Annotated in this window: 55 protein-coding genes, 2 tRNA genes and 1 pseudogene (1 of these 58 cut by a window edge); 30 read left to right on the forward strand and 28 right to left on the reverse strand. The window is 66.0% G+C overall.

Features of this window, described 5'->3' with window-relative positions; all coding sequences use genetic code 11:
- The coding region (locus tag KTR66_RS20690; protein WP_213615986.1) for a hypothetical protein at positions 1–295 on the reverse strand (295 nt) is incomplete at its 3' end.
- Between KTR66_RS20690 and KTR66_RS20695 the strand changes: the two genes are divergently transcribed.
- Positions 285–716, forward strand: a complete 432-nt coding sequence (locus tag KTR66_RS20695) for a hypothetical protein (protein ID WP_213615988.1) — start codon at positions 285–287, stop codon at positions 714–716. The two genes, KTR66_RS20690 and KTR66_RS20695, sit on opposite strands and share 11 nt — an antisense overlap.
- Before the next feature lie 6 nt (positions 717–722).
- Here KTR66_RS20695 and KTR66_RS20700 read toward each other — a convergent pair whose 3' ends face one another.
- Positions 723–1106 (reverse strand): hypothetical protein, encoded by a 384-nt coding sequence (locus tag KTR66_RS20700; RefSeq protein ID WP_213615990.1) that lies wholly within the window; start codon positions 1104–1106, stop codon positions 723–725.
- 168 nt (positions 1107–1274) lie between these two features.
- On the opposite strand from KTR66_RS20700, the gene tolB reads away from it, so the two are divergent.
- From tolB to KTR66_RS20735, 7 genes are all read left to right on the forward strand, one after another.
- Positions 1275–2627, forward strand: coding sequence for a Tol-Pal system beta propeller repeat protein TolB (gene tolB, locus KTR66_RS20705; protein WP_213615992.1), 1353 nt, complete (start codon positions 1275–1277; stop codon positions 2625–2627).
- 175 nt (positions 2628–2802) lie between these two features.
- Entirely contained in the window at positions 2803–3279 is a 477-nt protein-coding gene (pal, locus tag KTR66_RS20710) for a peptidoglycan-associated lipoprotein Pal (protein WP_213615994.1), read from the forward strand.
- Between the two features lie 14 nt (positions 3280–3293).
- On the forward strand, positions 3294–4145 hold the full coding sequence (locus KTR66_RS20715) for a hypothetical protein (protein WP_371819185.1): 852 nt from the start codon (positions 3294–3296) through the stop codon (positions 4143–4145).
- Positions 4146–4225: 80 nt separating this feature from the next.
- The gene (gene tilS, locus KTR66_RS20720) at positions 4226–5482 is read left to right on the forward strand and encodes a tRNA lysidine(34) synthetase TilS (protein ID WP_213615996.1); all 1257 of its coding nucleotides are present in this window, start codon (positions 4226–4228) and stop codon (positions 5480–5482) included.
- The gene (gene ftsH / locus KTR66_RS20725) at positions 5479–7401 is read left to right on the forward strand and encodes an ATP-dependent zinc metalloprotease FtsH (protein WP_371819186.1); all 1923 of its coding nucleotides are present in this window, start codon (positions 5479–5481) and stop codon (positions 7399–7401) included. The genes tilS and ftsH overlap by 4 nt, the downstream gene beginning before the upstream one ends.
- The gene (gene folP / locus KTR66_RS20730; protein WP_213616000.1) at positions 7401–8426 is read left to right on the forward strand and encodes a dihydropteroate synthase; all 1026 of its coding nucleotides are present in this window, start codon (positions 7401–7403) and stop codon (positions 8424–8426) included. The genes ftsH and folP overlap by 1 nt, the downstream gene beginning before the upstream one ends.
- 2 nt (positions 8427–8428) lie before the next feature.
- On the forward strand, positions 8429–8893 hold the full coding sequence (locus KTR66_RS20735) for a TspO/MBR family protein (RefSeq protein WP_213616002.1): 465 nt from the start codon (positions 8429–8431) through the stop codon (positions 8891–8893).
- Between the two features lie 6 nt (positions 8894–8899).
- Here the strand turns inward: KTR66_RS20735 and KTR66_RS20740 are convergent, their stop codons facing one another.
- Positions 8900–10117 carry an RsmB/NOP family class I SAM-dependent RNA methyltransferase gene (locus KTR66_RS20740; protein ID WP_213616004.1) on the reverse strand — a complete coding sequence of 406 codons (1218 nt, stop codon included), beginning with the start codon at positions 10115–10117 and terminating at the stop codon, positions 8900–8902.
- Positions 10118–10166: 49 nt separating this feature from the next.
- Here KTR66_RS20740 and KTR66_RS20745 point away from each other — a divergent pair, with 49 nt between their 5' ends.
- Together KTR66_RS20745 and KTR66_RS20750 are read left to right on the forward strand one after the other, a co-directional pair.
- A complete protein-coding gene (locus KTR66_RS20745) occupies positions 10167–11855 on the forward strand; it encodes a glycosyltransferase family 39 protein (protein ID WP_249732303.1) in 1689 nt (562 codons plus the stop codon).
- A complete protein-coding gene (locus KTR66_RS20750) occupies positions 11852–12463 on the forward strand; it encodes a DedA family protein (RefSeq protein WP_213616006.1) in 612 nt (203 codons plus the stop codon). The genes KTR66_RS20745 and KTR66_RS20750 overlap by 4 nt, the downstream gene beginning before the upstream one ends.
- Positions 12464–12636: 173 nt before the next feature.
- Here the strand turns inward: KTR66_RS20750 and KTR66_RS20755 are convergent, their stop codons facing one another.
- Both KTR66_RS20755 and KTR66_RS20760 read right to left on the reverse strand, forming a co-directional pair.
- The gene (locus KTR66_RS20755; protein ID WP_213616008.1) at positions 12637–13428 is read right to left on the reverse strand and encodes a class I SAM-dependent methyltransferase; all 792 of its coding nucleotides are present in this window, start codon (positions 13426–13428) and stop codon (positions 12637–12639) included.
- Positions 13425–13883 carry an L-2-amino-thiazoline-4-carboxylic acid hydrolase gene (locus KTR66_RS20760; RefSeq protein WP_213616010.1) on the reverse strand — a complete coding sequence of 153 codons (459 nt, stop codon included), beginning with the start codon at positions 13881–13883 and terminating at the stop codon, positions 13425–13427. Before KTR66_RS20760 ends, KTR66_RS20755 begins: the two co-directional genes overlap by 4 nt.
- Before the next feature lie 144 nt (positions 13884–14027).
- Here KTR66_RS20760 and KTR66_RS20765 point away from each other — a divergent pair, with 144 nt between their 5' ends.
- The 3 genes from KTR66_RS20765 (at position 14028) to KTR66_RS20775 (ending at position 16254) form a co-directional block, all read left to right on the forward strand.
- On the forward strand, positions 14028–14786 hold the full coding sequence (locus KTR66_RS20765; RefSeq protein ID WP_213616012.1) for a hypothetical protein: 759 nt from the start codon (positions 14028–14030) through the stop codon (positions 14784–14786).
- 102 nt (positions 14787–14888) lie between these two features.
- A complete protein-coding gene (locus tag KTR66_RS20770; RefSeq protein WP_213616014.1) occupies positions 14889–15854 on the forward strand; it encodes a tripartite tricarboxylate transporter substrate binding protein in 966 nt (321 codons plus the stop codon).
- A 7-nt stretch (positions 15855–15861) separates the two neighbouring features.
- Complete coding sequence (locus KTR66_RS20775) at positions 15862–16254, forward strand: RidA family protein (RefSeq protein ID WP_213616016.1); 393 nt, start codon at positions 15862–15864, stop codon at positions 16252–16254.
- A gap of 45 nt (positions 16255–16299) precedes the next feature.
- Here KTR66_RS20775 and KTR66_RS20780 read toward each other — a convergent pair whose 3' ends face one another.
- Both KTR66_RS20780 and KTR66_RS20785 read right to left on the reverse strand, forming a co-directional pair.
- Positions 16300–17499 (reverse strand): MFS transporter, encoded by a 1200-nt coding sequence (locus tag KTR66_RS20780; protein WP_213616018.1) that lies wholly within the window; start codon positions 17497–17499, stop codon positions 16300–16302.
- On the reverse strand, positions 17496–18182 hold the full coding sequence (locus KTR66_RS20785) for a helix-turn-helix transcriptional regulator (protein ID WP_213616020.1): 687 nt from the start codon (positions 18180–18182) through the stop codon (positions 17496–17498). Before KTR66_RS20785 ends, KTR66_RS20780 begins: the two co-directional genes overlap by 4 nt.
- A 109-nt stretch (positions 18183–18291) precedes the next feature.
- On the opposite strand from KTR66_RS20785, the gene KTR66_RS20790 reads away from it, so the two are divergent.
- Genes KTR66_RS20790 through KTR66_RS20805 form a run of 4 tightly spaced genes read left to right on the forward strand, consistent with a single transcriptional unit; the run spans position 18292 to position 22166 of the window.
- Complete coding sequence (locus KTR66_RS20790; RefSeq protein WP_213616022.1) at positions 18292–19161, forward strand: endonuclease/exonuclease/phosphatase family protein; 870 nt, start codon at positions 18292–18294, stop codon at positions 19159–19161.
- Position 19162: 1 nt separating this feature from the next.
- The gene (locus KTR66_RS20795; RefSeq protein ID WP_213616024.1) at positions 19163–20401 is read left to right on the forward strand and encodes an MFS transporter; all 1239 of its coding nucleotides are present in this window, start codon (positions 19163–19165) and stop codon (positions 20399–20401) included.
- Complete coding sequence (locus KTR66_RS20800; RefSeq protein ID WP_213616026.1) at positions 20398–21291, forward strand: polyphosphate kinase 2 family protein; 894 nt, start codon at positions 20398–20400, stop codon at positions 21289–21291. Before KTR66_RS20795 ends, KTR66_RS20800 begins: the two co-directional genes overlap by 4 nt.
- On the forward strand, positions 21288–22166 hold the full coding sequence (locus KTR66_RS20805) for a gamma-glutamylcyclotransferase (protein ID WP_213616027.1): 879 nt from the start codon (positions 21288–21290) through the stop codon (positions 22164–22166). The genes KTR66_RS20800 and KTR66_RS20805 overlap by 4 nt, the downstream gene beginning before the upstream one ends.
- 5 nt (positions 22167–22171) lie before the next feature.
- Here the strand turns inward: KTR66_RS20805 and KTR66_RS20810 are convergent.
- A tRNA-Ser gene (locus KTR66_RS20810) sits at positions 22172–22261 on the reverse strand.
- Positions 22262–22844: 583 nt separating this feature from the next.
- On the opposite strand from KTR66_RS20810, the gene KTR66_RS25135 reads away from it, so the two are divergent.
- On the forward strand, positions 22845–22973 hold the full coding sequence (locus tag KTR66_RS25135) for a hypothetical protein (RefSeq protein WP_256437638.1): 129 nt from the start codon (positions 22845–22847) through the stop codon (positions 22971–22973).
- Between the two features lie 61 nt (positions 22974–23034).
- Here the strand turns inward: KTR66_RS25135 and KTR66_RS20815 are convergent, their stop codons facing one another.
- Positions 23035–25356 (reverse strand): AsmA family protein, encoded by a 2322-nt coding sequence (locus KTR66_RS20815; RefSeq protein ID WP_213616028.1) that lies wholly within the window; start codon positions 25354–25356, stop codon positions 23035–23037.
- Positions 25353–26339 carry an RluA family pseudouridine synthase gene (locus tag KTR66_RS20820; RefSeq protein ID WP_213616030.1) on the reverse strand — a complete coding sequence of 329 codons (987 nt, stop codon included), beginning with the start codon at positions 26337–26339 and terminating at the stop codon, positions 25353–25355. Before KTR66_RS20820 ends, KTR66_RS20815 begins: the two co-directional genes overlap by 4 nt.
- A 109-nt stretch (positions 26340–26448) precedes the next feature.
- On the opposite strand from KTR66_RS20820, the gene KTR66_RS20825 reads away from it, so the two are divergent.
- The 3 genes from KTR66_RS20825 (at position 26449) to KTR66_RS20835 (ending at position 30354) form a co-directional block, all read left to right on the forward strand.
- Positions 26449–26988 (forward strand): OmpA family protein, encoded by a 540-nt coding sequence (locus KTR66_RS20825; RefSeq protein WP_213616033.1) that lies wholly within the window; start codon positions 26449–26451, stop codon positions 26986–26988.
- A gap of 367 nt (positions 26989–27355) precedes the next feature.
- Positions 27356–28645, forward strand: a complete 1290-nt coding sequence (locus KTR66_RS20830; protein ID WP_213616035.1) for a tyrosine-type recombinase/integrase — start codon at positions 27356–27358, stop codon at positions 28643–28645.
- A gap of 236 nt (positions 28646–28881) precedes the next feature.
- Positions 28882–30354, forward strand: a complete 1473-nt coding sequence (locus KTR66_RS20835; RefSeq protein ID WP_213616037.1) for an ATP-binding protein — start codon at positions 28882–28884, stop codon at positions 30352–30354.
- A gap of 81 nt (positions 30355–30435) precedes the next feature.
- Here KTR66_RS20835 and dcm read toward each other — a convergent pair whose 3' ends face one another.
- From dcm to KTR66_RS20855, 4 genes are all read right to left on the reverse strand, one after another.
- Positions 30436–32700: a DNA (cytosine-5-)-methyltransferase gene (dcm, locus tag KTR66_RS20840; protein WP_213616039.1), complete on the reverse strand. Its 2265-nt coding sequence runs from the start codon at positions 32698–32700 to the stop codon at positions 30436–30438.
- Between the two features lie 299 nt (positions 32701–32999).
- Positions 33000–33671: a hypothetical protein gene (locus tag KTR66_RS20845; RefSeq protein ID WP_213616041.1), complete on the reverse strand. Its 672-nt coding sequence runs from the start codon at positions 33669–33671 to the stop codon at positions 33000–33002.
- Between the two features lie 536 nt (positions 33672–34207).
- Positions 34208–35353, reverse strand: coding sequence for a hypothetical protein (locus KTR66_RS20850; protein ID WP_213616043.1), 1146 nt, complete (start codon positions 35351–35353; stop codon positions 34208–34210).
- Positions 35354–35443: 90 nt separating this feature from the next.
- Positions 35444–36010 (reverse strand): recombinase family protein, encoded by a 567-nt coding sequence (locus tag KTR66_RS20855; RefSeq protein WP_213616046.1) that lies wholly within the window; start codon positions 36008–36010, stop codon positions 35444–35446.
- Positions 36011–36645: 635 nt separating this feature from the next.
- Here KTR66_RS20855 and KTR66_RS20860 point away from each other — a divergent pair.
- Positions 36646–37095, forward strand: coding sequence for a hypothetical protein (locus tag KTR66_RS20860; protein WP_213616048.1), 450 nt, complete (start codon positions 36646–36648; stop codon positions 37093–37095).
- A gap of 355 nt (positions 37096–37450) precedes the next feature.
- Here the strand turns inward: KTR66_RS20860 and KTR66_RS20865 are convergent, their stop codons facing one another.
- The 13 genes and pseudogenes from KTR66_RS20865 to KTR66_RS20915 form a co-directional block, all read right to left on the reverse strand.
- On the reverse strand, positions 37451–37675 hold the full coding sequence (locus KTR66_RS20865) for a hypothetical protein (RefSeq protein WP_213616050.1): 225 nt from the start codon (positions 37673–37675) through the stop codon (positions 37451–37453).
- Positions 37676–38670: 995 nt separating this feature from the next.
- A complete protein-coding gene (locus KTR66_RS20870) occupies positions 38671–39801 on the reverse strand; it encodes a hypothetical protein (protein WP_213616052.1) in 1131 nt (376 codons plus the stop codon).
- 51 nt (positions 39802–39852) lie between these two features.
- Positions 39853–40404 carry a hypothetical protein gene (locus KTR66_RS20875; protein WP_213616054.1) on the reverse strand — a complete coding sequence of 184 codons (552 nt, stop codon included), beginning with the start codon at positions 40402–40404 and terminating at the stop codon, positions 39853–39855.
- A gap of 43 nt (positions 40405–40447) precedes the next feature.
- Positions 40448–40963: an LPD7 domain-containing protein gene (locus tag KTR66_RS24920; protein WP_371819188.1), complete on the reverse strand. Its 516-nt coding sequence runs from the start codon at positions 40961–40963 to the stop codon at positions 40448–40450.
- Positions 40964–41049: 86 nt separating this feature from the next.
- Positions 41050–41460, reverse strand: a complete 411-nt coding sequence (locus KTR66_RS24925) for a hypothetical protein (RefSeq protein WP_249732318.1) — start codon at positions 41458–41460, stop codon at positions 41050–41052.
- A gap of 478 nt (positions 41461–41938) precedes the next feature.
- A pseudogene (locus KTR66_RS25345) lies at positions 41939–42361 on the reverse strand (relaxase/mobilization nuclease domain-containing protein); the annotation flags it as partial.
- Entirely contained in the window at positions 42358–42915 is a 558-nt protein-coding gene (locus tag KTR66_RS20885; protein WP_213616058.1) for a hypothetical protein, read from the reverse strand. The gene KTR66_RS20885 and the pseudogene KTR66_RS25345, both read right to left, overlap by 4 nt.
- On the reverse strand, positions 42915–43157 hold the full coding sequence (locus KTR66_RS20890; RefSeq protein ID WP_213616060.1) for a hypothetical protein: 243 nt from the start codon (positions 43155–43157) through the stop codon (positions 42915–42917). The genes KTR66_RS20885 and KTR66_RS20890 overlap by 1 nt, the downstream gene beginning before the upstream one ends.
- The gene (locus tag KTR66_RS20895; protein WP_213616062.1) at positions 43154–43612 is read right to left on the reverse strand and encodes a hypothetical protein; all 459 of its coding nucleotides are present in this window, start codon (positions 43610–43612) and stop codon (positions 43154–43156) included. Before KTR66_RS20895 ends, KTR66_RS20890 begins: the two co-directional genes overlap by 4 nt.
- A gap of 590 nt (positions 43613–44202) precedes the next feature.
- On the reverse strand, positions 44203–44691 hold the full coding sequence (locus tag KTR66_RS20900; RefSeq protein ID WP_213616063.1) for a hypothetical protein: 489 nt from the start codon (positions 44689–44691) through the stop codon (positions 44203–44205).
- A 365-nt stretch (positions 44692–45056) separates the two neighbouring features.
- A complete protein-coding gene (locus tag KTR66_RS20905; RefSeq protein ID WP_213616065.1) occupies positions 45057–47009 on the reverse strand; it encodes a hypothetical protein in 1953 nt (650 codons plus the stop codon).
- A gap of 526 nt (positions 47010–47535) precedes the next feature.
- Positions 47536–47697 (reverse strand): hypothetical protein, encoded by a 162-nt coding sequence (locus tag KTR66_RS20910; RefSeq protein WP_213616067.1) that lies wholly within the window; start codon positions 47695–47697, stop codon positions 47536–47538.
- A gap of 226 nt (positions 47698–47923) precedes the next feature.
- Positions 47924–48925 carry a hypothetical protein gene (locus KTR66_RS20915; protein ID WP_213616069.1) on the reverse strand — a complete coding sequence of 334 codons (1002 nt, stop codon included), beginning with the start codon at positions 48923–48925 and terminating at the stop codon, positions 47924–47926.
- An 832-nt stretch (positions 48926–49757) separates the two neighbouring features.
- On the opposite strand from KTR66_RS20915, the gene KTR66_RS20920 reads away from it, so the two are divergent.
- Together KTR66_RS20920 and KTR66_RS20925 are read left to right on the forward strand one after the other, a co-directional pair.
- Complete coding sequence (locus KTR66_RS20920) at positions 49758–51017, forward strand: DNA cytosine methyltransferase (protein ID WP_256437639.1); 1260 nt, start codon at positions 49758–49760, stop codon at positions 51015–51017.
- 21 nt (positions 51018–51038) lie between these two features.
- A complete protein-coding gene (locus KTR66_RS20925; RefSeq protein WP_213616073.1) occupies positions 51039–52064 on the forward strand; it encodes a hypothetical protein in 1026 nt (341 codons plus the stop codon).
- Between the two features lie 44 nt (positions 52065–52108).
- Here KTR66_RS20925 and KTR66_RS20930 read toward each other — a convergent pair.
- Positions 52109–52183: transfer RNA gene (locus KTR66_RS20930), tRNA-Thr, on the reverse strand.
- Positions 52184–52445: 262 nt separating this feature from the next.
- Between KTR66_RS20930 and sppA the strand changes: the two genes are divergently transcribed.
- The 6 genes from sppA to trpB all read left to right on the forward strand — a co-directional run.
- A complete protein-coding gene (gene sppA, locus KTR66_RS20935; RefSeq protein ID WP_213616075.1) occupies positions 52446–53363 on the forward strand; it encodes a signal peptide peptidase SppA in 918 nt (305 codons plus the stop codon).
- Positions 53364–53434: 71 nt separating this feature from the next.
- Positions 53435–53737, forward strand: coding sequence for an integration host factor subunit beta (gene ihfB / locus KTR66_RS20940; RefSeq protein ID WP_213616077.1), 303 nt, complete (start codon positions 53435–53437; stop codon positions 53735–53737).
- Complete coding sequence (locus KTR66_RS24930; RefSeq protein ID WP_213616079.1) at positions 53734–54021, forward strand: LapA family protein; 288 nt, start codon at positions 53734–53736, stop codon at positions 54019–54021. The genes ihfB and KTR66_RS24930 overlap by 4 nt, the downstream gene beginning before the upstream one ends.
- A gap of 16 nt (positions 54022–54037) precedes the next feature.
- On the forward strand, positions 54038–54751 hold the full coding sequence (pyrF, locus tag KTR66_RS20950; RefSeq protein ID WP_213616081.1) for an orotidine-5'-phosphate decarboxylase: 714 nt from the start codon (positions 54038–54040) through the stop codon (positions 54749–54751).
- Positions 54748–55410 (forward strand): phosphoribosylanthranilate isomerase, encoded by a 663-nt coding sequence (locus KTR66_RS20955; RefSeq protein WP_213616083.1) that lies wholly within the window; start codon positions 54748–54750, stop codon positions 55408–55410. Before pyrF ends, KTR66_RS20955 begins: the two co-directional genes overlap by 4 nt.
- Positions 55411–55435: 25 nt before the next feature.
- A protein-coding gene (trpB, locus tag KTR66_RS20960; protein ID WP_213616085.1) for a tryptophan synthase subunit beta crosses the window boundary here: on the forward strand, positions 55436–55705 show its beginning. The gene runs 984 nt beyond the window's last position; only the first 270 of its 1254 coding nucleotides appear in the window; its start codon is at positions 55436–55438; its stop codon lies off the right edge, out of view.

Here is a 55705-nt window from a genome sequence, read left to right on the forward strand (position 1 = left end):
CCCCGGCGCCGACGCCGACACCGCCGAGCCAGGCTGCGCGCCCCGCGCCCGCGACCCCGCCGCCCGAGCCTGCGCCCTCGCCCGTGCCGGCACCGCCGCGCCCGCAGCAGCAGGCCCAGGCGCCGACACCGCCGAGCCCCACGCCGCCGCCGCCCACGCCCGCGCGCCCCACGCCGCCCTTGCCGCTGCCGCCGCCGCCCATGCCGCCGCCGCCCGAGCCCGCGCGCACCCCCGGCACCGGCCAGACGCCGCCCGTGCAGCGGCCGGAGGAGCGCAGCCAATCCGTGCTGAACACGCTGGAGCGGCTGCGCCAGCAACAGCAGCAGCAACAGCCGCCCACGGCGCGCGCCAACCCGGCACCTGGCTCGCCCCAGCAGGGTGGTGGCGCGCCGCAGGGGGCGGCCAACCTGACGGCGGCCGAGCGCGCCGGCCTCGCCGACAAGATCGGCGAATGCTGGGCGGTGGATGCCGGGGCGCCCAACATCCAGAACATCATCGTGGAGTTGCGCGTGGTGACGGATGCCGCCGGCGTGGTGCGTCAGGTGACGCCCAATGGCGCGGCGCCGACCGAGCCCCGCGCCCGCATGGTCTTCGAGGCGGCGCGCCGCGCCCTGCTCGACCCGCGCTGCAACCCGCTGCCCCTGCCGCGCGAGCGGCTGGACGCGCTGCGCAACACGGTGTTCCGCTTCAACCCGCGCGAGTTGGGCCTGCGCTGAGCGGCCTCAGGCCGCCGTGCAGCCAAGGAAGCGGATCTGCATGGTCGAACCGGCCAGCGAGCCGCCGAAGGGGTAGAATCCGGCCAAGGTCGCCACCTGCCCAGCGGCGATGAGTCCGCTGATGGTCCCTGTCTTGCGTTGATTGTTGCCGCTCAGCGTCACTTCCGCTGTGGCGCGCACCGGGGAGGCGCCCCGGTTCACAATGCCGAAGCGGATCGAGTTCAGCGTGCTCCCGGAATGCGAAACCTCCACGACGCGCAGGTCGCAGCCATTGCTGCGGTTGCCGGCGATCGCGAGATTGGTGCCCGTCCAGGTCGTCTGCGCCTGGGCCTGGGTCGCGGCCAGGGCAGGGAGGGTGGCGAGAACGGCGAGGGCGAGGATCTTCTTCATGGGGCATCTCCTGTCGGCGCGCAGGTTGCCCCCGCTTGGGAAGCTCTTCAATCGTGCCGGCCCGATCCTGGCCATCGGCCCTGCCGATCATGCCGGGTCCGCACAGGGAGAGATTCACCTTTGGCCCAGAATCGGGCAGAAGAGCCTGAGGTTTGGAGTAGGCCGCACATGAGCACGATCAACCGCCGTTCGTTTCTGGCTGCCGGCCTCGTGGCGCCGGGCATTTTCGCCACGCCCTGGCCGGCCAGCGGCCAGTCGGGGCAGCCCACCATCGTGGACATCACCCGCGCCCGCACCGAGCCCATCCCCATCGCCATCCCCAACATGGCGGGCACGGGCAGCGAGGGCGCGCGCCTCGGCGCGCAGATCGCCCAGGTCATCACCAACAACCTGCGCAATTCCGGCCTGTTCCGCCCGGTCGAGCGCGCGGCCTTCATCCAGTCGCCCGAGGCGGCGGCGGCCACGCCCCGCTTCCAGGACTGGCGCGTGATCGGCGCCGTCGGCCTCGTCACCGGCCGCGTGGATGCGAGCGGCGACCGGCTGCGCGTCGAATTCCGCCTCTGGGACATCCTGCCCGAACAGCAGGCGCTGGGCACCGCCTATAATGCCAGCCTCTCCAACTGGCGGCAGATCGCGCACATCATCTCGGACGACATCTACAAGCGGATGCTGGGCGAGAACGGCTATTTCAACACCCGCATCGCCTATATCGCCGAAACGGGTCCGCGTGACCGACGCACCCGGCGCCTCGCGATCATGGACCAGGATGGCGAGAACAACCGCTTCCTGACGGATGGCCAGTTCCAGGCGCTGACGCCGCGCTTCCACCCGAACGCGACGCAGATCGCCTTCATGTCCTATCAGCGCAACGAGCCGCGCGTGTATCTCTTCAGCCTGGGGAGCGGCCGGCAGGAGGTGCTGGGCAATTTCGGCGGCATGACGCTGAGCCCGCGCTTCTCGCCCGATGGGCGCAGCGTCGTGCTCTCCGCCATCCGGGGCGGCGATGCCAACATCTTCGTGGTGGACCTCGCCTCGCGGCGCGAGCGGCAGCTCACCAACTCGCCGGGTCTCGACGTCTCGCCCTGCTTTTCGCCGGATGGCACGCAGATCGTCTTCAACTCGGACCGCGGCGGCGACCAGCAGCTCTACGTCATGGATGCGAATGGCGGCGGCGCGCGGCGCATCTCCTTCGGCAATGGCCGCTACGCCACGCCCGTCTGGTCGCCGCGCGGCGACCTCATCGCCTTCACCCGCATTTCGCGCGGGCAATTCGCGATCGGCGTGATGCGGCCCGACGGCTCGGGCGAGCGCATCCTCTCCGAGGGCTGGGCGATGGAAGGGCCGACCTTCGCGCCCAATGGCCGCGTCATCATGTTCTATCGCGAGAGCGCATCCCGCGATCAGCGCGGTGCGGGCTATTCCGCGCGCCTCTCCTCGATCGACATCGCGGGCTTCAACGAGCGGCAGATCGTGACGCCGACCGATGCGACAGATCCGAGCTGGTCACCGCTGATCAGTTGACCCGCTGGCGCAGTTGCCCTGTCACGGAGTGTGACCATGCGGTCATTGCGCAGCTTTCGCCTTGATTGCGCCATGTGGCGACGGTAGGGGACTCGCTCATCATTTGATGGCTGGCGCGCTCCGCCGCAGGCGGAGCCTGGGCGCCAGCCTCTCGGAGCCATCGAAGGAGATGACCATGGCCGCCACGAAATCCCTCCTTGCCGCGATTGCGGCCGCGGGCCTGCTCGTCGCCTGCTCGTCGGACAATGACAGCGCCAACACCGGCGGTGCGGGCGCCGGCGCGGGGCAGATCCGCCCCGGCAGCCAGGAGGACCTGGTGGCGAATGTCGGCGACCGCGTGCTGTTCGACACCGATCGCAGCAATATCCGCGCCGACCAGCGCCCGGTGCTCGAGCGTCAGGCCCGCTGGATGGGCCAGTACCCGGCCGTGCAGGTGATGGTCGAGGGCCACACGGACGAGCGCGGCACGCGCGAGTACAACCTCGCCCTCGGCCAGCGCCGCGCCAATGCGGCGCGTGACGTCCTGGTGGCGGGCGGCGTGGCCGGCACCCGCATCACGACCATCAGCTACGGCAAGGACCGCCCTGAGGCGCTCGGCTCCAACGAGCAGGCCTGGGCGCAGAACCGCCGCGCCGTCACCGTCGTCCGCTGATCGGGTGAGGGGCCGTGTCGGCATTTCCGGCTGAGGGCGGGTCGCAGCTGCGCTTCCTCGCGGCGGGCCTGGTCGCGGGCGCTTTGGCCCTCGCCGGCCCGGCGCTCGCGCAGATGGACAGCCGCGAAGGCATCGCGCTCCAGAACCAGATCCTGCAATTGCGGCAGGAGATGGAGCAGTTGCGCAGCCGTGGCGGATCGGCTCCCGCGCCGGTCGCCCGGGGCGGTTCTGGCGGTGGAGAGCTGGTGGGCCAGTTGCTCGACCGCGTGAACACGTTGGAGGAGGAAGTCCGCCGCCAGCGCGGCCGCGTGGACGTGTTGGAGAACCAGAACCGCCGCCTCGCCGAGGATATCGAGAAGCTGCGCGGGGATATGGATTTCCGCCTGAGCCAGGGCGGCGGCGGGGGCGCTGCGCCTGCCGCGCCGTCGCGCCCGGCGGCGCCTGCCGGGCCGCCAACCACCAGCACCGGCGGTGCTGCGCCCCGCACGCCCGAGCGCGCATTGGCCGATGGCCAGGCCGCCCTCGGCCGGCGTGACTTCGCCGCCGCCGAGGCCGCGGCGCGCGAGGCTCTTGCCGGCCGCTCCGGCGCCGCCACCGTGGCCGGCCAGATGCTGCTCGGCGATGCGCTGCTGGGCAAGCGCGACTTCGGCAATGCGGCGATCGCCTTCAACGAGGCCTATACCCGCGCCCGCACCGGCCCCCGTGCGCCCGAGGCGCTGATCGGCCTGGCCGGCGCCTTCCAGGGCCTGGGCAACCGCCGCGAGGCCTGCGACACGCTGAACGACCTGCGCAGCCAGTTCCCGAATCTCTCGGGACCGATGGCTGAGCGCGCCAATGCGGCGCGGCAGCGGGGGCAGTGCCGCTAGCGCCGGCGGAGGGGCTCCGCCCCTCGGCACCTGCAAGAACCTCAGGTTCTTGCATCTCCGACTCTGAATTCGCAGCGCTCATGTCCCCGTTGGGGCCCTTCGCTGGTTTGATTGCCGTCGGATGTTCGGGTGGGCCGGACAGCCTGGCCCTGACGCGGCTCGCTGATCGTTGGGCGCGCCAGCGCGGCGTCGCCCTTCTCGCCCTGATCGTCGACCATGGGCTCCGGCCGGAATCGGCGGCAGAGGCCGAAGCCACCGCCATGGCCCTCACCGCGCGGGGCATCGCGACCAGCATCATCCCACTGGCGCTGCCACCCGGACCCCGCCTGCAGGAACGCGCCCGCGCCGCCCGCCGCTCCGCCCTCCTCGCCGCCTGTGCCGGGGCGGGGGCGCCGCACCTCCTGCTTGCCCACCACGCCGAGGACCAGGCGGAAACGATCCTGTTCCGGGCGCTCCGAGGCAGCACCGCCCGCGGCCTGGCCGGCATGGCGCCCGTGACGGTGGCCGCCGAGGCACTGATCCTCCGCCCGCTGCTCGGCGAGCCCAAGGCGCGCCTCGCTGCGACTCTGGCGGACTGGGGTGTGACGCCGGTGCAGGATCCCTCCAACGACAATCCCCGTTTCGCCCGCGCTCGTCTGCGTGAAGCGGCGCCCGGGCCGCTCGATGCCACGGCCTTCGTCCGCCGCCGTGCCCGCCATGCCGGGGAAGAGGCCAGGCGGCTGGTCGCCTCCGTCCGGCTCTTGCCTGAGGGTTGCGCGGAGATCGACCGCGCCGCGCTGGGGCGGGACCGCGTCGCCCGTCGCGTCATGACCGCGTTGATCCGTGCCATCGGCGGGGCTGCCTATGCGCCTCCCGAGAGGGCGGTAGCCGCCATGCTCATGCGCGGTTCCGGCACCTTGGGGGGGGCCCGTTGGCTGTCTGGGGGGCGCTGGCTCGTCCGCGAGGCTGCGACGGGCGGCCGGGATGCGGCAACCGGGCTCTGGGATGGCCGGTTCCGCTGCCCGCCCCCTCCGCCCGGCTTCGCGCTGCGCCCCCTTGGCACGGAGGCGGCTCGGTTCCGCCCCCGCTTCCGGCATCTGCCCGCATCCGCCCTCGCGGCCTTGCCCGCCCTCTGGCGCGAGGGCGATGGAATGCTGGCCCTTGTGCCGCATCTGGCCTACCATGCGCACGGATCAGCACTTTTCGAGCCAGTCTACTTCGCGCCGCTCGCCGGGCCCGTCACCGAATCTCACCCTTCCGGTGATTTTCATGGCCCCCGGGCATTCTCTCGGGGGGCGCCGACACCATGTTCACCATATGCCGGATCTGAGCCCGGCGAAGGGGAATGCGACACGTGAGCAATTTCGGCCGCAACCTGGCCTTGTGGGTGATCGTCGCGCTGCTGCTGGTGGCGCTGTTCAACCTGTTCCAGCCCTCGGGCCCGAGCAGCCGCGCCCAGATGCAGGTGGCCTATAGCGACTTCCTCAATGAGGTGAACGCGGGCCATGTGCGGGATGTGGTGATCCAGGGCCGCACCGTCTCCGGCCAGCTGACCGATGGGCGCAGCTTCACCACCTTCACGCCGGAAGACCCGGCGATGATCTCCAAGCTGACCGACAAGGGCGTGCGCGTGGTGGCGCGGCCCGAGGAAAGCGAGGTCAATCCGCTCTTCCAGATCCTGATCAGCTGGTTCCCGATGCTGCTGCTGATCGGCGTCTGGATCTTCTTCATGCGCCAGATGCAGGGCGGCGGCGGTCGTGCCATGGGCTTCGGCAAGTCCAAGGCCAAGCTGCTGACCGAAAAGCATGGCCGCGTGACCTTCGAGGACGTGGCCGGCATCGACGAAGCCAAGGCGGAACTCGAGGAGATCGTGGACTTCCTGCGGGACCCCGCGAAGTTCCAGAAGCTCGGCGGCAAGATCCCCAAGGGCGTTCTGCTGGTGGGCCCGCCCGGCACCGGCAAGACGCTGCTGGCGCGCTCCATCGCGGGCGAGGCGAATGTGCCCTTCTTCACCATCTCGGGCTCCGACTTCGTCGAGATGTTCGTGGGCGTGGGTGCCTCCCGCGTGCGTGACATGTTCGAGCAGGGCAAGAAGAACGCGCCCTGCCTGATCTTCATCGACGAAATCGACGCGGTGGGCCGCCATCGCGGCGCCGGCCTCGGCGGCGGCAATGACGAGCGCGAGCAGACGCTGAACCAGATGCTGGTCGAGATGGACGGCTTCGAGAGCAACGAAGGCGTCATCATCATCGCGGCTACCAACCGGCCGGACGTGCTGGACCCCGCGCTGCTCCGCCCCGGCCGCTTCGACCGCCAGGTGGTGGTGCCGAACCCGGACGTGAACGGGCGCGAGAAGATCCTGCGCGTGCACATGCGCAAGGTGCCGCTCGCTTCCGACGTGGACCCCAAGACCATCGCCCGTGGCACGCCCGGCTTCTCCGGCGCTGACCTCGCCAACCTGGTGAATGAGGCCGCGCTGCTGGCCGCCCGCACCAGCCGCCGCACCGTCGGCATGGCCGAGTTCGAGGCCGCGAAGGACAAGGTGATGATGGGTGCGGAGCGCCGCAGCCTCGTCATGTCCGAGGATGAGAAGAAGATGACCGCCTATCACGAGGCGGGCCACGCGCTGGTGGCGATGCACGAGCCGGAATGCGACCCCGTCCACAAGGCCACCATCATCCCGCGCGGCCGCGCGCTGGGCCTGGTGATGAGCCTGCCGGCCGGCGACCGCTACTCCAAGCACAAGTCCAAGATGACGGCCGAGCTCGCCATGGCGATGGGCGGCCGCGTCGCCGAGGAGATCGTCTTCGGCGCGGACAAGGTGAGCAACGGCGCCTCGGGCGACATCAAGATGGCCACCAACATGGCCCGCATGATGGTCACCGAATGGGGCATGTCGGACAAGCTCGGCATGGTCGCCTATGGCGAGAACAGCCAGGAGGTCTTCCTCGGCCATTCCGTCACGCAGTCGAAGAACCTCTCGGAAGAAACCGCGCGGATCATCGACAGCGAAATCCGCGGCATCATCGACCGCGCCTATGCCCGCGCCACGCATATCCTCACGGAAAACCGCGAGGAACTGGAGCGCCTGGCCAAGGGCCTGCTGGAATACGAGACGCTTTCGGGCGACGAGATCCGCACCGTCCTGCGCGGCGAGCCGGTGGTGCGCAACCGCCCCGACGAGCCGACCTCGGCCGGGCGTGGCAGTGTGCCGAGCGCGGGCCGCAACCCGCGCCCCGACACCGGCGGCGGGCTGAACCCGCAACCGGCGGGGTGATGTCCACCGAATGGCTGGAGCCGCTGGGCCTGTTGCAGGGCCCCGCGGCCTTCGCCGCGCTGCGCGATGGGCTCGCCCTGCCACTGCAGGGCGGGCCCTTTGCCTTCACGCTGGTGCGGGAGCCGGCCGGCACCGTGCTTGTGCCGCCCGACGACCACCCGGCGCTGGAGCGGCTGACCCGCCCGCTGCCGCCCTTCGCCGGCATCGAGCGCCATCGTGCGCGGCCGCTCGTCATGGGCATCGTGAACTGCACGCCGGACAGCTTCTCGGGCGATGGGCTGGGGGCTGCGCATGACGCCGCCATCGCCCAGGGCCACGCCATGCTGGAAGCGGGCGCCGACATCCTCGATGTCGGCGGCGAGAGCACGCGGCCCGATGCCGCGCCGGTGACGCCGGAGGAGGAGCAGGCGCGCATCCTCCCCGTCATCCGCGCGCTGGCCAAGGCCGCGCCCGTCAGCGTGGACACGCGCCACGCGCGGAGCATGGCGGCGGCGCTGGAAGCGGGTGCGGAGATCGTGAACGATGTGAGCGCGCTGCGGCACGATCCCGAGGCGGTCCGCGTCATCGCCCAGGCGCGCTGCCCCGTGATCCTCATGCATATGCGCACGCTCGATCCGCGCACCATGCAGAAGGAGGTGCGCTACGAGGATGCGGCGCTGGAAGTCGCGCGCTTCCTGGAGGGGCGTGTGGCGACGCTGGAGGCGCTGGGCATTCCGCGCGGGCGCATCTGCGTGGACCCGGGCCTCGGCTTCGGCAAGCGCGTGGAGGACAATCTCGCCCTCATCGCGCGGCTGCCGCTTTTCGCCAATCTGGGTTGCACCATCCTGGTCGGCGCCTCGCGCAAATCCTTCATCGGCCGCATCACCGGCGTGGCGGAGGCCGGGCAGCGTATGCCTGGCAGTCTCGGCATCGCCCTGGCGGCGGCGGCGCAAGGCGCCCATATCCTGCGCGTGCATGACGTGGCGGAGACGGTGCAGGCGCTGCAATGCGCCGAGGCCGTGGCCGTGGGTTTCGAAGAGGGCTGAGAATGTCTGAATGGCTGCCCCTCGGGGGGTTTTTCCTGGCCTGCTTCGCCACAGCGGCCTCGGGCGCCATCTTCTCCCCGGGCGAATGGTATGAGCGGCTGAAAAAGCCCTGGTGGAACCCGCCCAACTGGCTCTTCGGCCCGGCCTGGGGCGTGCTCTTCATCATGATCGCGGTGGCGGGCTGGCTCGTCTGGCGGCAGGCGGGCTTCGGCCTCGCCATGTGGCTCTACGGGCTGCAACTGGTGCTGAACTTCGCCTGGTCCGCCCTTTTCTTCGGCCTGAAGCGGCCTGACCTGGCACTCTATGAGCTGATCGCGCTGTGGTTCGCCATCCTCGCCTGCATCTTCGCCTTCGCGCCCATCAGCCCCTGGGGCATGGCGCTGATGATCCCCTATATCGCCTGGGTGAGCTTCGCCGGCTGGCTGAACTACACGATGCTCCGGCTGAACGGGCCGCGCCCGGCCTGACGCGGACTACCCGCGCACCAGGCGCATGGCGAAGAACCCGTCCATGCCCTGGTCGGGCCGCGTCCGCAGATAGCCCGGCCCGGCGGCGCCGATGCCGGGCAGTTCCTCGTTGCGGATCGGGTCGAGCCGCATCCCCTCGGGGATGTGCCCCAGATGCGCCTCGCCTTCCTCGGCCTGGAGCGAGCAGGTGGCGAAGACGATGCGCCCGCCGTGCTTGAGCAGCTTGCACGCCGCCACCAGCAGGTTGCGCTGCTGCGCCGCCAGCACCGCCACATCCTTGGAGCGCTTGAGGTAGGGCACGTCCGGATGGCGGCGGATGGTGCCCGTCGCGGTGCAGGGCGCATCCAGCAGGATGGCGTCGAAGGCCGCCTCGGGCTTCCAGCCGATGACATCGCTGTTCACGAGATCGGGCGTGAGCTTCAGCCGGGCCATGTTCTCGCGCAGGCGCGGCATGCGCGACGCCTCGCGCTCCACCGCCACCACGCGCGCGCCGGCGGCGGCCAACTGCGCGGTCTTGCCGCCCGGGGCCGCGCAAAGATCCGCCACCAGCTCGCCCGGCTTCACCGCCAGCAGCCGCGCGGGCAGGGCGGCCGCGGCGTCCTGCGCCCAGAGCTCGCCCGCCGCGAAGCCGGGGAGTTCCGTGATGCGCGTGCCGGCCGGCATCCGCGCCGTGCCGGTCGGCAGCAGCGTGGCCCCCTCGGGCGGTGTCGCCCCGGGCTTGAGCGAGAGGTCGAGCGGCGCCTCCTGCCGGTGCGCGGCGGCGATGGCGCGCACGGCCGATCCATGCGCGGCATGCCAGGAGGCCCAGAGCCAATTGGGCGTGTCCAGCCGCTCGGCATCCAGCTCTTCCAGCGCGGCCGGGCCATGCTCGGCCACGCGGCGCAGCACGGCGTTCACCAGGCCGGCCAATGGGCGCGGCACGAGGGAGACGGCGGCCGAGACGGCGGCATGCGGCGGCGTGCCCAGCAGCAGCAATTCGGCGGCGCCGATGCGCAGCGCGCGCAGGGCCGGGGCAGGGGGCTGGCGGCGCAGGAAGGGCTCCATCACCGCATCCAGGCTGCCCAGCCGGCGCAGCACGGCGGCGGCGATGCGGTGGCCGGCCGCCTTGTCCCGCGGCTCGATGCTGGCCGGGATGCCGTCCAGCGCCTCCTCCAGCGCGCGGTGCTGCTCCAGCACGGAATCGAGAAGGCTGTCGGCGACGCGGCGGGCTGGAGAGATGCTCATCCCCCGCTTTATGGCCGTGCCCGCCCCCCCGTGCTAGACGCGCGCCGAGATGACCACCTTCCTCCCCCGCATGGACCGCTGGATCAGCGGCATCGGCGCCCGTGCCCAGGCCTGGCCGCGCCTCGCGCTGGTGCTGCTCTGCCTGGCACTCTTCCTGCCCGGCTTCTTCGTGACCCCGGCGACGGACCGCGATGAGAGCCGCTTCTCCCAGGCCACGCGCCAGATGGTGGAGACGGGCGACTACATCCACATCCGCGTGGGGGATGAGGAGCGCAACAAGAAGCCCGTCGGCATCCATTGGGCACAGGCGGCCAGCGTGCATCTGCTGGAAGCCACGGGGTTGGGCACGCGGCGGGATATCTGGGCCTATCGCATCCCCTCGCTGCTCGGCGCCATCCTCGCCGTGCTCGGCACCTTCCAATTCGGCCGCGTGCTGGTGGGCCGCCGCGCCGCGCTGCTGGCGGGTGCCATGCTGGCCGGCTGCATGGTGGTGATGGTCGAGGCGCATATCGCCAAGACCGATGCCGCGCTGCTCGCCACCATCACCGCCGCCATGGGCCTCTTTGGCGCGGCCTATCTCCGGCCCGAGCAGTTCACCGCGCGCGATGCCGCGGCCTTCTGGGTGATCCTCGGCCTCGGCGTGCTGCTCAAGGGCCCGATCGCGCCCATGGTGCCGCTGCTGGCCGGCATCACGCTCGCCATCTCCGACCGTGGCGCCCCCTGGTTCCGCGCGCTGCGCCTGCCTTGGGGCCTGCCGCTGATGCTGCTGATGGTGCTGCCCTGGATGGTGGCCATCGGCATCGCCACCGAGGGCCGCTTCTTCGCCCAGGCCATTGGCGACGACATGCTGGGCAAGGTGGGTTCGGGCGATGAGAAGCATTGGGGCCCGCCCGGCTTCTACCTGCTGAGCTTCCTGATCGCGGCCTTCCCGGCGGGGTTCCTCGTGGTGCTGGCCGCCGCCGGCGCCTGGGCGCAGCGCCGCCAGCCGGTCACGCGCTTCCTGCTGGCCTGGATCGTGCCCACCTGGCTGGTCTTCGAGGCGGTGGCGACCAAGCTGCCGCACTACACCATGCCGACCTACCCCGCGCTGATGCTGCTGGGCGCCATGTGGGCCATGGACCCGCTGCGGCGCGAGCCGCCGCGCTGGCTCATCCGCGCCATGAAGGGCGCGGTCGCTGGCGTGGCCTTCGGCATCGGCGTGGTGGCGCTGGCCGTGCCCTGGTTCGTGACACGGCATGAGCCGCTGGGCGCGCTGCTCGCGCTGCCCTTCGCGGCGCTTCTGACCTGGCTCGTCTGGCGCGAGATGTCGCGTGCCGCCTGGGCCCGCGCCGCCGTGCTGGGCGTGGTGGCCGCCATCCCGCTCTATGCCAGCATCATGCAGCTCACCTTCCCGCGTATCGAGGCGCTGTGGATCGCGCCCCGCCTGGAAGCGGTGCTGGCGCGCGAGGCGCCGGGGCTCGACCCCGCGCAATTCGGCATCACCAGCCATGCCGAACCCTCCACGCTCTTCCACATCGGCGGCGCGCTCCGCCTGCTGCGCCGGGGCGAGGATGCGGCGCGCTTCCTGGCCGAGCGCCCGGGCCGCGTGGTCGCTGTCGGCAATCGCGCGCTGGATGATTTCAACCGCGAGGCCGCCACACTCGGCATCACGCCGCGCCAGATCGGTGAAGTCGCGGGCTTCAACTACACGCGCGGGCGGCCCATCACGCTCAGCCTCTTCAAGGTCACCACCCCATGATTGATCTCGTCACCTCCTGGGTGGCCGCCGCCGGCTATCTCGGCGTCTTCGCGCTGATGTTCCTGGAGAACCTCTTCCCGCCCATCCCCTCAGAACTCATCATGCCCTTCGCGGGCTTTGCCGCCGCGCGGGGCGAGCTTTCGCTGCTGCTGGTGATCGTGGCGGGCGTGGTCGGCACGCTGGTCGGCAATGTCGTCTGGTTCGAAATGGCGCGCGCCTTCGGCGCCGACCGCACGCGCCGCCTCTGCGAGAAATACGGCCGCTGGATCGGCGTGCTGCGCGAGGACCTGGACAAGGCCGAGGCGACGCTGCGCCGCTGGGGCCCGCTCGCGGTGTTCCTCGGCCGCATGATGCCGGGCATCCGCACCGTCATCTCCATCCCGGCCGGGCTGATCGAGATGCCGCGCCTGGTGTTCTACTCCTGGACGGCGCTGGGCAGCACCATCTGGGTCGGCGCGCTGGCGCTGCTCGGCTACATCCTGGAGGAGGGCTACCAGCACATCGAGGGCTATGTGGACCCGATCGGCAAGGTGCTGGTGCTGCTGGTGGCGGGCCTCTTCCTCTGGCAGCTCATCCGCATCTGGACGCGCAAGCCGCCCGCGGCCTGATCCCACATCCCATGGATCGTGACCGATCCATGGGATGTAGCATGTTTTTCCTGCCCTCAGACGCCGGGCGCGGCCTCCGGCCGCTTGGCTTCGCCGGAATGCCGGCGGGCCGCATTCGCGGCCTCGCCCGCCTTCGGCGGGCGTGGGTCATGGACCACGGGATTTAGGATGAGTCAGCCGGGCACCACGCCCATCGCCATGCGCGCCGTGGCCGCGAAGCTGCGCGGCCCATCCGGCGCGCCGGCGCACCAGGCCTCGCGCAGCCCCGCCTCGAAGACCGCGCGTTCCGTCGCATCGAGGCCCGCGAGATAGGGGCCGATGATGCCCTGGTTGCCGCGCCAGGGGCTGAGCCAATCCTCGAAATCCGTGAACTCCATGCGGATCGGCAGGTCATGCTCCACGATCTCGCCAAGCCCCGCCTGCGCCAACAGCCCGCCGAGCTGCCCGGGCTGGCCCACCAGCCCCGCATAATGCCGCGCCCGCCAGGCGGCGCCCGAGGGAAACAGCGCAGCGGCGGTATCGGCAAAGAGCCGCATCGCCGGCATGCCACCCCAGAAATCCCACATGGCGAGCGCGACCTGGCCGCCCGGCCGCGTCACACGCCGCAACTCGCGCACGGCCAACGCCGGATCAGGCACGAAGGCGATGACGAGCAGGGAGAGCGCCGCGTCGAAGCCGCGATCCGCGAAGGGCAGGGACTGCATGTCGCCCTGCCGGAACTCGCCATCCGGCACGCGCTGGCGCGCCGCTTCCAGATAAGGCTCCGCGAGGTCGAGGCCCGTGATGGCCGCCGTCGCATCGCGGGCCCGCAGCGCCTCAGAGAGCGAGCCTGTCCCGCAGCCCGCATCCAGCACGCGGGCGCCGGCGGCCAGCGCGCAGCGATCGAGAAACCCATCGGCCAGCCGGCGGGACCAGCGGCCCATGCTCGCCTCGTAGGAAGCCGCGCTGGTCGCGCGATAGGTCACGCCTCGCGCGTGTAGCGGAAGTTGCAGTGCGTGGCGCCGCCCATGATGGTCTGCGTGCGTTCCAGCTTGAGCTTCGGATCATAGCCCTCGCAAAGCGCGCCATCGCGGTTGCAGGAGAGCACGGCGCCGAGCTTGCCGAGGCCCATCTCGCGATAGGTCTCGGCATAGCGGCAGCGCGTGACGTTGAAGTCGTAATGCGTCTCGTCCTGGCGCAGCACCTCGATGCGCAGCGCGTCATCCAGCTTCCAGCGCTCCATCGCATCGGCGAAGTGCTGGATGCTGGGCTGCTCCGTGGTGGCGGCGATGGCCGCACCCGCCTGCCGCGCCAGCTTCACGATGGCGCGGGAGAGGATTTCCGTCGCCTGCTCCTCGCCCAGGGTCGCGGCCATCTCCTCGAAGATTCCCTTGGCGAAGGCGGCTTCGATGCGGCGCTGCTCGAGAACGGAGATGGTCATGCAAGGCTCCTGCCGGGTGTTGCGCGGCAAGCTTGCCCGAGCTTTCGCCTGCTGCCCATCCGCTGGCTTGCCGCGATTGCCATCCGCTGGCTTGCCGCTCAGCCCGACGCGCGCCAGCATGCGGCCGGCATTGCAGGAGGGACCATGTCGGCCACGCAGATCGCCCGCGCGGGCGGGTATCGCTTCATCCCGGGCGTCTATCAGTACTCAGCCGGCGTCGCGGCCGAGCCCGGCTTCCGGCTGGAGCGCGTGCGCTTCGCAGAGCCTGTGCCGATGGCCGAGGGCTTCGCCCGTATCGCTGCCGTGCTGGAAGCGGCCGGCCGCCCGAAGCAGGCCTTCGCCGCATGCGAACTCCGTTCGCCCGCGCCCTTCACCGAGGCCGGCTTCGAGGCCTTCAACCGCGAATACGGCGCGGTGCTGACCGAATGGGGCATCTTCCAGGACGGGCTGAATCCCATCGCGCGCAGCAATGTCTGCCCCGAGCTGCACAAGCCCGCCGCGCCCAGCTTCCATGCCTTCAGCTTCACCGTGCCGGATGCGGCGGCGGCCCCCTCCTTCGTCGTCGCCGGCAGCGGGGAATCGGCCGAGGGCAAGGGCAGCTACCGCGACAACACCGTGGCGCTGGGCGACCTCTCGCCCGCCGGGATGCGGAAGAAGGCGCAATGGGTGCTGGGCGAGATGGAGCGCCGCATGGCGGCCCTCGGCTTCACCTGGGTCGAGACCACGGGCGTGCAGGCCTATACCGTGCACGATGTGCACCCCTTCCTGGCCGATGAGCTGGTGGCGCGGGGTGCCGCGCGGCACGGCCTCACCTGGCAGTTTTGCCGCCCGCCCGTGGTCGATCTCGAATACGAGATGGATTGCCGCGGCGTCTTTACCGAGCGGGTGCTGCCCAAGGGCTGACGCTCATTTTTGATGCCCGGACGCAAAAACCCGCTCTGGCGCGCTTGACGCCGAGCGGGTGCGGCGCAGCATGATCGGGTGCCGCCCCGAAAGGATTTCGCCATGCCGAAGCTCTCCCGCCGCGCCGCTGGTCTCGCGCTCCTCGCCACGCCTGCCCTCGCCCAGGCCCAATCCTGGGCGCCGAGCCAGCCGGTCCGGGTGATCATCCCCTTCACGCCGGGCGGCACGATGGACACGGTGGTGCGCCCCGTGCAGCAGATCCTGCAGCAGGAGCTCGGCCAGCCCATCATCATGGAGCACCGGCCGGGAGCCGCGACCGTCATCGGCACGCAGGAGGTGATGCGCGCCCCCGCCGATGGCCACACCATGATCATGATCGCCAACAGCTTCGCGGCGAACATCACGCTGCGGCCCAGCATGCCCTACAACTCGCTGCGGGACTTCGCGCCGCTGGCGATGGCGACCGTGGTGCCGCATGTGCTGGTGGTGCACCCTTCCGTCGCCCGCGATTTCCCGGCCTTCATCGCCGCGGGCCGCCGCGCAGGCGCCAATCTCGCCTTCGGCTCCTATGGCATCGGCACCTCGAACCATCTGGGCGGCGAGCAGTTCCGCGAACTCACCGGCATCGGCGCCACCCATGTGCCCTATAATGGCGCACCCCAGGCCTATACCGACCTGATCGGTGGCCGGCTGCAATTCATGTTCGCGAACCTGCCCGACGTGATCCAGCCCGCCCAGGCCGGGCAGATGCGCCCCATCGCCATCTCGGCCGAGCGGCGCGTGCGCGAGCTGCCCGACGTGCCGACCATGGCGGAGCTTGGCTTCCCGCTGGTTCTCTCCGACAGCTGGTTCGGCCTGATCACGCGCGCCGATGTGCCGGCCCCCGCGCGCGCCAGGCTGGAAGCGGCCTGGCTCGCCGCCCTGACGCGGCCCGAGGTGAAGGGCCGCCTGGAAGAGCTCGGCTTCACCGTGCTGGCGAAGCCCGGCGCGGAATTCGGCACCGAGATCCGCCGCTACGCGGACACCTACGCGCAGGTGATCCGCGCCAACAACATCCGCGTGGAGTGAGGAACGCATGAGCACGCCGCTGGAGCACATCTTCGTCGAGGGGCAGTGGAAGGTCGCCGCCCCCCTCTCGCCCGCCGTGAAGGTGGGCAACCTCATGTTCATCTCGGGCATCCCCGCCTATGACGAGAAGGGTGCCTTGGCCGTCGGCGACTTCCCGGCGCAGATGAAGCAGACCATGGCGACCATCACCGGCATCCTGAACAGCGTGGGTGCGGGCTGGGACCGCGTGGCGAAGGTGAATGTGCTGCTGACGCGGCGCGAGGATTTCGAGGAGATGAACCGCATCTACGCGGCGCATTTTCCCGATGGGAAATACCCGGCGCGCACCACCGCCATCGTCTATTCGCTGCCGCGCCCGAACTTCCTGCTGGAGATCGAGGCGGTCGCCGTCCTCGATTAGAGCCTGATCGTCCTTGGTCGCAGACCAAGGGCGTGAATCAGCCTCTCAGCGAACGCCGCGCGGCAGCCAGCGATAGCCGGCCATGCCGGCGAGCAGGCATAGCGCCATGAGGGCGAAGCCGGCGCGATAGCCGGCCTCGCCGGAGCCCACCACGCCCACGGCCCAGCCCACCAGCACCGGCAGCAGCGCCGAGCCCAGCACCTGCGCGAGATTGACCGTGGTGACGCCGCGCCCCACCAGCGCCTCAGGGAAGAGCGCGCGGCCCTGCGTGACGAGCAGGATCGAATAGGCCGAGAAGAAGCAGCACAGCATCAGCAGCGTGACCGCCGCGGCCAGCGGCAATCCCGGCCAGAGGGCGAGGATCAGCAGCGTCCCCACCACCGTGCCGGCCGAGGTCAGAACCGCCGTATCGCGCCCCAGCAGCCGCTCCAGCGGTGGCACCGCCAGTTGCCCGGCTGGCACGGCGAGGCCCATGGCCAGGATGACGCTGCCCCGCGCCGCCGCCTCCAGCCCGTGCACATCGAACAGGTAAGGACCGGCCCAGAGCGCCAGCAGCGTCGCCATGGCCGCATAGGCGAATGTATGCAATGAGAGGATGCGCGGCAGGCCGGGCGTCGCCCAGACGGTGAATTGCCCCGCCAGCACCTGGCCCAGCGTCTCGGCGGCGCGGATGCGCGGCGGCGCATCTGGCGGGTCATCGGCGGCAAAGCGCCACCAGATCAGGCCCACCAGCAGCATCAGGGCGGCCGCGAGCAGAAAGGCGCCGCGCCAGCCCATCACGCCCGCCATGACGGCAAGCGGCGCGCCAGCGGCGAGGATCCCCGCATTGCTCCAGGCGAAGATGGAGGAGAGTGCGCGCGTCAACGCCGGTCCCTTGTGCCAGCGCCCGGTGAGAAACACCGCCGCCATGAAGCTCGCCCCGCAGCCCAGGCCCAGCAGGAAGCGTGCGGCGAGGAATTGCGGGCCATCCTGCGCCATGCCTTGCGCCGCCGCCCCCAGCACGGCGAGGCCTGTGAGCCAGAGCACGAGGCGCCGCGGCCCGATGCGGTCGAGCATCACGCCGACCGGGATCTGCGCCACCATGAGCGCGCCGAAGAAGGCTGTGTTCGCCGCCCCCAGCGCGGCCGGGCCCATGGCGAGATCGGCGGCCAATTCGGGCGCGATCACGCCGACCGCCGCTCGATGGAATTGCGAGGCGCCGGTCATCGTGGCCAGCGCCACGGCCACGCGGGTTGCAGGACTCACAGCGACATCCCGAATTCCGTGGCGAGGGCACGCGCCCCTTCGGGCGTGCAGGCGAGGCGCCGGCGTTGCAGCGTGTCGGTGGCACCAGGCTCGACGCGGGTCAGCCAATGGCGGCGCAGCATCATTGCGGTCACCTCTCGCCCGAGGCCGCCGGCCAGATGGGGCCGCCGCTCGGACCAGTCCATGCAGTCACAGGCGAAGCGCGGCGCGCGGCGGGCGGCGGGCAGGTCCACGCCCAGCGCCGCCATCCGCGCCTCGCCCCGCGCGGTCAGGTCCCAGCCGCCAGGGGCGGCCTCCATCCATTGATCGCCGCTGAGCCGCTCATGCAGCGCGACGCCGAGGCGCCCGGCAAGGTGGTGCCAGCAGAGCCGTCCCTGGCGGAAAGCCTCGCCATGCGGCCAGGATCTCCGCGGGCTTGCCTGCGGAAGGGCGATGAGTGTTTCCAAAGCCGCCGCCACCTCCTCGCCCGCCAGGCGATGATAACGATGCCGGCCTTGGGCATGCACGGCGATCAGCCCCGCCTCCGCCAGCGCCTTGAGTTGAGCGCTGGCCGCCGCTGCGCCGATGCCCGCCACGCGTGCCAGTTCGCCGGCCGTCAGCGCCTCGCCTGGCAGAAGCGCCTGCAGCATGGCGGCGCGGGACGGGTCCCCGATCAGGGCGGCGATGCTGGCGAGGTTGGGCATGTGAAGTTCCGGGTGACTGTCGGCGTCATGGATAGCCGACCACAGGCGCGCATGTTTCGGAACCCGCCGAACCCTCGCGCCTCGTGCGCTTTCCCGGCAGGATGCGCCGATGCGCCTGCTCCTCCCGCTCGCCCTGCTGCTGCTGGCCCTGCCCGCCGCCGCCTCCGAGCTCAAGATCGCCAGCTGGAACATCGCCTGGCTCACCCTCCGCCCGGCGAACGACCCCGATCTGCCGCGCGGCCTGACGCCGCGCCAGCCGGGCGACTTTACCCTGCTGGCCGATTACGTCCGCCGCCTTGATGCCGATGTGGTCGCACTGCAGGAGGTGGACGGGCCGGAAGCCGCCGCGCGCATCTTCAACCCGCGTGACTACGCCTTCTTTTTTCCCGATGAGCGCGACATCCAGCGCACCGGCTTCGCCGTGCGCCGCAGCATCCGCGCCATCCGCAACGCCGATCTGGCAGAGCTGGATCTCGCCCCCAATGCCCGCTTCTCCCAGCGGCGCGGCACCGACATCACGATCGAGCAGGAGGGCCGGATGCTGCGCCTGCTCTCTGTGCATCTCAACGCCGGCTGCCGCGAAGGTCCGATGGATCCGGCGCGCGGCCGCGAGTGTGACAACCTGTCGCGTCAGTCCGAGGTGCTGGCCGGCTGGGTCGCGGCACGCCGGGCGGAGGGCGCCGCCTTTGCCATCCTCGGCGACTTCAACCGCCGCATCCCCGACGCGCGGGATGACCTGCTGGTGCAACTCACGCGCGCCGCGCCGCTGACGCGCGTGAACGAAGGCCTCGGCAATCCCTGCTGGGCGGATGCGCGGGGCGGGCGGCCCTTCATCAGCCACATCTTTCTGGGCGGGCCGGCGCAGCGCTGGCTGGTGCCGGGCAGCCTGCGCGTCATGGTCTATGCCGAGCGTGACCCCGCCATGCGCGACCGCCTTTCCGATCACTGCCCTGTCAGCTTCCGCATCAGGATGAACTGAGTTGCACACCTTCCTCCGCGTTACCCTGCCGCTTGCCTTCGTGAATGTGCTGAACCAGGCGAGCCGCGCGATGCTGGCGGTGATCGGTCCGCTGCTGGCGCTCGAATTCTCGCTTTCCGCTTCCGATCTCGGGCTGCTCGCCGCCGTCCTCTTCGTCGCCTATGCGGGGGCGCAATTGCCGGTGGGCGTCGCGCTCGACCGCTATGGTGCCAGACGGGTGCAGACGGCGCTCGCGGCTCTGTCGGGCGTGGCCTTCCTGATCTGCGCCCTGGCCGATGGCGTGGTGATGCTGGGCATCGGCCGCTTCCTGACCGGCATCGGCATCGCGGCCGGGCTGATGGCGATGCTCAAGGCGAACACGCAATGGTTCCCCAGGGCGCGCATCGCGGCGATGACGGGCAGCGGCATCTTCATCGGCGGCCTGGGCGGCATGATGGCGACGCTGCCCCTGCAGGCGATGCTGCCGCTGGTGGGTTGGCGCGGCGGCTTCGCCGTGCTGGCGGTGATGTCCTTCGCCATCGCCGCCTGGATCTGGATCTCCGTCGCGGATGCGCCGCCGGGCCATGCGAAGCCGCCGACGCGCGGCCTGATGAGCGAGGTGAAAGCCTTCGGGCCGATCTTCACCAACCCCTATTTCACCCGCTTCGTGCCGGCCATCATCGTTCTGTCGGGCCTGAACTTCGTCTATCAGGGGCTTTGGGCGGGGCCCTGGTTGCGCGATGTGGCAGGCTTCGATGCGGAGGCACGCGCCGTCGTGCTTTTCGCCTATGCCTGCGGCATGGCCGCCGGCAGCCTGGGCAACGGCCAGGCGGCGAGCTTCTTCCAGGCGCGCGGCCATTCGCCCATGCTCGTGCCCTGCATCGCCATGGGCGTGCAGATCTCGCTCCAGGCCCTGCTGATCTTCCAACCGCCGATGAGCCTCTGGGCGCTCTGCCTCGTCTGGTTCACCTTCGCCTTCTCGGGTTCGGCCGGGCCCATGGGCTATGCCGCGGTGGGCCAGCGGTTCACGGCCGAGTTCGCGGGCCGGGTCGCGACGGCGATCAACGGCTCCATGCTCGTCATGGTCTTCATCCTGCAATACGTGATCGGCGCGATCATCGATCTCTGGCCGCAGACCGCCTCGGGCGGCTGGCACGCCACAGGCTATGCCTGGGCCATGGGCCTTACCCTCGCGCTTCAGGCCTTCACGATCCTCTGGGCCTGGCGCCTGCACGCGTTCCATCGGGGAGCATTGGCATGAACATCGCGGAGCTCGACATCGACGTCGAGAAGATCCTGGCGCGCTACCGCGTCGAAGATGGCAAGGGCTTCCGGTTGAAGAAGCACGATCCGAGCGAGACCGCGGGCCTCAAGCTCGACAAGAAGGATGCGGCCGAGTTGCTGCAATACGGTGTGGACCGGCTGAGCGCCCAGCAGGACATGCTCTACGCGCAGGACCGCTGGTCGGTGCTCTGCCTCTTCCAGGCGATGGATGCGGCGGGCAAGGATGGCACGATCAAGCACGTCTTCTCCGGCCTCAACCCGCAGGGCTGCCATGTGGTGAGCTTCAAGCAGCCGGGCCCGGTCGAGCTCGACCACGACTTTCTCTGGCGCCATGTGACCGCCCTGCCGACGCGCGGGCAGATCGGCATTCATAACCGCAGCTGGTACGAGGAGGTCCTGGTGGCGCGCGTCCACCCGCGCGTTCTGGCCGCCGAGAAGCTGCCCGATGCGCTGGTGACGAAGCACATCTGGGACGAGCGGCTGGAGGACATCGCGGGGTTCGAGCGCTACCTCGCGCGGCAGGGCGTGGTGGTGCTGAAGTTCTTCCTCAACGTCTCCAAGGCCGAGCAGAAGCGCCGCTTCCTAGCGCGTCTCGACGAGCCCGAGAAGAACTGGAAGTTCAGCGCGAGCGATGTGGCCGAGCGCCGCCACTGGGACGCCTACATGGATGCCTATGAGCAGGCGATCCGCGCGACGGCCAAGCCGCATAGCCCCTGGTATGTGGTGCCTGCGGACAACAAGTGGTTCACGCGCCTCATCGTGGTGGCAGCCATGAACCGCGCGCTTTCGCGGCTGAAGCTGCACTACCCGGTGGTGACGGAAGCGCAGCGCGCGGCGCTTGCGGAAGCGCGGGCAGCGCTCGCATGACGCTCTACTTCGGCTACGGCTCCAACCTCGACGCACGGGACTGGAACGCCTTTTGCGAGCGCTGGGGCTTCGTCGGCGCGGAGCTTGTTCCCGTGTCCACCGCGTTGATGCTCGATTGCGAGCTGGCCTTCGACCGTTATGCCGCTTCCCGCAGGGGCGGCGCGCTGAACCTGCGCGACCGGCCTGGCCAGGCCGTGGAGGGCGTCGTGTTCCGCGCGAACCGTGCCGCACTCTATGCACTCGACCGCAAGGAGGGAGCGCCCGCGCATTACCAGCGCCTCGACCGGCATGCCGTGCTTCCCGACGGGCATGTGCTGCCCGTCATGACCTATGCCGGTCCGAGCCAGGGCTATCATGCACCGCATGAGGATTATGTGGGCGTGGTGCGGCGCGGTCAGGCGACGCACGGCATCGCGCATGCGATGATGGAGGCCGTGGCGCGCGATGGCGCACCACCGCTCACCATCCGGCACCTCTTTGTCTACGGCACCTTGATGCTGGGAGAGGCCAACGCGCATCACCTGGACGGGATCGCCCGCACGCCCGGCCTTGTGAGCGGGCGCCTGCATGATTGCGGCGCCTATCCTGCCTTGGGCCTGGAAGAGGGTGAGGTGAAGGGCGAACTGCTCGAGCTGCCGATTGAACGGCTCGCCGGCATGGACGCGCTGGAGGACGCGATGCCTGGCGGGGCGCCGGGCGGGATGTATCGCCGGAGCGTATTGCGCGTACGCACGGCCGCGGGCGTCATCCGCGCCTATGCTTATGTGATGGACGATGCAGCGCGTTTTCCGGTCATCGCTGCCGGGGATTGGCGCAGCGTTGGCCATCGGCAAGCGGCCTGGGCGGAGTACGTGGCGCGCGGCGGGGAGGACTAGGAAACTGGCGGAGAGGGTGGGATTCGAACCCACGGTACGCTTGCACGTACTCCGGTTTTCGAGACCGGCGCGATCGACCACTCTGCCACCTCTCCGGCTGCCGCATTGCGGCGTCCGCCCGTGAGGGCGGTCGTGGCGTCGCCTAATTGCCCCGATGGGCGGCAGGACGCAAGGGGACCCGGTGGCTGGTGCCCGATTTGAACTGAGAACGCGGCAGCGCGTCCCGTACGCGGAACGGAGGCCACCTGCCGGTGGCGCCATGCCTGGGAAGTGGAACGTCCGCGAGGACCTGTCGTAGCCCGATGAGTACAAGCGCTCGACCTCCCAGGCACGACAGAGGGCGTTGCCCAATCGGACGCCGCGCGGAGCGCCACTTTCGGCCCCTGGCTCGGCCGCCCGCTCACCTTGATGGCCGGCATGGTCCTGGCGGTACCCAGCCTGATGAAGGTGATCCAGCCCGACCCACGCGCCGCGGCGGCGGGGGTCTAGACCCGCACCGCACTGACCATTGCGTTTTGCAAGCCGGCCGAAGGTTTCTTGCATTTTGCGACGCATTTGGGGGCAGATGCTGACACAGCGCCCAAAGCTCCGACCATATTTCTTTTATAATCAACGAATTATGCGGATGGCCCAGGCTTTGCTCCTTGAGGATCAGACTACCAACCGAAGGAGCACCCCATGTCCCAGATGACTGAAGCCGCCCGCGGTGACATCGCCCTGACCATCCTCCGCCTCGTCGTCCTCGGCACGGCCAGCACCCTGGTCGGCGTCCTGGCTCACATCGCCTGGCGCGCCCTCAGCCAGTAAGCCCCCCCCATTCGGGCACAACCTTCTCGCCGGGTTCCCCTCCCCAATCCCCCCTGGCGCCTCAACGACCAAGCAATCCCCTGAGCAGGTTGTTGATGGAAGGTTGAGCCTGACCTGGCGGGGCCGGTGCTGCACTCGGCACCGGCCCCTCCCGACCCCCCCGCGCGATCCTCAGCGTCCCCGCGCAATCCGGCATGATCCCCGTGCCGGCCCCCCCACCGGGCGCCCCGAGCAGACTGCCCACCGCCCCCTCGGTCAGGGCAGCGAGTTCAAGGCGTGGCGCCGCCAGCGTTCCCCCGAGCGGGATCGGCGCCCGCACCCGCACCCCGGCCAACCGCAAATCCCCCTGCATGCGGATGGCCAGCGTCTCGTCGCGCAAGCTCATCCCCCCCTCGCCGGCGAGACGTCCCGCGGCCCCATCCAGATAGAAGGCGCTGAAGCGCACAAGGCCGCGGTCCGCTTCACCTCGGAGCGCGAGGCACGTGACGGGCACGCCACCCGCAAAGCCGGGAAGCTGCGCCAGCGCCTGCGCCGGTCCGCCGCTCAGCCGACCCTCCGTCATCGCCAGCCCGAAATGCCCCGTCGCTGTCGCCGCAATGGCCCGCCAGTCGGGGCCCTCACCCCTCAGGTTGACGTCCAGATCCGTGCGGCCAGAGAGCGGGCCAGGCAGGCCGAAGGCACCCAGCAGCGCCGCCGGATCCAGCCCTTGGCCGCCGCCGCTGATCTGTAGTGCAGGCGCGGCGCCTGTCGTATCGGCGGCCAGCGCGAGTGAGAGCCTCCCGCCCGGCAAGCTGGCAGCAAAGGGGTCGAGGCGCGCGCGGCCGGCCTGGTTCACGAAGCGGCCATCAACCTGCCGCACCCGCAACTCCCGCCCGATCACCTCGCCCAGGGCGAAGGTGACATCGGCATCGAAAAGGCGGAGCGCTGCCAGGTCGAGCGGCCGATCAGGAATCACCCGGCCGGATGGCGGCGGTGCCGCCGGCGCCGGTGCCGCGGCGACGGGCGCGTCCGTTGATGGTGGCGCCGGCAGGCGCAGCGCGTTCAGGTCAAGCCGTGTCGAGGTGATGCGCCCCGTGACCGAGGGCCGCGGCGCCCAGCGCCACTCCAGCGCCCCCGCCAGATCCCCGCCGGACGAGCCGAGCGCGAATTCGCCGAGCCGCACCCCCTCGCCGAACATCGGCCCGAGCCCGGTGAAGGCGGCGCTCAGGCTCGCCTCGCGCAGCGGCGGCAAGGCCCGGCCGGCCATGGTCGAGAGCCGCGCCAACTCGGGCACCGATGCCGAAAGCCGCAGCGCGCCGGGCCATTCGCCGATCAGGCTGGCCGCCGCGTCGCCCATCGCGAGGCGAAGCGCCAGCGGCGCCGGCCTCCCCGCGATCAGCGCGGCGGGTCGCGCTTCGGCGGTCAGCGTCACCGCTTCGCCCCGGATGCGCGCTTGCGCCTCCAGTGTGAGCGGTGCGTCCTGGCCGGCCTGGATGAAGCGCGCGCTGGCCAGGGTCACGCCGCCCACCTCGCCGCCCGCGATCTCGCCGTCCAGCCCGGCCAGCCGTGCCGTCCCCCCCGTCACCTCCACCGCCGCGCGCAGGGTGAGGCCGGTCAGCGCCGGCAGCGGGCGCCCGGCCAGCGGGGCGAGCGCATCGAGGCGTGGAACCTCCGCGCGCAACGCCGCGCGCCAATCGCCGCTGGCCTGCCGCCCCTCCGCCGTCAGCCGGAGGCCGGGAAGGGCGGCGGTGAGCTGGAAGGGCCAGGGCGCCGGTCCGTTCCAGGCCGCGGGTGCGCCGAGGCGCCCCTCGATCCGCGCCTCCGTGCCGCGTGCGGTGAGACGCGCCGCGAGGTCGAGCGGTGTGCCAGGGCCGCTGCCGGTCAGGCGCAGCTCGGGCAGGCTCACCGTCTCCCCACTTGCCGTCACCTGCCAGTCGCGGAGCGTCACGGCGCGCAGGTCGAGCTCCATCGGGCGCGCGGGCGCGGTGGCGGGCGCTGGGGCGGTGGGTGCCGGTTCCGCTGCGGGTGGGCGGGCGAAGCGCCAGTTCTCGCGCTCCAACAGGAGTTTTCCGCCCTCCAGGCGCAGATGCGCCAGCTCGATGCGGCCTGAGAGCAATGGCAGAAGCGCGAGGCGCAATTCGGCTTGCGCGATGCGCAGCATCTCAGGCGCGCTGCCGCCGGGCAGGTTCGCGAGCACCAGCCCCTCGGCGGCAAGGGTAGGACTCAGGGCGGGGGCGAGGTGCAGCCGTCCTTCGATGCGGAATTCCCGGCCCGTGGCGCGCTGCACCGCCTCGACCACCCGTGGGCGGAAGGCGTCGGCGTCGAAGAACAGGACAAAGCCCGCGAGGACGAGCAGCGGCAGCGCGAGGATCAGGCCCAGCGCCAGGAGGAGCGCGCGCTTCACGTTCCGCGCCGCGGCGGGCGGGGGGCCGGATTGTCGAACCCGAAGAAGCGCATCGTCTCCTGGAAATGTGCGGGCGGCGCGGCGCTGACCTCGAGCCATCCGCCCTCGGGATGGGGCAGGCGAAGGGCCCGCGCATGCAGGTGCAAGCTGCCGGACAGCCCTTCGAGATGCGCGGCCTGCCCACCATATTTGCCATCACCCAGGATGGGCGTCTTGAGCGCCTCGGCGCAGTGGACCCGCAACTGGTGCGTGCGTCCGGTCTGCGGGCGCAGTTCGAGGAAGGCGGCGCGGTGCTTGGCCGCCTCCAGGACCTGGTAGTCGGTCACCGCGCGCATCCCGGCATCGCCCTTTTCGGCGGGCGCGGTGCGCTCGCCGCCGCGGCCCTGCGCCTGCGCGCCCACGAGGCGCATCAGCGGCATGGTGATGCGGCCGAGCGCGATCTGCGGCTCGCCCACCACCACGGCCCAATAGGTCTTCTCCATGTCCCGCCCACGGAACGCCTTGGCCAGATGGGCGGCGGCGGAGACAGAGCGCGCCACCACCAGGACGCCCGATGTGTCACGGTCGAGCCGGTGGACCAGGCGCGGCTTCTCCCCCTCCGTCGCGAAGGCTTCCAGCATTCCGTCCAGATGCTTCTTGATGCCTGGCCCGCCCTGTACGGCGAGGCCGGGCGGCTTGTTGAGCACGATCAGGCTGGCATCCCGATACAGCACCATGGCGTGCATCTCGGCCACTGCGGCGTCCGTGAGCGGCCGCGGCTCGGCCTTGGGCGCGGGGGCGGTTGGCATCGGCGGCACCCGCAGTTCCTGGCCGGCGAGGAGGCGGGTGTTCGCCTCGGCCCGCTTGCCGTCCACACGGATCTGCCCGGTGCGCAGCATCTTCTGCAACGCGCCTTGCGTAAGGGCGGGAAAGCGCCGCTTGAGCCAGCGGTCGAGGCGGGTGTCGTCTTCCGCCAGGGGGACTTTGAGTGTGGTGATGGACATCGCTGCCCTCTAGCAGGTTTCCAAGGCCATGGGGTGCCCGCCCCTTGCACCGATGCGGAAGGCGGTTCCATGCTGACGGCATACATGGAAGGCAAAAAGGAGAAGCACCATGCAACGCCGTTTTCTCGTCACCGCGCTGCCCGCCGTTCTCGCGGCGCCGCTGCTCGCCGGCTGCGTGTCCGAGCAGCGCTACAACCAGCTGCAGACCGCCTATAACCAGCTGCAGGCGCGCTATACCGCCGATGAGGCGACGATCCAGCTGCTGGAAGGCCGGCTGAAGGTCACGATGACCGACCGCATCCTCTTCTCCTCCGGCGGCTATCACATCGATCGTCGCGCCCAGGAGGCCCTGGGCAAGATGATCCCGACGCTGCAGGGCCTGCAGAACACGCGCATCATCGTGGAAGGCTACACCGACACGACGCCGGTGGGCGCCGAGCTCCGCCGCCAGGGCATCACCACCAACCTCGACCTCTCCTCGCGCCGCGCCGACACGGTGGCCGACAGCCTGATCCGTCAGGGCGCGCCGCGGAACCTGGTCTCGGCCGATGGCCGTGGCGAGGCGAACCCGATCGCCTCCAACGACACGCCGGCCGGGCGCGCGCAGAACCGCCGGATCGAGATCACGCTGGTCGGCCCCGGGACCTGATCCGGACCGATCGTCGGACGGCCGTTTCCGGGAGGGGGCGGCCGTTCGCGTTTCTGCGGGTGGGAAGAGGCTGGTGCCGACTCGGGGAATCGAACCCCGGACCTACTGATTACGAATCGGTTTCCTTGCTTCCCATATATCTGCATTATGCAGACTTTCTCCCCTGTTTTTTGCCATCCAAACCACTCAAAAGATTTGGGAAAGTCTGCCTTTTAGGTCTGGATGTCTGTATGCCAGGGAAAGCCTTATGTGGCCTGATTTGACAACATCTGTTGTCTGGCCCGTTGTCTGAAACCCATGGATGTTGTCTAAGACGTCTATGGGAGCCTTCAGAGAACCTTTGTCGTATCGGGAATTGGCGGAGGCCATGGACCGACCCTTCACGGGTCAGGAGGACATCTTCGTTGGTGGGGTGTCAGGCCTCTCGGTCCGCAGGGGTGCGAAGGGGGCTTCTTGGGTTCTGCGCGGCCGTATCAAAGGGGCGACCACGGTTCGGACATGGACGCTTGCTGGATATGATGACCTGAACCTTCGGGAAGCCCGTGAGCGTGCTGCTGCTGCGCTTCAGATGGCTCGTGACGGCACTGACCCAGCGCCGTGGTTGTCTGGTCTATCGGGTGCGAATTCCAGGAAGCCTAAGGCTCCTCCTGTGGAGGTTCGGAAGCCTGTCCCGTATCGGGAAGCCTTGGAATCCTTTTTGAAAGAGAAGGCGCAGACCACGGTCGAGGCGACTGTGAGGAGCTACAAAAGTGACCTCATGCACTCGGATGTGGTGTCGGCATTCCAGACCATGGATGACATCACAGTTGATGGGCTTCAGGGGGTCGTGGATAGTCTGACGAAGCGGGGGAAGCGGACCCAAGCCATCAATGTGCGGCGGAACCTGCTCACTCTCCTGAGGTGGGCGGCGACGGTTCCGAGCATCAGGTTTTCCCGTGACCGCATTGCGACCCTTGAGGAAGAGACTGCGGTCGGACAGGTCTCAAAGAAGATGGCCAGGAACCAAAAGGCCGAGCGTTTGCCATCCCTTGAAGCAATGTCGGAGTTCCTATGGAAGCTCGATGCGGCATCCGCGCCCGTGCACATGAAGCTCGGTCTCGTGATGCTCGCCTTGACAGGCCAACGCATCAAAACCCTTCGCGAAGCCGAGGCGGGATGGTTCAAAGATGGTCATTGGGAAATCCCTGGTCGCGCTATGAAGAGCGGACGGGACCACGCCATTCCGCTTGGGCCTTTTGGGTTGGCCGTGTCTGAGGCGCTCGTGAAATCAGCGCCCACCGACCCGAGCGGCAAGGGTCTTCTGTTCCCAGGTCGCCACATCGAGACCCAGGATGACGATGAGGAACCAACGGCCAAGGCGATGACATATCGTCCGTTCAACGAACTCTGCCATGAAGCTCTTGGTGACAGCCTGCACCCGCTCAGGCACGCATTTGCGACATACGGCGAAGCTCGCCTTGGCTTAGAAAGGCTAACTCTCCAGGCCCTGATGGACCACAGCGAACGCAGTGTGTTTGAGAGGGCCTATGCTCACGGCAAGAGAACAGAACTCATGCGTTCTGCCCTTGTCTCCTGGGAAATTTGGTTCTTGAACATCTCACGACGAGAAGAACATCTCCCCCGTTTTCTGCCAGACCTGCCTGTCCCCAGACTGTGAGAAGGCCCTCCGAGCCCGGCATGTTCGACTGGCTTCATTCAACACCGGGGCGTCCCGGTCACACATGAAACTGGACGCTTGTCGTCCGCGTGCGCTACTCAATCGCCATGACCTTCGTTTTGCGAACACGCATAGCCTGAGCTCGACGGCGCGCCCGTGCTCTCCGCCTTGCGGAAATACAGCACAGGCCGCCGACTGACCAACTCACGCTTGCCGCTTCGGAAGGTTATGCCGCCATGGCCAACAGGCCCAAGGCCGTCTTCGTTAATCCCGACGACAGTGCCGCTACCAGTGAGCAAATTGAAGAACTCGCGGCCGAGCGCGAGGAAATCAGCCGAGACATCGCCGTGCGCGTAGCTCGGGTTATGCTCAATTCCGCGTTGATGACGGAAGTGTGCGAACTCGGTGAACTCGACGGGCTGAGCCTCGTAATGCTGCCCTCGATGGAATGGGCGAGGCCCGTCCGCGATGCCATCAAACTGGGGGCACGGGGCGGCAAGGGTCCGACGACGGTTCGAGCGGGACAGCCCGCGCCTTTGCGTGCCGAGCCTGGCTGGGCTTTCGTTGAAATCTCTGGCCGCGTTGGCTGCGAAGCACCTGCTCGCATTGCCATCGCGCTGTCGCAGGGCCTGTCTGTTGTCGCCGTCGCAGCGGCGGCTGACCGTGAGCGGCTACCGCTTGGCCTTGAAGGCGCTGCTGACCGCGTGCTCGTCCTGCAGCCCCCGTCCTGGGTCGGTCTCGCCGCAGCGGCGATGGAGGGCAGGCAAATCGAACGCGTCGACTGGAACTCGGTTCGGCACGACGAGGCTCTGCTGGACGGGCTGACCCCGTCCATTCTCGGCATGTGTTATCGCCACGGGCAGCGCGTACAGGCGTTCTGCTCCCGCCTTGCCAGCGCGCTCAAGTTCGCCGCGAAACGCAAGCTCGCTTCCAGCGGTCCTCGTGGGCTGGCCCGAGTTCCTGGCCTTTCTCCTGCGGTGAACGACTGGGTGCACAGCCTCGTCCGCGACTTCGCGGATTATCGGGAGGGGCGAATTGGGTGGGCTGAGGTTGACCGTGGTGCGGTCATCGCTGGCCCGCCTGGCTGCGGGAAAACGACGTTGGCCCGTGCCATGGCCGAAGAGATGGGTGTCCCGCTCATCCTCGGCTCCCAGGCGCAGTGGCAGTCCTGTGGGCACCAGGGGGATATGCTCAAGGCGATGCGCGGCACCTTCGCTGAGGCCCGACAAGCCGCGCCGTGCCTGCTGTTCCTTGACGAACTCGATGCCTTCTCTGACCGCCGTAAGCTGAGCGGGGATAACGCCGAGTATTGTCGCCAGGTGACCAATGCGCTGCTCGCGGAACTCGATGGGGCGGTCGGTCGAGACGGGGTGGTCGTGATTGGCGCGTGCAACCATGCCGACCTGCTCGAACCCGCTTTGACCCGCCCAGGGCGGCTTGAACGTGTGCTGGCCCTGGGACCGCCCGACCGCGACGTAATGGAAGCTGTGCTGCGTGTTCATCTCGGCGGTGAGCTCAAGCACGAAGCGCTCGCTGATGTCGCGGTGCTCGCACACGGGATGACGGGTGCTGAAGCGGAGGCAGCCGTGCGTGACGCGAAGCGGGCGGCACGCGTCCTGGGGCGACCTCTGCGACGCGGTGACCTGCTCTTGGCCATTTGCGAAGCGCGAGGAATTGAGCTCGTTGCACATGCGGCGCTAATTCACTGACCGTCATGCGACATGATGGCCAAAGCGAACTATGTCAGTTCGACAAGCCTTCTGGCAGCTCTTACGAAGGACCTGAATTGCCTATCCTGAAAGTGGGAGCGGCGGACCCGTTCCCTTCATGAGCAAGAGTTCCGCCCTCGCACGACGATGAGCGTCTCGGATGCCCAGAGGGGCGACCGAGAACCCGTGCTGAGCGGCGAGTGCCCGGACTTCGGGGCGGTCATCATAGGTCACCAGCACTCGCCCCCGCACACGAGCCAGGCTGGAAAGCATGGCGGCGTGGTCGAGGTCGTGATGCTCGTACAGCCTGGCCCCTGGACCACCCGCGAAAGAGTATGGCGGGTCCACGAAGAACGACACCCGCCCGTCATCGCGGAACTCGTGGATGGTCTGCATCGCGTCCCCGCGAAGCAAGATGCGGCTGCGGTGTCGGCGGATGGCGTGGAGGCGCTCGACCATGGTGCCCACGCGCCAGTGCCGGTGAAGTTCCTCATCCCTGGCCAGGCCTCCCCGAACGATGCCCCCGTAATGGAACCGCGAAGCGAGAAGGCGACGGGCCGCCACCACATCAGGGGCCTGGTCACCATCCGTGCGGGCGACGAAATCCGCCCACCACGCTCGGCTCGGCTTGGCTTCCTCAAGCCTGTCCACCAAGCCACGGAACTCCGAGGACGTGCCTGCCGAGACAACCTGCCAGAGGCAGCGCAGTCCGTGGTCGCGTTCTGCCAGCACGATGCGGTCGGTCGCACCCGTGAGCAGGGCGCGCACGGACACGGCCGCGCTACCCGCGAAGGGTTCAACGAGGCACGTCGTTGCTCCGAGCAGGGACACCAGCCGCGACGCGACCTTGGCCTTGCCACCAGGACACCGGACAGGAGTCGAAGCGACACCGATGCGCCCGCGTGCGCCCGCACCACGCCGTGACGGCGCTGCCCGTCGCCCCCCACTGCGGATGCCCCGCCTGGGTTCGGGAACATAACGCGGGAGCGGGGGCAGGCCGCGAGAGGACAGGTCTCGGTCGACGGCGGCGAGCAGGAACTCGGCCATGCCGACATTTGCGTCCGCCGCCAAGGCAGAGATGCGCTGATGCGCCTCGGGCACCAGGCCGACTTCGAGGCGCGTCGTCCGACGCTTCATCGGCCGATTGGCCGTCGAGCCACCTCGGGTGTCCTTGCGGGCACGCTGCACGGGAGCGCGCCGCGACTGGACCGAAGCCGAGACCGCCGCACGGGCCAGGGGGGCGAGCAGGTGCTGGGCGAGATGCTCGTACACAGGCACCACCACCGCGTCGCCCGTGAGTTCCCTGGTCCTGATGTTCGCAGGCAGCACATAGGTGTCGGGCAGGCCCGTCAGCCTCGCCCGCTCTCGCGACGTGAAGGGCCGCACGCGGAAGCCCTCATCATCCACGACTACGAGTTGCTGCGCCTCGTGTCCTTCCGACGCGAGAAGGCACCGTGCCACGCCGTCGAAAGCAACCTGCTGACGCAGCATCGGCGCGCCGCTCGCATCGTTGCGCCGCTTCTGCAGCGTGACCCCAACCCGAACCCCAGCCTGGCGCGCGGCTTCGATGGCGGCGTGGTCCTGGGGCTGCATGCGGGCCTTGATTTCCTCAAGCCGCAAGGGAGCAACCCAACGCGGGTCGGCGGGCGCGTCCTCCATGAGGTCGGTGAGAGTGGGGGGATGAGAAGGCGGGGCGGGCAGCGTCCACCACCGCCATGCCGCACGCACCGCAATAGGCAGTGCCGCATGAGCCTTCTTTAGGGGAGCGGTGTGCCAGCGCGCCACGGGACCGCTGCGGGCGAGAGACCTGGGAACTGCGACGTCTCGGCGCACCGCCACGAGAAAGAGCCGCAGTCGGTTTTGCGGCAGAAACTGGCGGGCATTCATGAGCAGGGCACCGACGACGTACCCATGCGAGACGAGCGAGGTGCAGAGCGCCGCGAAATCGCGCCCGTCATCCACGGAAAGCAGTCCCGGGACATTCTCGAACGCGAGAACCTTGGGAGCGCGCCCCAGTCCACGGAGTTCATCGACCAGGCGAAGGACGTGGAATGCGACCACGCCGCGCTCCCCGTCACCGAAGCCACGACGCTCTCCCTGGATGCTGTGGTCCTGGCATGGGGACGAGGCGGTGATGAGTTCGACGTGCGGAAGTTCGTGCCCCCGAACCTGCTCAATCGGCCTGGGGTCGAAACGCACCTCGGGGCAGTTCGCACGGTACGACTTCGCCTTGTGCCGGCAGAAGTCGTTCGCGTAGGCCGTGGTGAACCCAGCCCGCGACATCGCGATATGGACACTGCCGCCGCCAGCGAACAGTTCCGCGAAGGGAATGCCAGCCGTTTCCATCACCAGCCTCGCTTGCAGCTGGCCGCACGCCCGCCCAGAGCGCGGCGATGAGAAGCCAGGTTGGCGCGGGCACGGGCCGTGCGAACACGGCACGCGGCGCGACGGGCGTGGGGACGTTGAAAAATGGACGGAGAAGGGGCGCTGCTCGCTTCGCGCGAGATGATGTCGCTCGCCATGATGATGGTGGTCCTGCCAGGAGGGATGTCCGCGAGGGGCCGTTGGCCCAGGACCGCTCCTCCAAGGCTGGAGGAGCGGTCATCGCGGTATCGAGCGGGGCAGGAAGGGCAGGGCGCGCACGGTCAGCGGCCCATCCGGTTGCGGGGGCGGTGGAACGTCACGGGGACGTTTTCTTCCCAAACGAACGCGCCGTGGGCGGGATGTGTGCCGTTCAAGGCCTGTAGTTCGGATTGGTAGCCCTTCACGGTCGCCTCAACGCTCGGGACCTCGCCGTTGGACGATTGGCGGTCAAACTCCGCACCGAGGGCCTGCGCCACGGCCGCCGAGATGCGGTGCTCCCGCACCGAAGCGGCCACACCGTAGGTAAGGCTGGAGATGGCCAGGGCGACCCGCATACCAGGACGGATGGCTTCGCGGACTTCCGCCCACTGGTTACCCAGGAACAGGCCGCGCGCCAGGGGAATGGCGATGATGACGGGCTGGGGCTGCGTGCCGGACAGCTTCATCACGAGCTTGCCCACGTCATTGGACACGCCCATCAGGCAGAGCATGAGAGCGGTCGCGTGCTGCCCCAGCGGGCGGATGCCGATGGACAGGGGGCTGCCGTAGGCGTGACCGGCTTGGCGAGCGGACAGGCTTTCAAGGGCCATGTTGTGCACGAGACCGTCACGCGCCGTGAACGTCGTGCGGCTGGTCAATTGCGGCGAAATCGCAATGGACGCGGGAAGGGGCAGGCACTCGCGAAGCGGGGCGAAGCAATCGCGGTTGTGTTGGTCGATATGGGGAAGACGCATCTTCAGAGTTCCTTCGCATTTGGAACCCCGACAAGCAGCTCGCGGACGCTCCCCCACGCGGCGGAATGCCGTCGCAGGTGGTCCACTGCTGATGTGTCAGGGTGGGGAGCGGCTCTATGGGCCGCCCAGTTCAGTGAGCCGTTGGTCCTACGTGCCGATTGAAGTCGGCCCGTGAGAGCGGCTCAGCGAACTATGCGAAAAATCTGCTGGGGGGCGCTGGACAAGCGAGCGCGAGGGGCGCTATCACCCTCTTCGCGGCGGGACTGATGTCCCGTGATGATGCTCGTCCTTCGCATGGCCGAGGCGTCTAGCAGCTCGCGTGCAAAAAAGCTAGCTAAATTTTCGTGCCTCCGCAGATTTTTGTTTGGCCGCCGCTAGGCGTGCGCGCGGCGCTATCGCAAATGGCCCACTGTGCACGCGCTCCCTGACTGCGTTCCCCGTGGTGAAAACGACGAAAGGACTTTTGTACGTGCCGCTGCGGGCAGGATACCGATACTGCCCACGGCAGTGCCGAAAGTCCCTGCCAAAACCTTTCGTCAGGTTGCGGGCCACTTGATGGTAAAGCCCCCAGCCCTCGGATGGGCAATCCCAAAGCCGTTCTCCAGTGCGAGGGCCATCTCCTTTGGGCCTGGCTTGCTTCCGACAACGACCAGCAGGTGCGGCTGTGAAGCTGACCACTTCTGCTGATAATCCAGCAGCTGCCCCATTGCGGTGCGTACGGCGTAACGCACGTCGGGCGGGTCGCAGGGCTTCACTTCAGCCAGGACGTGCCCACGCCCCTGAAGTGTGAAATCGATATCCACGCCGCTGAAATTCTCGCGGAGATTCGAGATATTGAGGGTCGTAATATACGCCTTAAGCCGCGCTTGTAGTTCGCCGTGCCTCGGTGTCACTTTCAGTTCGTGCTCTGTCACATAGCGGACATAAGGCTGGTCTGCTGGTGCAGCGGTATTTCCTCCTCCTCTCCCGGCAGGTGACTTCGGCTTTCCATAGCTCTTCGTCTTCTTCGCAATGACATCAAGGTCGAAGGGACCGGTCCGCAGCCATCGGAGAATTGGGCTGTCCATGTCCAGCGATTGCTCGACGATGCTGAGTGCCTGGTCGGGCCTGATGGGCATGAACCTACTGTGCATTTTGATGAAGACCGGTGGCTTTCCGCCCACTTGCTCGGGTGGAAACAAGGCTTCGGTGTCGAGGGGGACGGGCTCACGGAACCAAGCGAACTCTGCTGGAGGGCAACGCCAGTTGTTATGGTGCCCCTCCTCACGCCACCTTGCTCGGACCGCTGCGAGGGAGCGGTGAGTCTTCCGCACGCTCGGCAGGGCCCAGAGCTTATCGGCCTCATCCTTCAGACGCAGCGCCTTGAATATGGCCTGCTTTTCTTCTTCCGTGTTCGCCAGGACGCTGGTGGCAATCCCCAGTGCATAGGGGGTACCGTTGTTGTAGGCGGTCATGATGATACCGAGGCGTCTCCCATCGCCCCACGAGGTCAATTTTTCGGTGGTCTCCGTGTGAAACACGCGCGAACCATCCCAAGTCCGGTTCGGGTCGCCGTTCCATTCTTCATGGCCGAACCCAGCCTTTGTGACGTAGCCGGCATTTTTTCGAATAACCCCGTCGGGACGTAGGTAGCCCATGGTATTCCAGACCATCGGCTTCACGACGATGACTTTACCGACCATGCTTTCCCTCCTCTTTGGAGGGGAGGCTAATCTAATCCGAAGACTGATTTCCAGTTGCGTGAGCCGCAATGGCCCACGGACCTGAGGGCGTTAAGCAGCGTCCTTCACGGCCCTCCAAACAATCGTCTTCCCGACACCAAGGACGCGCCCGATATCCCGCAGGCTTCGGCCCTCAGCGGCCATCCGCCTCGCCTCATCACGCTGGAATGGTGTGAGAACCCGCCGCCGACCAGGGTGACGGCCAGCCTTGCGAGCGGCAGCGATGCCCGCCCTCGTCCTCTCCAACATCACGCCACGTTCCCATTCCGCGACCGCCGCTAGAACCTGAACGACCAGGCGGCCTGCAGCTGTGCCTGTGTCCGCACCCATATCCAGAAGACGAACGGCCACGCCGCGGCGGTCGAGGCCTTCGATGACGGACAGTAGGTCAGCGGAGTTCCTACCCAACCTGTCGAGCTTGGCCACAACCAGCACGTCACCCGTGACCAACCGTCCCAGGACGGAAGCGAGGATGGGGCGGGCCAGGGCGGGGACTGAGCCGCTGATGACCTCCGACGCGATGTGGTCGGCAGGAACTCCAGCGGCCACCAGCGCCATCACCTGCGGCGCGGTCTCCTGTTCCGCTGTGCTGACCCTCGCATATCCCCACGTCGCCATGGCCCCCCCTTTCAATGCCTGTCCCTAATGGTGCCCTGGCATATTGCAGAACGTCCGGTCTTTTCGCAGTTCCGCCCCCTCCCCCCACTCTCCGTTTTGGGCGCGCTGTCGCCTGCCGTTTCTCGGCAGCAACTACGGGACAGGGATGCGGGACGCGGAGGGGCTGGACTGGCCTGGAGCGGGTTGAGTGGGTCGCAACCGTCCGTTTTGGGGACGGCTGACGCCTTTTGTTGCTGACTACCAAAGAAAAGCGGCTGCCTGCTCAGAGGCGGTGCATCAATCATCTCGATGATGGAACGCATGGTGGCGGGCACGATGGCCTCCGATTGTGCCAGCCACGGGCCACGGTGCGGTCGACTGCAATCCATGGCGCACTCCGAAGAAGCGCTGCCGCGACGAATACAGTAATAGTCCTGAGCGATAAAAATTCCGTCCGTTACTTCGATGTGACATGAAGCACCTGAAAAGCTTTCTCAGCTTGATGGCAGCTTCAATTTTATCTGACCTACATGACAAAAGAAATTTTTTGGATACGCCTCTTTTTTTGAAATGATGACTTGACTGGCTATTACTGCAGGATAAATGATATGCAATCGGCGATATTGCCGATGAATTCAAGATAGGAGATTATCGAAATGCCAGTCATACCTTATTGCGACCTCGTAGAGAGGATGTTGAAAAGAGAGAAGCATGAGATTTGCTTTGCTCCTGGCGCGGCATTTAGGAGTGTCATTGAAGATGCTGGTCAAATTTGTATGGAGGCGCTGACCGATGAAGTAGAAATTCAGGTCTACACCGGCGAGCGGCGAGGCTCTGCTCATCTTATTGGGCGCACATTCGCGAATAATAGAGTTTGCGGTCAGTATCTTAGCAGGCCCAGGCTGAATTTTTGTGAAATAGGCCCGCTCGATTTGGCTGAGATAATCATGAAGATGGTTGAATCATTTCGCAATAAGCCGGCCAAATTCGAAGTGATTTCCAAAATAAGGACGCAGAATGCATCCATATTTGAGCCTGACCTTCAGTTTTCGAGTGGTGTATTTTCGTCAATTCGTGAAGCCAAGGCGGCTTTTTTGATAAAGTGAGCGGATTTGATTTAACTAATTGCTTCTCAAATTCTGAAATAAATGATGGGCTTATCTTCAGAGTGGGAACCGCCGATTTATTTGGCGGCGGGTTCTGTGAGATTGAGAATTTTCCTATTGTGTATTGCGATAAAAGGCTTGTTGTGTGAGGCAAATAGGGCGAAGTCTCTTCTGGGTGGGGAGGCTTCGTGGCTCATCGAGTAAAGATGATGGCTATAATTTGAGTTATCGTTCGCTATTTTCTAGCTGATTTCCGATATGTTGTGCTGTATATTGATGTTGGAGGTTGCTGATGCGAGAGATTGCTCAAATTGAATCCCTGATGTCCTCGGTCGCTTCGGCGAGTGCGGCCGCGCTAATTTCGGGCCTTGGCCGCGGCTTCGATGAGGCAGACCGCGAGCGGCTTGCTGGCTGGATTCGTTACTATGCGGCGCTGGCCACGCAAGAAGCTAGTCGCGCCGACGCTGCCGAAGCGGAACTTCATGAATCGCGCGCGAAGTTGCGCTTCGCCGAACTGCAGATGCACCTCCTCCAGGAAGAGCTCGACGACCGAGACCTCCAGGCGCGAGACGACACTCATCGCCTACTCGCGGCTGTCAGAGACCGAGCGGACTAGCGTTCGCCATTCGAGGCATGCGTGGCGCGATGTCCCAGGACGAAGCGGGGGCAACGCCGCCGTGAATCGCCCGCTCGTCCGATACGCGTCGAGCCGCTCGTGGCGAACTGAGGCGGCCACCCTCTATGCGCCGAGCTAATCCATCCAGGTCCTGGCGCAGAAGTTCTCGTAGGTCAAAATCCGACATCGTGCGGAGTTGATGTGCGAGGGGCGGCGGAATGGAAGCAAGCAACTCTGTGGCATCGCGGTCGCCGAGAAGCCGGTGAGCTATTCGCCGCGCTGCCGAGGCAAGTTCCAGCGCCGAGAGAGTGGACTTGCTGCTCGGCGCTTGTTCAGTAGGCCTCGGGGCGGCCGATGCGGGTTCGGGCGGGGCAAGAGGGACCGAGGGGCCCGCTCCAGCCAATCGTCGGGCAAGGCCTCCCAGAAAGCCGAGAATTGTAAGGCAGAGGGCTTGGAGACATCTCAGGATATAGCGCATGGTTGGCTCCACGATGGTTAAGTAGGCCAAGTGTACCACCTCGCCATGCAAGTCAAATGCTCATAATTTAACTTCGACAGCAGAAGGAAACGCCTTATCGATGCACTTTTTTAGTTGACAAATCCGAAAAATAAACGAAAAGGATGAAAATAACATTTGACCTGCGGTGCGTTATCTGACATTCTTCACTCAGAGCAAGGGATTTTGCTTGCTCCATATGCAGATGACCCAGGGTTTTCCCCGCCAATGCAGGGATGTTTCGAGCTACTCCCTGGGTAGGGTATTGTTTCCCCATAGGGGGTTAGAAGGAAGCACTAGACTTCTGACTATGAGTCCTGTTCCCCCAATCGGGGTCTGCCCCGCCAGTAAATCTGGCAGGGCTTTTTCGATTTATTGACGTTTTAGTGTTGTTGATTGTGTGTTACGGGCTCACAGGACGTAGGGCGTGCATGTCCGTTTTAGGGACGAAGCCCGCCCCCAATCAATCGCCGGTATCTTCGCTTGTGCCTTGTGCGGCGTCGTCGTTCGCTGGCTTGGCTAGAAACTTGAGTGGTTCATCGGAGAACGTTGGGAACAAAAGCTTCTGCCTGACCTCCGCGAGCTCAGCATAGTTGGCTTTGCGAACCCGTCCCTGCTCATCCTCTCTTTCGCCATCCGCCTGCTCTGGCGGCGGTGGACCGAGGCGAACCTCAATCGTGATGCCCTTTTGCAACTGGTCGAGGAGAATGCCCAATACCTGCGTCAAGTCCGTGCGCTGCTCCTGCGCGCGACCAGCTTCCTCATACCGAACTCCCAACATTTCGCGGACCTTGGCCTCAACCAAGCCATTCACCTTCTTCTCAATCGCCTTTTCATACATTTCAGCCAAAGCCGCTGAATTCTCGATGTCTAGCTTTCGTGTTTGTGCGCGAACCAGCCGAATGTCCTCGACCTGCTTCCAAACCCCCAGCCCCCATGTCACCAGCTTCCCAATCGCCAGTATGGTGGCGAGTGGTAGGCCCAGCGTGAAAAGTGGGTCGGATGTTGAGATACGCCGCACCTCGGCTGTATCGGGACTACCAGAAACGGCCTCGGAAACCGCGCGAATGATGCGGTTGATGGTCTTGAGTTCCTGTTGCAGGCCATCGAGCGAGTTCGAGAAAACGGTCCGTGGAAGGCGGATACCCAACTCCGCTTCACCCGCTTCGAGGGGCGGCTCTTCCAGCCCAAGCTCGCGCAAATGCCTCGACAGTGCGTCCAAGCCAGTCAGGAAATCCGCGCGGCGCTGGATGAACGGGGCTAATTCGTTTGCGGCGACTTGAAGCGTAGCGGCGTTCGCCTGGACAACGCCATCTACCATCTCGGCTAAATCATTGAGGAGAAATTCCGCACCGCGCAGTTCCGCAAATGCTTTGCGGTCTTCTGGCCCCAAAGACTTGGTGGCTGCCGTCTGCGCATCTGACAGCTGGGTCAATCCGTCGCGCAGACTTGTCTGCCATTGTGGGGAGTTGGGGCTGCTGACGAGGTTCTGGAGGCTCGACATAACCGAGTTTACCAGAAGGTTTTGCAAGCCGCCGTGGGCTTCCGTGGCCCGCATGCGCTCCACAATTTCAAGAAGGCGACTTGCGTTCATTTGGACCCATCCAGCGTGAGCTGTGATTTGTCGGTTAGCGCAAGAGATTCTTCAAGAACTCAGTGGCAAGCCAGCCCGCTCTTGCATCACCTGAACCATCGCCGCCGCGAGCGCCTGCTGCCCTGCATCTGGCCTTTTGGGTGGGAGCAGCTCAAACATCGGCCCCGCCGTGTCGACCTTCCCTTTCGGAAGCGCGATGTCCTTCAGGCCCGTGGGCCTGGCATCCGCGCCACGGACGATTTCGCGCAGGCTGGCTCGATGGACGATACGCTTGGCCACCCGCGCGGAACCAGCCACCGACATGACCTCAACCCTGCGGTCTGACTGCGACGGAGACACGCCCTCGGGCAGTTGTCCCAGGACAACCCATGATTCCGCTCGGAGCAGGACCATCTCCGCGTCCACTGAGATGGCAGTGAGCCGCGCGAGGTCCATGAATTTGGCCTTGGTCTCGTCGTCCACGAAGGAGGCGGGCAACAAGCGTGTCGTCCCATCTGCGCCTACGATGATGAATAGCGGGGAGACATGCCCATCCTTGATGAGAGTCTTTTCTGCATGAGCCAGGTCATGCTTCCAGCGAGCTTCGAACTGTGCAGGCGTCATGGCAAACGATTACCACGGCCAATCAGAGAAGGGAGCGCCCGAACTATATCCTGAAGCCGATGGCAGCCTGCGGTTCTGCAACGCGGGCAGGGGCCATCTCTGTCTCTGCCCTGAATTGCTCACGCAGGCGCTCTTGCTCGTCCCAGGACAACGGGCAATCCTCGACCTCGATGCCGCGCGCCAGCAACTCACGCGACGCGTTGGCACGGAACTCGTCATCACCCGTCACGACCACACTCGCCCAGCTCCTGCGCTGGACACAAGACACCAGCTCGGAGATGGCCACATCGTCGGCTTTGCCGCGAACCGTGATGCGGTCCCCCGTATCGAGCAACTGCGCCCCCGACCAGAGCGTCAGCAGCAGCCACGCACCCGCCTTGTCCCTGTCTATCCGCCTCACGTTTACGATGGCCTCGGGCGGCAGCCAGTAGTCCAGCCGATAGGCTTGCCGTAGGAGCACCAGGCGAAAACGCTCGCGCCTCAACCTCAAGTCTGGTTCAGGCTCGGCCACGCGAATGGTGCGACTTGCCACGCCCTCCACGCGCGCGACGCGCTTCACTGGACCTCGGACCTGCTCGCTCCATGTCAGCAGCCTGGCCCTGTCCTGGGGCAGCCCAAACCGACCTTGGATGGCCGCGACGTCAATCAGTCGTCTGAGTCGTCGTGCTCTGTCCTCTTGGCTACGCGGGGCTTGCGCTGCGGCACAGTCTCGTCTGCCAGTTGCTTGGCCTCGTTCCATGCCGCTTCGCGGTTCGCCCTGCTGCTGAACAAGAGCACCAGCGCGTTCAGCCTCTCGTTCGTGACTTTCTGCTGTTCCACCATTTCGCCGAGCAGCCCCTCGATGCGGTCCAGCGAAGTCTCCCCCGCGTGCTCCTCCGCCATGTCCAGGAGCGCCATGAGCAGGTTTGCTTTCTCGGCTGCGTGCAGCGATGCTGCGTATGCAGGCGTCATACCTCGCGCGTCTAGAGTTCGCAGCGTCGCTGGGTCCACCATCCCCGCGAGCATCTCCGAGAAGTCGTGGGTGCTCCAGCGCCTGTCGTTCGTGTCGTCGTCCATTGTTCTTCCTCCCCGTTGTTCCTGCCTCTGGCAGGAAGCAACCTGTTGTTGGCGCGTCGACCTCGGCGCGCATGAAGTTGTTGACCGCGTTGCTCTTCACTCGAACGAGTCGATGCAACGCCCCCGCGAAAGCCCACGAACCGTCTGGTCCCTGAGCCTCGACGACCCAGCGCGATGCCTTGTCGCCCCGCACAGCGCGCAGCCCGCTTTCGCTCAGTATGTCCTGGAACGCTGCAACATCGCCGCCCGCCAGCGTCCAAGCATCGCGCACATCACGCTCGACCCCAGGCATTGACCGCCTGGCTCGCCGCCCGAGTTCGTTGTGCAGCCCATCAGGCCAGGCGCTCTCCGCACGGGCATCGGGCTGCAATCCCTCGGCGCGCAGATAGTCCGCGACTTCGCCACTTCCCTCAGCCGCCAGGGCATCGAGCACGGGTGCATTGAAGCGTCCTGGGACGATATCGTGTCCCCACGCTACCTCCAGCTTGCGGCTGACCTTCTCGTGCCTCGCGTAATCCCAGCGCGTCGAAAGAACCTTGCCCGTCAGCGGATTCACCTCGGGCACGAGCAGGTGAAGATGGAACTCCGAGGCAGCACCATCATGTCGTGGCTTCTTGTGCCGAATGAGGACGACGCGTTCAGTGTCGAACTCAAATTCCGCCGCCAGTGCCGCCACGGCCTCGGCTTCTTGCTCGGGAGTGATGTCCTGCTCGGGCGAGAGCTTCCAATGACGGATAGCGAACTCCTTCTTTCGCTTCCGCGCGTCTCGAACCCAGTCGTGCAGGTCTTGCTCCGCGCCGCGCAGCAGCGTGATTTCTTCGTTCGCGGGACCACGCAGGACGTGCTGTGCGGTGCTTTTCGCACCCACACGCGCTGGCAGGCGGGAGGACTTGATAATCATCGTCGCCCCCTCGGGTGCAGAACCCTCTCCAAATCCCGCCGCAGTTCCTCGACGCCCGCCTGCACGGCCAGGACCGCCTCCAGCAGCCGTGCGCGGTCGGGCGCGCGGCCCATCTTCGCTTCTCGGTTTGCCCAGACCATCGCTTGGTTCAGGTTGTTCCCCACACCAGAGTTCAGGTCTCGCCGAAGACGCAGGAGTTCCTGCAACGCTTCGTCCCCCACGTGTGGTATGTCTTCCTTCGCGGCATGAGCGAGAAGCACTTCACGCGCCCAAGCCGATACGTCATCGCGTCGTGCCCGCCGTACGGCAGCGAGCAGGGCAGACCGTTCGCGTGGATGCAGGCGAATACCCAATGGTCTGGACCGTGGCTCGCCCTCCACGGCCCTGGGGGCGCGCTTCTTCCGCTTTGCCTTGGTCCGCTGCGGTCCTGGGACGGGTTGGCGTTTCGCCATCGGCGAAAGCGCCTGAACGGATGGTGTAGGGGCAGCATCCATGGGCATCCCCCACTCGTCGAGTTCCTCCGCAGCCGAGTTGGGCGAGAGGGCCTCAGTCATCACACGTCCGTTTCCCGAGCACGGGCGGCGATGCGGTCTGCGTCCTCCATCGCCTGCACGAGGTCGGGATGTTCGACCTCGTGAATCACTATGCCGTCTCGGTTCATGGTCAGCTTGAGCCGACCCTGGATGGTCAGGAACTCCACCTCTGCAGTCAGAGTTCCGCGCGGTACGTCCCAGGACGCACGCAGGATGCCGTCGCCAGGATGTTCCCAGCGTGTGGAGGTGTCGGTTGTGGTCATGGCCGTGCCTCCCTTTTTGCGACCATCAACTGCGCGACGGCATACCGCAGCGCCTCCCACCTCGTCGTCATATCCTCCACCAGTGCGTCGGTCAGTGGCCTCGTGGCGAGGTGCATCTGTGACACCTGCCGCACCCTGGCGACCAGGGACTCGATGGGAACGCCTGAGAGCAGGCCAGCTTCGCGTGGCGCGTCGCTGGGAGTGCAGGCCAAACCCTCGCAAACCTCGATGTCCGTCAGCGTCCGACCATCCGCCGCGTGGAAGGTGAGGGCCGCATGCGCTTGCCATCGGCAGAGCTGCGCGGCGCCCAAAGCGGCCAAGCGTGGCCGCTCGTCTGAGGCTTCATCAATGGCCTTGCGGTAGGCTGCCGCTGCCTCGCTGACGGCGACGAAATGCACAAACCCCTGAGCCGCGAGTCGTAGAATTCGTTCGTCTCTCCAGTCCAGTATTTCCATCTCCCAATACCTCTAAAAAAGCAGGGGCAAAGTTTTGCGCTAAAGGCAACAAATTTACTGTCCCGTACTGACCCGTTTCCGATGGTCTGGAGCGATGGTTTTCCACTTCCCGACCAGGGGCCTTGGTTGTCTTCACCCCATTACTGGAGGGGCTTTCCTGGGGGTCCACGGGGGATGAAATCCCCCTGGCGAGCTGATTCTTGTGAAACAAGAAGCATGGCTCGCACCACCAAAAACCAGACAACCAAAGTCCCATAGAAGGAAGTATAGTTTACTGATTTGCAGATTGCCGGTCTTTTAGTCAAAAACAAATATTATTTGGTTGTCACTGTTTGAAAGTGATGGATGACGGCAGAAAGCTACGTCTTAAAACGCCGTATTGTAAGGCGTTGTCCAAAGCAGGTTTTGCTCAATGAAATCGGGGGTCTTTGCCACTTTCGGAGGGAAAAATTTTTCGCCGTTTTGCGGATATCTGAACGTACCAACACATTCTTTCAGGCTTGAGGTGCCTGAGTTAGATTAGGTTGGGTCATGCCTAACCAAACCTAACTAATGCCGCGTTGCTTGGGCCGTATCAGGGTGGGGAGCACTCAGCGGGTGCGGTCGCTGCGCAGGGCCTCCAGTGCGCCTTCTGCGCGTGCCGCTCGCTCCAGTGCGTCACGGGCTCGGTCTTCGGCAGCCCGCTCCGCGACAGCGGCAGCTGCGACCCTCGACATTGCTTCGTCCCGTGCGGCGATGGCCATGTCGATTTCCTTGCGCGCCGCATCCACCTGGCTCCTCAAGGATGCCTCAGCGGCCTGGGCTGCGTGGAGCATAGCGCGAACGTCAGAGAGTTCCTGGCGAAGGCCGCTGACCTCGGCGGCGGCTCGCTCAACTCTGACGGCCATGTCGGCCTCCCGTGAGCCAGAGACTTGAGCGCGTGCGACTGCTTCCGTGGCGCGGTCTTCCGCTTGGTGCAGGAGACTCTCCAGGCGTTCGATGACCGCCTCAGCCTCCCTGGTGGCTTCACGCAGCGCCTCGTGATGCGCTTGGTCGCGAGCGGCAAGAATATTCGCTACCTGTCCATCCAGGCCTGCCATGGCATCCCGAAGGAGTTCGCTCAGGCCTCGGCCCACATCGCGTGTCAGCGCACCCCAGGCTTCTGCTGGAATAGCATGCGGGCCAGCCGCGTCTGTCTGTGCACCTGCCTCGCCCAGGCCTGCCAAGTGGCGCTGCCACACTGAGGTGAGGCGGGTAGTCTTGCCGCCGCCCACACGCATTCTTAGCGCCCACCCCGTGACCACTTCGCCCGCAGTCCTGAGAGCTTCTCCTGCCTCAATGATTGTCTCGTCCGTGACTTCCGCCCGCCTCGCCCCCCCCCCCCCCCCCCCCCAAAGTTTGAACTAACCACAAACTAACCAAACATATCGTGGATTGGGCGGATTGTCCGGTCTTATTTTAAATATCAGCCCGTCGCTACGCCCATAAAGCCGCGATGGAAGCGGTGGTAGGAGTGCTTTTTGTTCTCCCGTTTACTCTGCTCTTTGGCCCAAATCCGAATTTCGCGGTCTCTCTCCGCTTCAACGGCCTTGGCCTCTTCCTCCACTGTCGGGACGTGCATGACCAGCACGGAGAAGGCCAGCGGCTCTGTGCGGCGGAACTCCTCCAGTCCCTGCCGCCAGTCTCTGCCGCGCAGGATGCGGATGAGCTTCTTCCAATTCGTGGCCCACCAGTCCTGGGTGCCAGGCACCGTGCTTGGGTCGGGCTCTGCTGGCATGGTCAGGACAGGGTTGGGCATCCGCCCCACAGAATGCGCCCAGGTCACGTAGGAGCGGTCCTGAGCGGTCATCCGTGCCTCCGCAACCTGAGACGCCTCAAAAACTCTCAGCGCCTTCCTGTACGGCTCCAGAACGGCTTCCGCAGCATCGTGGAACGCGGCGGGGTCGCCAGGCACGTCGCAGAGCTTCCAGCGCAGGGCCACACCAGCCCCCGAAATCCAGGCATGAATCTTACGCCGCTTCCCCGTGCGCCCCTCGTTCGCCCAACTTGGGGGTGGGAGTGGGCCGAGCGGGATGGGGATGGTTGGGTCCAGAATGCGGTCTGGGGCCTGCTGACGCCCTGGTCGGCGCGGTTCGCGCGCGGACGTAATGACCTCAACAGAGAAATCAGGAATCTGATTCCCAGTACCAACCTCAGAGTTAGAGAGTACTACCTCCCTATGGACTACCAACTCCTTTAGAGGTGCACACGGAGTAGCCAGGCTGTTTTGCGGTTTTCTGCGGCTTTCAGTGTGATGAATTGTCAACCCAATCGTGTATTTCTTGACCCAGGCCTCGGACCTGCTCACAGCCTCTGCGGTCGCTCTGATGGAAGCTCCTTTGGCTCTCATCGCGTGTGCGCGAGAGATGACTTCAGCCGTCTCGGCCGCGAGGTCAGCGCGGGTCTTCCTTCCCGACTGCTTGCGTTTCGCCTGTAGTCGTGCGGCGCGGTCACCGAGGCCCCCGAGACCGAGAGCCTTGCACTCGACCGTGCTGATGCCGAGCAGGCTGCGGATGGTCGCGGGCCTATAGGAGTACATCGGCGACCGCGCCGCGCCCTGCCAATCCACGGTCTCGCCCGCGCCGTGGCGGTGGATGCGCTCGGTGACCGACCTGTGGGCACCGCTGCCCCACCATTCCTTGTCAAGCCACTCACGGGAGACACAGAGTTCGGCGACGGCCGTCACGGTCTCGCGGAAGCTGCGGTCTCTCGTTCCTTGTCCATCGAGCGCATAGGCAAGGCACGAATGCAGGGCGAGCATGAACGAGTTCCGCTGACCCTCAGGAACACCTCCCGCGACGTGCCACGCGCGAAGCTCGGCGTGGTCTTTGCCCCACGCGACGCGGGCGCGGACCCATTCTATGAGGTCGAGGGTGATGCGGGCGTAGCCCTGCATCAGCGCGCATTTCTCGCGGTGGAGATGGAACGCGGCGCGGTTGCCCAGGATGCTGGTCCGCCTCGCCAGAACCGCTGCGACATCCAAGGGGAGCACCATCGCCCCTTCGGGTTTCCGCAGTTTTGTAGCCACATCGTCGGGCAGGGTAGGGACCACGAATGGCTCCGAGGCACGTCGCTTTGCTCTCGGCCTCCTGACTTCCCTTGGCTGTTCTGCCTCGGTGATGAAGGGCGCGAGTTCCGCCAGGACCGCGTCCACGTCGAACTCGTCGGCCTCGCCGTCGAGAAGCAGCCAGCGCCTGTCACCGAGCGGGTCGTCCATATCCTCGGGCAGGCGGGGCGGGGAGATGTACTGGAGCTGGACGGCGAAGCCCGTGCGGTGGTCGATGCCACCCTTGCCCATATCGATGCCCGCTGCCTCCATCGCCGCGCGGACCCATCGGTCCAGGCCTTTCAGGATGAGGACGCGTTCGGCTTCATCCATCGGGCGATTGCCTATGCGCCGCACAGCCGCCGACAGAGTGGCGGGCACCTGGCTCCCCGACCTCACGCAGCAGGACGAGGACCAGGCGTGCGATGCAGTGGCCACGCGCAGTGATGGGGGCAGGAATCCGTCCATCCATCGAGCGGCGGCCATACTATCCACTCTGGGGTCAAGGCCCTGTAGATTTGGGAACTTGTCGCGGTCCTCCGTTAGGACGCGCGATGGCTGGTCCACGATGGTCTTGTCCTTCAGGCGGCGGATGCGTCGGTCCTGGGACGGCTCAGTTAGCGTGCCAGCAATCAGGGCGGCTGAGGTTTGGCCTGTGGCCAGCCCGACGATTTCGCGATGAAGGTCCGTGATTGAGGTGACGGGGATGGACCGCGCATCGTACCACTTCAGCGGCGGAACCTTGTCTTCGAGGGCGCCATCCACGGTTTTTGTGAAGACTTTCCCGAGGAAGGGCGTGGTCGCAGCACCGCTGGCAGGAGTCAGAACGGTCAGAAGTTCAGTTTTAAGTTGAATTTTGCTATGTGGCGACACGGATACCGCCCAGGGAAATCAGAGTTCCCTTGACTGCATCCCAAGAAAAAAAGATGGAAAACTTTTCCAATTCCACAGCAAAAGGCTGGACAACAGCCATCACGACCATTACATTTGTGTCAGTGAGGCGCGTCGGGTAGTCCTTCATGTCTGGTCTTTTCTAGGGATGGTTGAACCACTTGAAGAAACTTGGTTGAGATGATGTGAAAACCTTCTCAATCAGCGCACTTCATAACCCATTATATGCATTGTACGGCAAAACAAAAGAAAAAAGTGAGTAGCCTTGAAAAATCAAGGCCCCTTAAATTTGGTATTGGAGTGAAGGTAGTAGGGACAAAACTTTGGATTGCGTCAAGGTTTCAAGGTTACTCCAATCAGAATGGGATATCATCATCGAGCTGCTTGGGGCTTTTGTGAATTGCCTTACGTGGCAGCGGTACATTATTGACAATGAATAAGTTCATGACGTCTTCTCGGTCCATAAACATGATTTGGCTACGCTTATGCCTATCTAGGGCCTGCCCTATGAACTCCCTGGCGGCTTTGGTTATCTCCCCGCCCGCCGCGATGAATGCATGGTCGACCAAAACCTTTCTGTTCAGTTCGGGGTCGAACACCTCGTGTGCCAACATCATCTGTGCTTGATTCAGAATTTCAGATATGTTGGCGTTGCCTTGCTTGGTAATCCCTGAGGCGTCCAACTTTCCCTTCTTTGCTTGAATGCCGAAATAGAGGACATGCTGTGTGGGCAGAACATAGCGCATCCAAATGTCTTTTCCGAACTCAAGTGCCTTATCCTTGTGTCCGCCCGATGTGATGCGGTGAAAGCCAACTTGCCGCAGCATCGGTAGAAGTACCTCGCCTATGAACTCGTCCTCAGATGCCTTGTCGAGGTAGGCGGCAAGCTGCGCCCGTTTCTCTTCCTCCTGCCTACTGAACGGACGGTGTGGATTGGCAGCACTGGCGATGACGCTTTGAGTTCCGACGTGTCGTAGGTAGCATTTGCCATTATCTGCGTAGAAGGCCTCGTAGCCCTCCCTGCCGAGCGGCACATTGATGACTCTCAGCGCGTTTTCGCGCTTTTCAGTGTCGTGAACTGTGCGGTCTCCGAGGTCCATCAGTCGGGTCAGAACTCGCAGGAAAGCGTCGGGCGGTGTCTTCGCATCGGGCTGAGGCTCGTTGAGGATTTCAGTCAGGGCAGAGGCCACCCAGGCCGCCCGCGTGCTCCCATCATGCCGAAAGTCTGTGTCGGCATCCCTGAAGAACCGCGTCAGCGCACTGCTTGCGCGGTAGGGGAAAAAGAAAGGGGCGTTCTGGTCGTAGTTGCCACAGACCATGTCAGCCAATTCTTCGATGCTTCGGTCGCGCCACTTCATGGGCAGGAGCATATCAGGCACGCGGGGTGCCAGCATACCAGTGGAAAAGCCCGCTTTGCGCGCCAGCGAACTATCTCAAGTCCGTTGACATGGAGGCGGTGAAGCAATGCGAGCGCGATGCCTCTGTCCCTTGCCTTGTCCCACCAATTGTCCCACTATGCCCGTGGTGAGTGTTGAAAAATAAGGGCTTACTGGTTTGGCTGGGGGTCCAGGTCCCCAATGCTTAACCCTTCTTTTTCTGGTCTCGCATCACCTCGCGTTCCGCCCACCCGATGATGCCCTCGACGGTGTGGCTCCAGGCAGGCGGTCGGGGGTGCGAGGGGCCGCGCCTCAGGAACTCGTGCCCTTTAAACTCGTGGGCCACTGTCCGTCTTGTCCCAGGACTGTCACGTCTTCGCCAAGGAACCGAACCTCCCCCGCCACCCGAGCAATCTCGGCCCTGGGCCGCAGACGCAGCGCTAGAAGGTCCTCTCCCTCGGCCGTGCGGTGCGCTATGGGATTCCACATGAAGGATGACCAACCACGCCCTGAATCGCGCTGGATGATTCTCGCTGAGGACGGGCGGCACTCGTGGATTGGGAGAGCCACAGACCCCAGTCCGCAGGAGATTGCTGCTGCTGGTAGTGCCCTGGATGGCATGGGCCTGGCTGGTTGGGTTGCGGTATGCCGTGGCGATTATTGGTGTGGGGTTGGTGAGCCGGAGGTGATGATTATGCGGAGGGTGACCCTCAGGCATCCCGTGGCAGGGGATGAGGCATCTGCGGTGGAGAGGTGGAGGGAGGCTAGGCGCACCAGGCTTTCTGGTGTCAGTGATGGTTGAGGGGTGACAATCATGCGGCCAATCGGAATCGACCTTTTCGCCTGTGCTGGGGGTATGTCCCTGGGCTTCGAGCAAGCTGGGTTCGACGTGCGTGTGGCCGTGGAAATCGACCCCGTTCATTGCGCCGTCCATGCGTTCAACTTCCCGAACACGGCCATCATCTGCAAGTCGGTCTCTGAGGTGTCAGGTGCTGACATCCGAAAGGCTGGGAACATCGGTGATGCAGAGATTGCCGTGGTGTTCGGTGGTGCTCCGTGTCAGGGCTTCTCGATGATGGGAAAGAGGGTTCTCGATGACCCTCGGAACAGCCTCGTCCTTGATTTCATCCGCATCATCGCGGAACTCCGTCCGAAGCACTTCGTGTTCGAGAATGTGAAGGGCATCACCATCGCCCCTCACTCGGCCATCCTCGAAGAGATGGTCGATGCGTTCCTTGAGCATGGATATAAAATCCTTCAGCCGTGGCGAGTGCTGAATGCCGTGGATTACGGCGTTCCTCAAAAGCGTGAGCGCCTCTTCCTCATCGGAACTCGGACAGGAAACCGCTCACCGCGATACCCACGCCCGTCCTTGGAGCGTGTGACGTGCGGGGATGCATTGGGGGACATTCCAAATGCAGAGCATTTCCCTGAACTCGTTCACACGGATTCCGTGAAGACGCATCTCGGAAACCCATCCAGATACGCCATGAAGATGCGCGGTCTGCTGAACGACGACACCGACTTTTCCCATCCTCGGGTGTGGGACAAAGGGGTGCTGACGGGCAGCCTGCGGGCATCGCACACTGACCTATCACGAAGCCGATTTCTCGCTACAACACCAGGCGACACTGAACCTGTGAGCCGCTTCTTCAAGCTGGCTCCCGATGGGTTCTGCAACACGCTACGAGCTGGCACGAACACCGACCGTGGCGCGTTCTCCGCACCCAGGCCCATCCACTACGCCTTCCCTCGATGCATCACGGTCAGGGAAGCGCAGCGCCTGCACGGATATCCCGACTGGTTCCGCATGCACGTGACGAAGTGGCACGGGTTCCGTCAGGTCGGGAACAGCGTTCCGCCTCCCTTGGCTCATGCCGTTGCTTCGTCCGTTATGGCGGCTATGGATGGCAAACCGACACGGCCAACCAAGGCCATCAAGCTTGGTCCTGTGTCCTTGCTTCAGATGGACCTGACCCAAGCGAGTGAACACTTCAATGTGCAGGGCAGGGCCATCGCTCCGCGCACTCGGAACCGCGACCTGTTTACCGCTACCGAAGAGGTGGATGCCTAGCTAAGCTCCCCATGAGAAATCATGGGGGATGACGTGTCCGACGATATAGAACCGATAGAGATAATACCTGAAGAGGAACCCACGTCCGCAAAGGCTGGGAACCTCTACAACAGTGTGATATCGGCCATATTCTTTAAGCACTTCGACCCATCAAATCCAAGTCTTCCAATCCCATTCAATAGACGAGAATTGAAGGCTACTGCTATAGCCCTCGGAATGGATGAGGCTGGCAATGATGGTGATATCCTCTATAGCTTTAGATTTCGTAAGCCATTCCCCAAGGAAATCTTGGATACCCAGCCAGAGGGTTTTGAATGGCGGCTCGACCTGAATGGTCGGAGCAAATACCTCTTCAAGCTGGCAAAGCCTTCCAAAATCATTCCTGATGTGACCTTGGAGGCCATTAACATTCCTGATGCAACTCCTGAAATCATCAAACAATACTCATTGTCCGATGAACAGGCAGCCTTGGCTATCATCAGATACAACAGGCTTCTGGATGTCTTTTTGGCTCTGACGACATCCAGCCTTCAGAACCACCTCAGAACCACGGCCAAGGGGTTTGGTCAGGTCGAGATTGATGAGGTCTATATCGCCGTCGATTCGGATGGCCTGCGCTACGTGATACCCGTTCAGGCCAAGGGTGGGTCGGACAAGATTTCCGTGGTCCAGACCATGCAGGATTTGGCTGTCTGCCAACAAAAATTCCCAGGGACGATTGCTCGACCCGTGTCCGTGCAGATTATGCCAGACGGCAAGCTCTGCATGTTCGAGTTGAAGGTTGAGGATGATGAGACATTGAGCGTTGTCAGAGAGCGCCACTATGTCCTGTCAGCCGCTCCCACGAATGCGAAACTCGGGGCACGTATGCGGAAGGCCCTGGGCGACAGGCTGCCGAATCCTGATGAGATGGTGATTGACCCCATGATGGGTTCGGGTCGCAAAGACCTTTCTGTCACCCTCAATTCCATCATCAACAGTGGTGTGGTGGGTGCGAATCCGCCCTTCACGAAGCCAAAGCGGAAGCGAAGAACCACCGCCAAGTGAGGGGATTTGACAACATCTGTTGTCTGAAATGTTGTCTGAGGTGGTGGTGCCGCAGGAGGGAATTGAACCCCCGACCCACGCATTACGAATGCGTTGCTCTACCCCTGAGCTACTGCGGCCCTTAGCACAACCTGGCTTTCCGCTCGATAGCACGGAGCGAAACGGACAACAATCTACCAGCAAGATACCCACTCAGACAACAGGTCTTACAACCGATTACGAATCAGTTGCTCTACCCCTGAGCTAAGTCGGCGCCCTTGGTGGCGCGGTGCATAGCGCCAGCGGCGCCGCCTGTCCATCGCCCTGGGTGACCTTTCCTGTCTTCGCAGCCGGCATGCGTGACCCTATGTCAGCGGCACCCTCGGACGGATGCAGCATCCCATGGCCCTTGAGCCTGATCTCCTTCTCGATCGTCGTCGCCTGAAGCGGCAACTCGGCTTCTGGCGCGCCGCCCTCATCCTGGGCGCCGTGCTCGGCGGCGCCGCGCTGATGGCGGACAGCCTGCCCGAGAACCCGGCGCTGGGCGGCGAGCACATCGCCCGGCTGCCGCTCAACGGCACCATCACCGACAATCGCGAACTCGTCCGGCTGGTCGAGCGTGCGGGCCGCGACTCGCAGGTGCGCGCCCTCCTGGTCTCGATCGACAGCCCCGGCGGTACCGTGGCCGGCGGCGAGGCCTTCCATACCGCGATCCGCGGCGTGCGCGCGGCGGGGAAGCCCGTCGTCGCCGTCATGGGCGCCACCGCGGCCTCTGCCGGCTACATGGTGGCTCTCCCGGCCGAGCGCATCTTCGCGCGCGAAGCGACGCTGACGGGCTCGATCGGCGTCATCCTGCAATCCTTCGAGGTGTCGGAGTTGATGGACCGGCTGGGCCTGCGCGCCGAGGCGCTGACCTCAGGTCCGCTCAAGGACCAGCCCAGCCCCTTCCGTCCGCTCACCGAGCAGGGCCGCGCCTCGCTCAATGCCGTCGTGCAGGACATGCAAAGCCAGTTCGTCGCCATGGTGGTCGCCGGCCGCAACATGCCGGAGGAGCGCGTGCGCGAGATTGCCGATGGTCGCGTCATGACCGGCCGCCAGGCCGTGGCGGCGGGCCTCGTGGACGCCATCGGCGGCGAGGCAGAGGCCCGGCGCTGGCTGGCCGAAACGCACAGCCTCCCCGCCGATCTCCGCCTGCGTGACCTCGACCCCCGCGGCGCGGCGGAGCGGGTGCTCTCGATGGCCTCGATGCGCTTCTGGGAAGGCGGGGTTGCCATGTTGCGGGCGCAAGGATGGTGGCCGGGGCATGTTCTTCCCCGGTGAGACGCCACTCAACCCTTGCAAAAGCGTGCAACTCGGCATGCTATACGAGACGGTCAAGCCTTGAGGGAATCATGACTAAGAGCGAATTGATCGCGCATCTCGCCATGCAGCACCCTCATCTGCGGCTGCCGGACGTGGAGGCCGTCGTCGGCACCATCTTCGAGGAAGTCAGCGCCGCCCTCGCCCGCGGGGATCGTGTGGAGCTGCGCGGCTTCGGGGCCTTCACCACCCGCCGGCGCGATCCCCGCCAGGGGCGCAACCCCCGCACGGGAGAGGCCGTGGCCGTGGCCGGCAAGGGCATGCCGCATTTCCGCCCCGGCAAGGAGCTGCGCGCCAGGGTCAATGGCGGCCAGGACCCTGGCGACGCGGGGTGATCGCCTATCTGCTGCCGGCGCTGCTTGCGGCAGGGCTGGCCTTTTTCGCGCTGGCCAATCCGCAACCCGTCGCCGTCACCATCTGGCCCGAAGGCTGGGTGATGGAAGTTCCGCTCTGGCAAGCCATCCTGGCACCCTGCCTTGTCACATTCCTGGCCGGCGCGCTGACGGTCTGGTTCGCGCATCTTCCGGCGCGACGCAGTGCCGCGCAGCTGCGCCAGGCCGCCGCCCTGCTTGACGCCGAACTCGCCAGCCGCGATCCCAGGCCCGCCAAGCCGCGCTGAGGAATGTTCCCGAGTCATGCTGCATCGCCCGACAGGCCCGAAGGGCCGGCTTATCGTCGCCCTCGATACCCCGAAGCTGGAGACGGCCGAGGCGCTGGCAGGCCAGGTCGCGCCCTCCGCCGGGCTTGTGAAGCTGGGCCTTGAGCTGTTCTGCGCGGCCGGGCCACCCGCGCTGGCGCGTCTCGCCAGCCATGCGCCGGTCTTCCTCGACCTCAAGCTGCACGACATCCCGAACACGGTCGCGGGCGCCGTGGGTTCACTGGCCCCGCTGGGCGCCTCCATGCTCACGCTGCATGCGGGGGGTGGGCCAGCCATGATCAGCGCCGCGCGCAAGGCAGCCGAGGGCGCGGGGGCCGCGCGCCCCATTCTGCTGGCTGTGACCGTGCTGACCAGCATGGACTCCGAGCAGCTCGGCGCGGTCGGCGTGGCCGGCGGCCCGGCACAGCAGGTGCTGCGCCTCGCCCGCATGGCGATGGAATCGGGCGCCGATGGCCTGGTGTGCTCGCCTCGGGAGGTCTCGCTGATCCGAGACGCGCTGGGCGAGGCGCCGATGCTGGTTGTCCCGGGTATCCGCCCCGCGGGCAGCGCCGCGGGCGACCAGATGCGGATCGCGACGCCGGAGGACGCGGTGGCCGCCGGTGCCGACTGGATCGTCGTAGGCCGCCCGATCACCGGGGCCGCCGACCCTGGTGCCGCCGCCGCCGCCATCACGGCGGGCCTGACCCGGTGAGCATCGAGGTCAAGATCTGCGGGGTGAACACGCCCGAGGCATTGGCATGGGCGGCCAATGCGGGCGCGGATTTCGTGGGTTTTGTCTTTTTTCCCGCTTCGCCGCGCGCGGTGACGCCGGAACAGGCCGGTGGCATTTCGGCCAGCCTGGAAGGGGGGCCGCGCCGCGTCGGCCTCTTCGTGGACCCCGAGGATGCGCTGCTGGAGTCGGCCCTGGGCGCGGCTGCGCTCGACGTGATCCAGCTGCATGGCGAGGAGACGCCGGCGCGCGTCGCCGCGATCCGCGCGCGTTTCGGGGTGCCGGTGATGAAGGCCATCGGCATCGCGACCGAGGCCGATCTCGCACAGATCGCGGAATATGCGCCCGTCGCGGACCGGCTGCTGCTGGACGCCAAGCCGCCGCCCGATGCCGTGCTGCCCGGCGGCAATGCCGCGCCCTTCGAGTGGCGCCTGGCGCGGTTAGCCTCCATCCCGCGCCCCTGGCTGCTCGCCGGCGGCCTCACGCCCGGCAACGTCGCCGAAGCGATCGCGGCGAGCGGCGCGCCGGGGGTGGATGTCTCCTCCGGAGTCGAACGAGCGCGCGGGGTCAAGGATGCGGGCCTGATCCGGGATTTCATCGCCGCCGCCAGGGGTTGGGAAAAGCCCGCGCCTTCTATATGACCAAGGCCACACGCCAGACTTCGGGATGTCTCCGTTGAACCAGCTCCTCAAGCCCAACACCTACAAGAGCGGCCCGGACGCCGCCGGCCGCTTTGGCGGCTTCGGTGGCCGCTATGTCGCCGAGACGCTGATGCCTCTCATCCTCGAGGTCGAGGCCGCCTATGCCAAGGCCAAGGCCGATCCGACCTTCGACGAAGAGTGGCGCCGCCTCCTGAAGGATTACGTGGGCCGCCCGAGCCCGCTCTGGTTCGCCGAGCGCGTGACGGAGCATGGCCGCGCCAAGGCGGAGCCGGGG

It is taken from the genome of Roseococcus sp. SDR (assembly GCF_019083995.1).
GTDB lineage: Bacteria > Pseudomonadota > Alphaproteobacteria > Acetobacterales > Acetobacteraceae > Roseococcus.

Coding starts and splice junctions, on each gene's coding strand:
- KTR66_RS20700 (WP_213615990.1), bottom strand. CDS start 1,106: ATGAAGAAGATCCTCGCCCTCGCCGTTCTCGCCACCCTCCCTGCCCTG.
- tolB (WP_213615992.1), top strand. CDS start 1,275: ATGAGCACGATCAACCGCCGTTCGTTTCTGGCTGCCGGCCTCGTGGCG.
- pal (WP_213615994.1), top strand. CDS start 2,803: ATGGCCGCCACGAAATCCCTCCTTGCCGCGATTGCGGCCGCGGGCCTG.
- tilS (WP_213615996.1), top strand. CDS start 4,226: ATGTCCCCGTTGGGGCCCTTCGCTGGTTTGATTGCCGTCGGATGTTCG.
- folP (WP_213616000.1), top strand. CDS start 7,401: ATGTCCACCGAATGGCTGGAGCCGCTGGGCCTGTTGCAGGGCCCCGCG.
- KTR66_RS20735 (WP_213616002.1), top strand. CDS start 8,429: ATGTCTGAATGGCTGCCCCTCGGGGGGTTTTTCCTGGCCTGCTTCGCC.
- KTR66_RS20740 (WP_213616004.1), bottom strand. CDS start 10,117: ATGAGCATCTCTCCAGCCCGCCGCGTCGCCGACAGCCTTCTCGATTCC.
- KTR66_RS20745 (WP_249732303.1), top strand. CDS start 10,167: ATGACCACCTTCCTCCCCCGCATGGACCGCTGGATCAGCGGCATCGGC.
- KTR66_RS20750 (WP_213616006.1), top strand. CDS start 11,852: ATGATTGATCTCGTCACCTCCTGGGTGGCCGCCGCCGGCTATCTCGGC.
- KTR66_RS20760 (WP_213616010.1), bottom strand. CDS start 13,883: ATGACCATCTCCGTTCTCGAGCAGCGCCGCATCGAAGCCGCCTTCGCC.
- KTR66_RS20765 (WP_213616012.1), top strand. CDS start 14,028: ATGTCGGCCACGCAGATCGCCCGCGCGGGCGGGTATCGCTTCATCCCG.
- KTR66_RS20770 (WP_213616014.1), top strand. CDS start 14,889: ATGCCGAAGCTCTCCCGCCGCGCCGCTGGTCTCGCGCTCCTCGCCACG.
- KTR66_RS20775 (WP_213616016.1), top strand. CDS start 15,862: ATGAGCACGCCGCTGGAGCACATCTTCGTCGAGGGGCAGTGGAAGGTC.
- KTR66_RS20785 (WP_213616020.1), bottom strand. CDS start 18,182: ATGCCCAACCTCGCCAGCATCGCCGCCCTGATCGGGGACCCGTCCCGC.
- KTR66_RS20790 (WP_213616022.1), top strand. CDS start 18,292: ATGCGCCTGCTCCTCCCGCTCGCCCTGCTGCTGCTGGCCCTGCCCGCC.
- KTR66_RS20800 (WP_213616026.1), top strand. CDS start 20,398: ATGAACATCGCGGAGCTCGACATCGACGTCGAGAAGATCCTGGCGCGC.
- KTR66_RS20805 (WP_213616027.1), top strand. CDS start 21,288: ATGACGCTCTACTTCGGCTACGGCTCCAACCTCGACGCACGGGACTGG.
- KTR66_RS25135 (WP_256437638.1), top strand. CDS start 22,845: ATGTCCCAGATGACTGAAGCCGCCCGCGGTGACATCGCCCTGACCATC.
- KTR66_RS20820 (WP_213616030.1), bottom strand. CDS start 26,339: ATGTCCATCACCACACTCAAAGTCCCCCTGGCGGAAGACGACACCCGC.
- KTR66_RS20825 (WP_213616033.1), top strand. CDS start 26,449: ATGCAACGCCGTTTTCTCGTCACCGCGCTGCCCGCCGTTCTCGCGGCG.
- KTR66_RS20830 (WP_213616035.1), top strand. CDS start 27,356: ATGGACCGACCCTTCACGGGTCAGGAGGACATCTTCGTTGGTGGGGTG.
- KTR66_RS20835 (WP_213616037.1), top strand. CDS start 28,882: ATGGCCAACAGGCCCAAGGCCGTCTTCGTTAATCCCGACGACAGTGCC.
- dcm (WP_213616039.1), bottom strand. CDS start 32,700: ATGGAAACGGCTGGCATTCCCTTCGCGGAACTGTTCGCTGGCGGCGGC.
- KTR66_RS20845 (WP_213616041.1), bottom strand. CDS start 33,671: ATGCGTCTTCCCCATATCGACCAACACAACCGCGATTGCTTCGCCCCG.
- KTR66_RS20850 (WP_213616043.1), bottom strand. CDS start 35,353: ATGGTCGGTAAAGTCATCGTCGTGAAGCCGATGGTCTGGAATACCATG.
- KTR66_RS20855 (WP_213616046.1), bottom strand. CDS start 36,010: ATGGCGACGTGGGGATATGCGAGGGTCAGCACAGCGGAACAGGAGACC.
- KTR66_RS20860 (WP_213616048.1), top strand. CDS start 36,646: ATGCCAGTCATACCTTATTGCGACCTCGTAGAGAGGATGTTGAAAAGA.
- KTR66_RS20865 (WP_213616050.1), bottom strand. CDS start 37,675: ATGAGTGTCGTCTCGCGCCTGGAGGTCTCGGTCGTCGAGCTCTTCCTG.
- KTR66_RS20870 (WP_213616052.1), bottom strand. CDS start 39,801: ATGAACGCAAGTCGCCTTCTTGAAATTGTGGAGCGCATGCGGGCCACG.
- KTR66_RS20875 (WP_213616054.1), bottom strand. CDS start 40,404: ATGACGCCTGCACAGTTCGAAGCTCGCTGGAAGCATGACCTGGCTCAT.
- KTR66_RS24925 (WP_249732318.1), bottom strand. CDS start 41,460: ATGGACGACGACACGAACGACAGGCGCTGGAGCACCCACGACTTCTCG.
- KTR66_RS20885 (WP_213616058.1), bottom strand. CDS start 42,915: ATGACTGAGGCCCTCTCGCCCAACTCGGCTGCGGAGGAACTCGACGAG.
- KTR66_RS20890 (WP_213616060.1), bottom strand. CDS start 43,157: ATGACCACAACCGACACCTCCACACGCTGGGAACATCCTGGCGACGGC.
- KTR66_RS20895 (WP_213616062.1), bottom strand. CDS start 43,612: ATGGAAATACTGGACTGGAGAGACGAACGAATTCTACGACTCGCGGCT.
- KTR66_RS20900 (WP_213616063.1), bottom strand. CDS start 44,691: ATGGCAGGCCTGGATGGACAGGTAGCGAATATTCTTGCCGCTCGCGAC.
- KTR66_RS20905 (WP_213616065.1), bottom strand. CDS start 47,009: ATGGATGAAGCCGAACGCGTCCTCATCCTGAAAGGCCTGGACCGATGG.
- KTR66_RS20910 (WP_213616067.1), bottom strand. CDS start 47,697: ATGAAGGACTACCCGACGCGCCTCACTGACACAAATGTAATGGTCGTG.
- KTR66_RS20915 (WP_213616069.1), bottom strand. CDS start 48,925: ATGAAGTGGCGCGACCGAAGCATCGAAGAATTGGCTGACATGGTCTGT.
- KTR66_RS20920 (WP_256437639.1), top strand. CDS start 49,758: ATGCGGCCAATCGGAATCGACCTTTTCGCCTGTGCTGGGGGTATGTCC.
- KTR66_RS20925 (WP_213616073.1), top strand. CDS start 51,039: ATGGGGGATGACGTGTCCGACGATATAGAACCGATAGAGATAATACCT.
- sppA (WP_213616075.1), top strand. CDS start 52,446: ATGGCCCTTGAGCCTGATCTCCTTCTCGATCGTCGTCGCCTGAAGCGG.
- ihfB (WP_213616077.1), top strand. CDS start 53,435: ATGACTAAGAGCGAATTGATCGCGCATCTCGCCATGCAGCACCCTCAT.
- pyrF (WP_213616081.1), top strand. CDS start 54,038: ATGCTGCATCGCCCGACAGGCCCGAAGGGCCGGCTTATCGTCGCCCTC.